50 protein-coding genes, 8 tRNA genes and 1 pseudogene (1 of these 59 running past the window's edge) are annotated in these 57,158 nt (G+C 64.7%); 19 read left to right on the top strand and 40 right to left on the bottom strand.

Annotation, left to right across the window (positions count from 1 at the left end; translation table 11 throughout):
• Positions 1-1,223 carry the 3' portion of a malate synthase A gene (gene aceB / locus LGN19_RS24645; protein WP_226217627.1) on the top strand. Its footprint begins 370 nt before the window's first position, so the window shows 1,223 of its 1,593 coding nt (coding positions 371-1,593); its start codon lies off the left edge, out of view; the stop codon is at positions 1,221-1,223.
• 125 nt (positions 1,224-1,348) lie between these two features.
• Here aceB and LGN19_RS24640 read toward each other — a convergent pair whose 3' ends face one another.
• Positions 1,349-1,762, bottom strand: a complete 414-nt coding sequence (locus tag LGN19_RS24640) for a gamma-glutamylcyclotransferase (protein ID WP_122945725.1) — start codon at positions 1,760-1,762, stop codon at positions 1,349-1,351.
• Positions 1,763-2,013: 251 nt separating this feature from the next.
• On the opposite strand from LGN19_RS24640, the gene LGN19_RS24635 reads away from it, so the two are divergent.
• Positions 2,014-2,889 (top strand): AraC family transcriptional regulator, encoded by an 876-nt coding sequence (locus LGN19_RS24635; protein ID WP_226217625.1) that lies wholly within the window; start codon positions 2,014-2,016, stop codon positions 2,887-2,889.
• 26 nt (positions 2,890-2,915) lie between these two features.
• Here the strand turns inward: LGN19_RS24635 and LGN19_RS24630 are convergent, their stop codons facing one another.
• The 9 genes from LGN19_RS24630 to gltX all read right to left on the bottom strand — a co-directional run bounded on the left by LGN19_RS24630 (position 2,916) and on the right by gltX (position 6,311).
• A complete protein-coding gene (locus tag LGN19_RS24630; RefSeq protein WP_027787064.1) occupies positions 2,916-3,380 on the bottom strand; it encodes a GNAT family N-acetyltransferase in 465 nt (154 codons plus the stop codon).
• A 354-nt stretch (positions 3,381-3,734) separates the two neighbouring features.
• A tRNA-Asp gene (locus LGN19_RS24625) sits at positions 3,735-3,811 on the bottom strand.
• 78 nt (positions 3,812-3,889) lie between these two features.
• A tRNA-Glu gene (locus LGN19_RS24620) sits at positions 3,890-3,965 on the bottom strand.
• Positions 3,966-4,031: 66 nt separating this feature from the next.
• Positions 4,032-4,108 (bottom strand) — tRNA-Asp (locus LGN19_RS24615).
• A gap of 78 nt (positions 4,109-4,186) precedes the next feature.
• A tRNA-Glu gene (locus LGN19_RS24610) sits at positions 4,187-4,262 on the bottom strand.
• Between the two features lie 63 nt (positions 4,263-4,325).
• A tRNA-Asp gene (locus tag LGN19_RS24605) sits at positions 4,326-4,402 on the bottom strand.
• A gap of 79 nt (positions 4,403-4,481) precedes the next feature.
• Positions 4,482-4,557, bottom strand: a tRNA-Glu gene (locus tag LGN19_RS24600).
• 140 nt (positions 4,558-4,697) lie between these two features.
• A tRNA-Ala gene (locus LGN19_RS24595) sits at positions 4,698-4,773 on the bottom strand.
• A 128-nt stretch (positions 4,774-4,901) separates the two neighbouring features.
• On the bottom strand, positions 4,902-6,311 hold the full coding sequence (gene gltX / locus LGN19_RS24590) for a glutamate--tRNA ligase (protein WP_226217623.1): 1,410 nt from the start codon (positions 6,309-6,311) through the stop codon (positions 4,902-4,904).
• A 280-nt stretch (positions 6,312-6,591) separates the two neighbouring features.
• On the opposite strand from gltX, the gene LGN19_RS24585 reads away from it, so the two are divergent.
• Positions 6,592-7,506 (top strand): patatin-like phospholipase family protein, encoded by a 915-nt coding sequence (locus tag LGN19_RS24585; RefSeq protein ID WP_226217622.1) that lies wholly within the window; start codon positions 6,592-6,594, stop codon positions 7,504-7,506.
• A gap of 147 nt (positions 7,507-7,653) precedes the next feature.
• Here the strand turns inward: LGN19_RS24585 and LGN19_RS24580 are convergent, their stop codons facing one another.
• From LGN19_RS24580 to LGN19_RS24555, 6 genes are all read right to left on the bottom strand, one after another.
• Positions 7,654-8,328, bottom strand: coding sequence for a C40 family peptidase (locus LGN19_RS24580; protein ID WP_226217621.1), 675 nt, complete (start codon positions 8,326-8,328; stop codon positions 7,654-7,656).
• A gap of 128 nt (positions 8,329-8,456) precedes the next feature.
• Complete coding sequence (locus tag LGN19_RS24575; RefSeq protein ID WP_226217620.1) at positions 8,457-10,079, bottom strand: ABC transporter ATP-binding protein; 1,623 nt, start codon at positions 10,077-10,079, stop codon at positions 8,457-8,459.
• Positions 10,076-11,173: an ABC transporter permease gene (locus LGN19_RS24570; RefSeq protein WP_174959522.1), complete on the bottom strand. Its 1,098-nt coding sequence runs from the start codon at positions 11,171-11,173 to the stop codon at positions 10,076-10,078. The genes LGN19_RS24575 and LGN19_RS24570 overlap by 4 nt, the downstream gene beginning before the upstream one ends.
• A gap of 48 nt (positions 11,174-11,221) precedes the next feature.
• Complete coding sequence (locus LGN19_RS24565; protein WP_042977074.1) at positions 11,222-12,265, bottom strand: microcin C ABC transporter permease YejB; 1,044 nt, start codon at positions 12,263-12,265, stop codon at positions 11,222-11,224.
• 52 nt (positions 12,266-12,317) lie between these two features.
• A complete protein-coding gene (locus tag LGN19_RS24560) occupies positions 12,318-14,201 on the bottom strand; it encodes an extracellular solute-binding protein (RefSeq protein WP_122945731.1) in 1,884 nt (627 codons plus the stop codon).
• 143 nt (positions 14,202-14,344) lie between these two features.
• On the bottom strand, positions 14,345-14,710 hold the full coding sequence (locus tag LGN19_RS24555; RefSeq protein ID WP_175222689.1) for a hypothetical protein: 366 nt from the start codon (positions 14,708-14,710) through the stop codon (positions 14,345-14,347).
• A gap of 297 nt (positions 14,711-15,007) precedes the next feature.
• On the opposite strand from LGN19_RS24555, the gene LGN19_RS24550 reads away from it, so the two are divergent.
• From LGN19_RS24550 to LGN19_RS24535, 4 genes are all read left to right on the top strand, one after another.
• Positions 15,008-18,226 carry an efflux RND transporter permease subunit gene (locus LGN19_RS24550; protein ID WP_226217618.1) on the top strand — a complete coding sequence of 1,073 codons (3,219 nt, stop codon included), beginning with the start codon at positions 15,008-15,010 and terminating at the stop codon, positions 18,224-18,226.
• Positions 18,216-19,391, top strand: a complete 1,176-nt coding sequence (locus tag LGN19_RS24545; protein WP_226217616.1) for an efflux RND transporter periplasmic adaptor subunit — start codon at positions 18,216-18,218, stop codon at positions 19,389-19,391. Before LGN19_RS24550 ends, LGN19_RS24545 begins: the two co-directional genes overlap by 11 nt.
• Positions 19,384-20,799 (top strand): efflux transporter outer membrane subunit, encoded by a 1,416-nt coding sequence (locus tag LGN19_RS24540; RefSeq protein WP_226217614.1) that lies wholly within the window; start codon positions 19,384-19,386, stop codon positions 20,797-20,799. Before LGN19_RS24545 ends, LGN19_RS24540 begins: the two co-directional genes overlap by 8 nt.
• Before the next feature lie 110 nt (positions 20,800-20,909).
• Positions 20,910-21,167, top strand: coding sequence for a DUF4148 domain-containing protein (locus LGN19_RS24535; RefSeq protein ID WP_226217612.1), 258 nt, complete (start codon positions 20,910-20,912; stop codon positions 21,165-21,167).
• Positions 21,168-21,240: 73 nt separating this feature from the next.
• Here LGN19_RS24535 and LGN19_RS24530 read toward each other — a convergent pair whose 3' ends face one another.
• From LGN19_RS24530 to LGN19_RS24520, 3 genes are read right to left on the bottom strand one after another with little or no spacing between them, the layout of a single operon-like run.
• On the bottom strand, positions 21,241-21,906 hold the full coding sequence (locus tag LGN19_RS24530; RefSeq protein WP_226217610.1) for a response regulator transcription factor: 666 nt from the start codon (positions 21,904-21,906) through the stop codon (positions 21,241-21,243).
• A gap of 19 nt (positions 21,907-21,925) precedes the next feature.
• Positions 21,926-23,317, bottom strand: a complete 1,392-nt coding sequence (locus LGN19_RS24525) for a sensor histidine kinase (RefSeq protein ID WP_226217609.1) — start codon at positions 23,315-23,317, stop codon at positions 21,926-21,928.
• Between the two features lie 11 nt (positions 23,318-23,328).
• Positions 23,329-24,003 carry a response regulator transcription factor gene (locus tag LGN19_RS24520; RefSeq protein ID WP_043189293.1) on the bottom strand — a complete coding sequence of 225 codons (675 nt, stop codon included), beginning with the start codon at positions 24,001-24,003 and terminating at the stop codon, positions 23,329-23,331.
• A 216-nt stretch (positions 24,004-24,219) separates the two neighbouring features.
• Here LGN19_RS24520 and LGN19_RS24515 point away from each other — a divergent pair, with 216 nt between their 5' ends.
• Complete coding sequence (locus LGN19_RS24515; RefSeq protein ID WP_122945739.1) at positions 24,220-24,519, top strand: DUF4148 domain-containing protein; 300 nt, start codon at positions 24,220-24,222, stop codon at positions 24,517-24,519.
• Between the two features lie 108 nt (positions 24,520-24,627).
• On the opposite strand, the gene cyoD is transcribed toward LGN19_RS24515, so the two are convergent.
• The 6 genes from cyoD to LGN19_RS24485 form a co-directional block, all read right to left on the bottom strand.
• Positions 24,628-24,960, bottom strand: coding sequence for a cytochrome o ubiquinol oxidase subunit IV (cyoD, locus tag LGN19_RS24510; RefSeq protein ID WP_122945740.1), 333 nt, complete (start codon positions 24,958-24,960; stop codon positions 24,628-24,630).
• Positions 24,961-25,569: a cytochrome o ubiquinol oxidase subunit III gene (gene cyoC / locus LGN19_RS24505; RefSeq protein WP_034188894.1), complete on the bottom strand. Its 609-nt coding sequence runs from the start codon at positions 25,567-25,569 to the stop codon at positions 24,961-24,963.
• The gene (gene cyoB / locus LGN19_RS24500) at positions 25,569-27,575 is read right to left on the bottom strand and encodes a cytochrome o ubiquinol oxidase subunit I (protein ID WP_122945742.1); all 2,007 of its coding nucleotides are present in this window, start codon (positions 27,573-27,575) and stop codon (positions 25,569-25,571) included. Before cyoB ends, cyoC begins: the two co-directional genes overlap by 1 nt.
• Positions 27,576-27,578: 3 nt before the next feature.
• Positions 27,579-28,466, bottom strand: coding sequence for a ubiquinol oxidase subunit II (cyoA, locus tag LGN19_RS24495; protein ID WP_122945743.1), 888 nt, complete (start codon positions 28,464-28,466; stop codon positions 27,579-27,581).
• Positions 28,467-28,741: 275 nt separating this feature from the next.
• Positions 28,742-30,271, bottom strand: a complete 1,530-nt coding sequence (locus LGN19_RS24490) for a complex I subunit 4 family protein (protein ID WP_226217607.1) — start codon at positions 30,269-30,271, stop codon at positions 28,742-28,744.
• A 780-nt stretch (positions 30,272-31,051) separates the two neighbouring features.
• A complete protein-coding gene (locus LGN19_RS24485; RefSeq protein ID WP_226217605.1) occupies positions 31,052-31,945 on the bottom strand; it encodes a LysR family transcriptional regulator in 894 nt (297 codons plus the stop codon).
• Positions 31,946-32,048: 103 nt separating this feature from the next.
• Here LGN19_RS24485 and LGN19_RS24480 point away from each other — a divergent pair, with 103 nt between their 5' ends.
• The gene (locus LGN19_RS24480) at positions 32,049-33,233 is read left to right on the top strand and encodes an isochorismatase family protein (RefSeq protein ID WP_226217603.1); all 1,185 of its coding nucleotides are present in this window, start codon (positions 32,049-32,051) and stop codon (positions 33,231-33,233) included.
• Positions 33,234-33,630: 397 nt separating this feature from the next.
• Here the strand turns inward: LGN19_RS24480 and LGN19_RS24475 are convergent, their stop codons facing one another.
• Both LGN19_RS24475 and LGN19_RS24470 read right to left on the bottom strand, forming a co-directional pair.
• Positions 33,631-34,047: an Imm70 family immunity protein gene (locus LGN19_RS24475; RefSeq protein ID WP_226217600.1), complete on the bottom strand. Its 417-nt coding sequence runs from the start codon at positions 34,045-34,047 to the stop codon at positions 33,631-33,633.
• Positions 34,048-34,300: 253 nt separating this feature from the next.
• Positions 34,301-34,678, bottom strand: a complete 378-nt coding sequence (locus LGN19_RS24470; RefSeq protein ID WP_226217598.1) for a hypothetical protein — start codon at positions 34,676-34,678, stop codon at positions 34,301-34,303.
• 572 nt (positions 34,679-35,250) lie between these two features.
• Between LGN19_RS24470 and LGN19_RS24465 the strand changes: the two are divergent.
• Positions 35,251-35,518 (top strand): annotated as a pseudogene (locus LGN19_RS24465) (IS481 family transposase); the annotation flags it as partial.
• A gap of 162 nt (positions 35,519-35,680) precedes the next feature.
• Here LGN19_RS24465 and LGN19_RS24460 read toward each other — a convergent pair.
• The 6 genes from LGN19_RS24460 to cysS all read right to left on the bottom strand — a co-directional run bounded on the left by LGN19_RS24460 (position 35,681) and on the right by cysS (position 42,289).
• Positions 35,681-35,774: transfer RNA gene (locus LGN19_RS24460), tRNA-Ser, on the bottom strand.
• 110 nt (positions 35,775-35,884) lie between these two features.
• A complete protein-coding gene (locus LGN19_RS24455; RefSeq protein ID WP_027787050.1) occupies positions 35,885-37,138 on the bottom strand; it encodes an aspartate kinase in 1,254 nt (417 codons plus the stop codon).
• A gap of 342 nt (positions 37,139-37,480) precedes the next feature.
• On the bottom strand, positions 37,481-38,902 hold the full coding sequence (tilS, locus tag LGN19_RS24450) for a tRNA lysidine(34) synthetase TilS (RefSeq protein WP_226217596.1): 1,422 nt from the start codon (positions 38,900-38,902) through the stop codon (positions 37,481-37,483).
• Positions 38,903-38,948: 46 nt separating this feature from the next.
• The gene (locus LGN19_RS24445) at positions 38,949-39,920 is read right to left on the bottom strand and encodes an acetyl-CoA carboxylase carboxyltransferase subunit alpha (protein ID WP_226217594.1); all 972 of its coding nucleotides are present in this window, start codon (positions 39,918-39,920) and stop codon (positions 38,949-38,951) included.
• A gap of 103 nt (positions 39,921-40,023) precedes the next feature.
• Complete coding sequence (locus LGN19_RS24440) at positions 40,024-40,848, bottom strand: DNA-3-methyladenine glycosylase family protein (protein WP_174959502.1); 825 nt, start codon at positions 40,846-40,848, stop codon at positions 40,024-40,026.
• A 43-nt stretch (positions 40,849-40,891) separates the two neighbouring features.
• On the bottom strand, positions 40,892-42,289 hold the full coding sequence (gene cysS / locus LGN19_RS24435) for a cysteine--tRNA ligase (protein WP_011352515.1): 1,398 nt from the start codon (positions 42,287-42,289) through the stop codon (positions 40,892-40,894).
• Between the two features lie 234 nt (positions 42,290-42,523).
• Here cysS and LGN19_RS24430 point away from each other — a divergent pair, with 234 nt between their 5' ends.
• From LGN19_RS24430 to LGN19_RS24415, 4 genes are all read left to right on the top strand, one after another.
• On the top strand, positions 42,524-43,246 hold the full coding sequence (locus tag LGN19_RS24430; RefSeq protein WP_175222640.1) for a tetratricopeptide repeat protein: 723 nt from the start codon (positions 42,524-42,526) through the stop codon (positions 43,244-43,246).
• 39 nt (positions 43,247-43,285) lie between these two features.
• Positions 43,286-43,867: a peptidylprolyl isomerase gene (locus LGN19_RS24425; RefSeq protein WP_122945750.1), complete on the top strand. Its 582-nt coding sequence runs from the start codon at positions 43,286-43,288 to the stop codon at positions 43,865-43,867.
• An 88-nt stretch (positions 43,868-43,955) separates the two neighbouring features.
• On the top strand, positions 43,956-44,447 hold the full coding sequence (locus tag LGN19_RS24420; RefSeq protein ID WP_011352518.1) for a peptidylprolyl isomerase: 492 nt from the start codon (positions 43,956-43,958) through the stop codon (positions 44,445-44,447).
• 23 nt (positions 44,448-44,470) lie between these two features.
• The gene (locus LGN19_RS24415; RefSeq protein ID WP_122945751.1) at positions 44,471-45,271 is read left to right on the top strand and encodes a UDP-2,3-diacylglucosamine diphosphatase; all 801 of its coding nucleotides are present in this window, start codon (positions 44,471-44,473) and stop codon (positions 45,269-45,271) included.
• Between the two features lie 45 nt (positions 45,272-45,316).
• Here LGN19_RS24415 and cysE read toward each other — a convergent pair whose 3' ends face one another.
• Together cysE and LGN19_RS24405 are read right to left on the bottom strand one after the other, a co-directional pair.
• Positions 45,317-46,120 (bottom strand): serine O-acetyltransferase, encoded by an 804-nt coding sequence (gene cysE / locus LGN19_RS24410; protein WP_080741796.1) that lies wholly within the window; start codon positions 46,118-46,120, stop codon positions 45,317-45,319.
• Positions 46,121-46,392: 272 nt separating this feature from the next.
• Entirely contained in the window at positions 46,393-47,217 is an 825-nt protein-coding gene (locus LGN19_RS24405; protein ID WP_226217592.1) for an RNA methyltransferase, read from the bottom strand.
• Between the two features lie 280 nt (positions 47,218-47,497).
• On the opposite strand from LGN19_RS24405, the gene LGN19_RS24400 reads away from it, so the two are divergent.
• Both LGN19_RS24400 and LGN19_RS24395 read left to right on the top strand, forming a co-directional pair.
• Complete coding sequence (locus LGN19_RS24400; protein WP_011352522.1) at positions 47,498-48,301, top strand: inositol monophosphatase family protein; 804 nt, start codon at positions 47,498-47,500, stop codon at positions 48,299-48,301.
• Between the two features lie 314 nt (positions 48,302-48,615).
• Positions 48,616-50,238: an NAD(P)/FAD-dependent oxidoreductase gene (locus tag LGN19_RS24395; protein WP_122945755.1), complete on the top strand. Its 1,623-nt coding sequence runs from the start codon at positions 48,616-48,618 to the stop codon at positions 50,236-50,238.
• A gap of 146 nt (positions 50,239-50,384) precedes the next feature.
• On the opposite strand, the gene LGN19_RS24390 is transcribed toward LGN19_RS24395, so the two are convergent.
• The gene (locus tag LGN19_RS24390; protein ID WP_226217590.1) at positions 50,385-50,981 is read right to left on the bottom strand and encodes a chloramphenicol phosphotransferase CPT family protein; all 597 of its coding nucleotides are present in this window, start codon (positions 50,979-50,981) and stop codon (positions 50,385-50,387) included.
• 273 nt (positions 50,982-51,254) lie between these two features.
• Complete coding sequence (locus LGN19_RS24385; protein ID WP_226217588.1) at positions 51,255-52,127, bottom strand: LysR family transcriptional regulator; 873 nt, start codon at positions 52,125-52,127, stop codon at positions 51,255-51,257.
• Between the two features lie 105 nt (positions 52,128-52,232).
• Here LGN19_RS24385 and LGN19_RS24380 point away from each other — a divergent pair, with 105 nt between their 5' ends.
• The 3 genes from LGN19_RS24380 to LGN19_RS24370 are packed head-to-tail and all read left to right on the top strand — an operon-like array spanning position 52,233 to position 54,660.
• A complete protein-coding gene (locus LGN19_RS24380) occupies positions 52,233-53,306 on the top strand; it encodes an alkene reductase (protein ID WP_226217586.1) in 1,074 nt (357 codons plus the stop codon).
• A gap of 10 nt (positions 53,307-53,316) precedes the next feature.
• Entirely contained in the window at positions 53,317-54,054 is a 738-nt protein-coding gene (locus LGN19_RS24375) for a pirin family protein (protein WP_226217584.1), read from the top strand.
• Between the two features lie 18 nt (positions 54,055-54,072).
• Positions 54,073-54,660: an isochorismatase family protein gene (locus tag LGN19_RS24370; protein WP_226217582.1), complete on the top strand. Its 588-nt coding sequence runs from the start codon at positions 54,073-54,075 to the stop codon at positions 54,658-54,660.
• Positions 54,661-54,848: 188 nt separating this feature from the next.
• Here LGN19_RS24370 and LGN19_RS24365 read toward each other — a convergent pair whose 3' ends face one another.
• From LGN19_RS24365 to LGN19_RS24355, 3 genes are all read right to left on the bottom strand, one after another.
• Entirely contained in the window at positions 54,849-55,274 is a 426-nt protein-coding gene (locus tag LGN19_RS24365; RefSeq protein WP_226217580.1) for a lipocalin-like domain-containing protein, read from the bottom strand.
• A gap of 84 nt (positions 55,275-55,358) precedes the next feature.
• Positions 55,359-55,853, bottom strand: coding sequence for a DUF2867 domain-containing protein (locus LGN19_RS24360; RefSeq protein ID WP_226217578.1), 495 nt, complete (start codon positions 55,851-55,853; stop codon positions 55,359-55,361).
• A 656-nt stretch (positions 55,854-56,509) separates the two neighbouring features.
• Positions 56,510-56,932, bottom strand: coding sequence for a VOC family protein (locus LGN19_RS24355; protein WP_226217793.1), 423 nt, complete (start codon positions 56,930-56,932; stop codon positions 56,510-56,512).
• Positions 56,933-57,158: the final 226 nt, after the last annotated feature.

The raw sequence follows: 57,158 nt of genomic DNA, 5'->3' as shown, positions 1-57,158 counted from the left end.
CGAGCTGGACGAACCAGATCGACGGCCAGATCAACCTGAAGGACGCGGTGCGCCGCACGATCTCGCTCGAGCAGAACGGCAAGTCGTACCAGCTGAACGACAAGGTCGCGACGCTGATCGTGCGCCCGCGCGGCTGGCACCTCGACGAGAAGCACGTGACGGTCGACGGCCAGCGCGTGTCCGGCGGCATCTTCGATTTCGCGCTGTTCCTGTTCCATAACGCGAAGGAACTGCTCGCGCGCGGCTCGGGCCCGTACTTCTACCTGCCGAAGATGGAAAGCCATCTCGAGGCACGCCTGTGGAACGACATCTTCGTCGCCGCGCAGGAAGGCGTCGGCGTGCCGCGCGGCACGATCCGCGCGACGGTGCTGATCGAGACGATCCTCGCCGCGTTCGAGATGGACGAGATCCTGTACGAACTGCGCGAACACAGCTCGGGCCTGAACGCCGGCCGCTGGGACTACATCTTCTCGGCGATCAAGAAGTTCAAGAACGACCGCGACTTCTGCCTCGCCGAGCGTTCGAAGATCACGATGACGGTGCCGTTCATGCGCGCGTACGCGCTGCTGCTGCTGAAGACCTGCCACAAGCGCAACGCGCCGGCGATCGGCGGGATGAGCGCGCTGATCCCGATCAAGAACGATCCGGAAGCGAACGACAAGGCGATGGGCGGCGTGCGCTCGGACAAGCAGCGCGACGCGACCGACGGCTACGACGGCGGCTGGGTCGCACACCCGGGCCTCGTGCCGATCGCGATGGAAGAGTTCGTCAAGGTGCTCGGCGACCAGCCGAACCAGATCGCGAAGCAGCGCGACGACGTGCAGGTCGAAGACAAGAACCTGCTCGACTTCCAGCCGGAAGCGCCGATCACCGAGGCCGGCCTGCGCAACAACATCAACGTCGGCATCCACTACCTCGGCGCATGGCTCGACGGCAACGGCTGCGTGCCGATCCACAACCTGATGGAAGATGCGGCCACGGCCGAGATTTCCCGTTCGCAGGTGTGGCAATGGATCCGCTCGCCGAAGGGCGTGCTCGACGACGGCCGCAAGGTCACGGCCGAACTCGTGCGCGAGTACGCGAAGGCCGAGCTCGACAACGTGAAGCGGTCGGTCGGCGGCAACACGCAGCCGTACGAGCGCGCCGCGGCGATCTTCGAGCAGATGTCGACGTCGGAAGGCTTCACCGAATTCCTGACGCTGCCGCTGTACGAGGAAATCTGACGTAGCTGCCCGCTGCGATCGGGACCGGCCCTGCGTCGGCGCCGGTCGCATGCGATGACGGCATCAAAAAAGCGCCCCTCGGGGCGCTTTTTCTTTTGCGGCAGGACCGGCTGCCGCGCAACCGGTCAGACGGCTTCCCGCTCGCGCCGGTGCTGAACCCAGTCGCCCGACGCAATGCGCGGACGCCCGGCTATCGCGTGCGCGGCGACCGGATAATACAGGCAGGCGTACTGCCGGCCGCCGAGTTCGACAGTCACGTCTTCCGGCTTGAACAGCGAGTCGACGCCCGGATACACGCGCTCGATCTCGTCGAGCACCGGAACGAGCTGGTCGTCGACCTCGTAGACATCGCCCCAGACGAGCGACTTGCCGGCCGCCCCGGCGATCATCCCCGGATAGGTACCGAAATCGTACAGTTCGCCCGGCAGCGCGGCGGCGCCGAGCAGCGTCGGCGCCGCAATCCCGTGCCTGGCGGCCGCGTGGCCGATGTCGTTGGCCTCCCCGTTTCTCAAGGTGCCGTAGACGAATACGTAACGCATCGTGGTTCTCCTCTTCGATTCGTATGTTGCCGTGTTCGGGCGCGATTCGTGCGGAATCGCCCACGCATCGATAGACCGCGATACCGGCCAGATGGTTCGAGCCCGCACGCGCGCCCGGCGCCGGGCCGAAATCGCCGGGCCTCCACACAAAGTTCATTCGAACGCGGCATGATCGCCCGACAAACCGCCGCATGCACTTTCGCGGCGCCTTCTACAATAACGGCATCGCCGCCGCGCTGCCCGAATCGTCCATGAACCCGCCGTTCCAAGCCGACGTACCGAACCCGTACGTCATCGACATTCCGCCCGAATTTGCGCCGACCGCCATCCATCCGATGCGCGTGCGCGCACGACAGGTCAATACGGGGCATCGCATCCCGCTGCATACGCATGCGTGGGCGCAGCTCGCGTACGCCTCGCGCGGCGTGCTGCGCGTCGCGACGACCGGCACCACATGGATGGTGCCGCCGTCCCGCGCAATCTGGGTGCCACCGCGCGTGACGCACGAGGTCGTGATCGTCGAAGAGGCGTATTTGCGCACGCTGTATATCGACGAGTCGATCGTGCCGGACGGGCTCGACGCGTGCCGCGTCGTCGAAGTGACGGGGCTCCTGCGCGAACTGATCGTCGCGCTCGACGCGCGCGACCTGAGCACTGCGCGCGAGCGCCTGCTGTGCGGGCTCGTGCTCGACGAACTGAGCCACGCCGAACCGCTGCCGCTCGCGGTGCCAATGCCCGACGAAAAGCGGCTGCGTATGCTGTGCGAATCGGTACTCGCGCATCCGGCAAATGCGGAGTCGCTCGAACATTGGGCAAGCGAGGTCGGCGCCAGCACGCGCACGATTTCGCGGCTCTTCAAGCAGGAACTCGGCGTGAGCTTTTCGCAGTGGCGCCAGCAGGCGCTGCTGGCGCGGGCCATTCCGCTGCTGAACCAGGGCCGCCCGCTGTCGCATATCGCGCGCGAACTCGGCTACCAGAGCCAGAGCGCCTTTTCAGCAATGTTCCGGCGTGCATTCGGCGAAAGCCCGCGCGCATTCATGCTGCGCGGCTACGAGCACCGCGGCCCGGAAGGCAGGCTCGCGGAGGACGAAACCCCGGACGACGACGCGATCGGCGCTGTCCGCTGAACGCCTGGTTCCGGGTCATAGGATCTTCAGACCGGCCGCACCATGTGGCGGATCGAGCCAAGTTGCGCGAGCCGCGACCCGGCAACCTGATAGCCCATGCGCAAGTAGAGACGCGCGGCAGGATTATCGACGAACACGCGCAGTTGCAGTTCGTGCAGCCCGCGCGCACGCGCCCAGCGATGCGACATGTCGAGCATGTAGGTGCCGGCGCCCTGCCCACGATGGCCGGCCGCAATCTGGACGTCGCGGATGTGCAGCGAGTCACCCTCCTCGGTCACGCGCAGCACGCCGATGCGCTCGCCATCAGCCTCGAGGATGAAGTTTTCGGATTCGCGCCAGCTCGCGTAGAACAGGTCGCTACGCCACACGAGCCCATGGCGCTTGTAATAGCCGCCCATGTTGCCGTGCGTCAGCGCTTCGGCAAACGGAAAATCGCCAGCCTCCGCGGGCCGGAGCTGATACAGGAGTCGCAGGTCGGTCGGATCGAGCATCGCGCAGGGGTCAAGAACGCATCCCGCCACGATAGCGCAGTCGCGGGTGGATGCAATCGCGGATTTCTCGTAGCGGCTCGACGCCGGATGACCGGAAGTTACGCGCCCGCCAGCGGGCACAACCGGAAACACAAATGAAAAAGCCCGCACAAGGCGGGCTTCTTCATTTTCTGGCGGAGCGGACGGGACTCGCCTACATCCTGCAGGCCGCGGTTGCGCGTGCACGCGCAACCCTTCGAGTCCCGCCGGAAGCTGCGCAGGCAGCTTCCTCCACTCCGCAGTCACGCGCCCGCAAGCGGGCGCACCCGGAAACATAAATGAAAAAGCCCGCACAAGGCGGGCTTCTACATTTTCTGGCGGAGCGGACGGGACTCGAACCCGCGACCCCCGGCGTGACAGGCCGGTATTCTAACCAACTGAACTACCGCTCCAGCTTTCTTACTCTCACCTGCAGGACATCGTCTCGTTCCTGCAAGCGTTGCGACACTTCTACGAAACGCCGCTGAATCTGGCGTCCCCTAGGGGATTCGAACCCCTGTACTCACCGTGAAAGGGTGATGTCCTAGGCCTCTAGACGAAGGGGACAACGTACTGCTTACACCTTTAATGCAAAAGCCCGTTCAAATAACGTTCTTTGAACGGGCTTCGTTCTGGCGGAGCGGACGGGGCTCGAACCCGCGACCCCCGGCGTGACAGGCCGGTATTCTAACCAACTGAACTACCGCTCCAGCTTTCTTACTCCCACCTGCAGGACACCGTCACGTTCCTGCCTGTGTTGCGACACTTCTACGAAACGCCGCTGAATCTGGCGTCCCCTAGGGGATTCGAACCCCTGTACTCACCGTGAAAGGGTGATGTCCTAGGCCTCTAGACGAAGGGGACAACGTACTGCTTACATCTTTAATACAAAAGCCCGCTCAAAAACGTCTTGAACGGGCTTCGTTCTGGCGGAGCGGACGGGACTCGAACCCGCGACCCCCGGCGTGACAGGCCGGTATTCTAACCAACTGAACTACCGCTCCAGCTTTCTTACCCTCACCTGCAGGACGTCGATTACGTTCCTGCCGGTCTTGCGACACTTCTATGAAACGCCGCTGAATCTGGCGTCCCCTAGGGGATTCGAACCCCTGTACTCACCGTGAAAGGGTGATGTCCTAGGCCTCTAGACGAAGGGGACATAATCTTTTCAGATCTGTCTGACTTTCGCTATTCACTTTTCAATCAACAGCGAAGGCCGAAATTCTAACTGCTTTGAATCATTTTGTGAAGCATTTATTACTACCACTGCTGCTTCGCAAATCAATCCTGCTGTTCTGGTGGTGGAGGTAAGCGGGATCGAACCGCTGACCTCTTGCATGCCATGCAAGCGCTCTCCCAGCTGAGCTATACCCCCTTGCAGAACAGAAATGAGATTATATGGGGCTACTTTGAACTTGTAAATACCCTTTTTGCGATTCGAGCGAATTTTTTTGCGAAGCTGCCGCGATGTCACGCACGGACAGCCTCGCTCGCCCCCGAACCTCAGGCCAGTGCAGCCTCGATGCGCGACACCACGACGTCGCGACCGAACAGCACGAGCACCGCATCGATCGACGGCGTGTGCGTCGTACCCGCCACCAGCAGGCGCACCGGCATCGCGAGTTGCGGCATCTTCAGCTTGTGCGTGCCGAGCGTCGCCTTCAGCGCGGCGGACACCGCTTCCTTCGTCCAGTCGGCCGCCTTCAACGCAGCGGCGAGATCGGCCAGCGCCGGACGCACCGCATCGGTCACGTGCTGCGCAAGCGCCTCGGCTTCCGGTGCCGGCACACGGTAGAACATCGCAGCGCCTTCCGCGATCTCCTTGACCGTCGTCGCGCGATCCTTCATCAGCCCGACCACCGCGTCGAGCGCAGGGCCCGTCGCGATCGCCGCATCGTCGATGCCGAGTGCGTCGAGGAACGGCTTCGCCAGCGCGGCGAGGCGCGCGTTATCCGCTTCCTTGATGTAATGCGCGTTCAGCCAGCTCAGCTTGCTGTGGTCGTACTGCGCGGGCGACTTGCCGAGATGCTCGAGATCGAACCACTCGACGAACTGCTCGCGCGAGAAGATCTCGGCATCGCCGTGCGACCAGCCGAGGCGCGCAAGATAGTTGACGACGGCTTCAGGCAGGAAGCCCGCGTCGCGGTACGCCATCACGCTCATCGCGCCATGCCGCTTGCTCATCTTCTCGCCCTGCTCGTTCAGCACGGTCGGCAGGTGCGCATAGACGGGCGCCTCGCCGCCGAGCGCATTCAGGATGTTGATCTGGCGCGGCGTGTTGTTCACGTGGTCGTCGCCACGGATCACGTGCGTGATGCCCATGTCCATGTCGTCCACCACCACGCAGAAGTTGTAGATCGGCGTGCCGTCCGGGCGCGCGATCACGAGGTCGTCGAGTTCCTCGTTCGAGATCTCGACACGACCCTTCACGGCGTCTTCCCACACGACCGTGCCGGTCAGCGGATTGCGGAAGCGCAGCACCGGCTTCACGCCGGCCGGCGGCTCCGGCAGCACCTTGCCGGGCTCCGGACGCCACGTGCCGTCGTAGCGCGGCTTCAGGCCGGCCTCGCGCTGGCGTTCGCGCAGCGCGTCGAGTTCCTCGGCCGACATGTAGCACGGGTACGCGAGGCCCTTCTCCAGCATCTGCGCGAGCACCTCGCGGTAGCGGTCCATCCGCTGCATCTGGTAGATCGGGCCTTCGTCGAAATCCAGGCCGAGCCATTGCATCCCTTCGAGGATTGCATCGACCGCTTCCTGCGACGAGCGCTCGACGTCGGTATCCTCGATGCGCAGCACGAACGTGCCCTTCATCTTGCGGGCGAACGCCCACGGATAGAGCGCGGAGCGGATGTTGCCGAGGTGGATGAAGCCGGTGGGACTCGGCGCGAAGCGGGTACGGACAGGACGGGTCATAAACGGTAACTCGAACGCCTGGGGCGCATGAATGATTCGACGCGGGATCGACGGCGGCAGCCCGGACAGCAACGGGGCCGGCGACGCCCGGAACGGGAAAGAAGCCGGAATTATACTCGCGCCGGACATCGCGCCAAGCGCGCCGCTTGCTTTATGATGTGCGCGCCGCGGCCGCCAGCCGGCGCGGCACCGGCCGCACGGAACCCGCTGCGCGGCCGCTCGGAACCTATCGCCGCCGCGGGCCGTGTAACCCGCCGCCAAGCCGCCGGAGAACCATTCGATGTCGTCCCCTCGCCTGTCGCGCCGCCATTTCACGATCGCCGCCGCATCCGCCAGCCTCGCCGCCTGCACGTCGTTCGGCGACAAATCCCGTCCCGGCGCGGCACTGCCGCAGGAAAAGCCCGTGAAGATCGGCATCGCGCTCGGCGGCGGCGCCGCGCGCGGTTTCTCGCACATCGGCGTGCTGAAGGCGCTCGAAGCGCGTGGCATCCCGGTCGAAATCGTCGCGGGCACGAGCGCGGGCTCGGTAGTCGGCGCACTCTATGCATCGGGCATGAGCGCGCTGCAGATCAACAAGATCGCGCTCGACATGGATCAGGCAGCAATCAGCGACTGGGCGCTGCCGTTCCGCTCGCGCGGGCTGCTGCAAGGCGTGGCGCTGCAAAACTTCCTGAACAAGACGCTCAACAACCGGCCGATCGAAAAGATGGCGAAGCCGCTCGGCATCGTCGCGACCGATCTGCAGAACGGTCAGCCGATCCTGTTCCAGCAAGGCAACACGGGGCTCGCGGTGCGTGCGTCGTGCAGCGTGCCGTCGGTGTTCGAACCGGTGAAGATCGGCAACCGCGAGTATGTCGACGGCGGCCTCGTGAGCCCGGTGCCCGCATCGTACGCGCGCAAGATGGGCGCGAGCTTCGTGATCGCGGTCGACATCTCGTCCCGGCCGGACGGCGCGGCCACCAACAACCCGATCGAGATGCTGCTGCAGACCTTCACGATCATGGGCCAGACGATCAAGACCTACGAGCTCGACAAGTACGCGGACGTCGTGATCCGCCCGAACCTCGCAGCCATGGGCGGCAGCGACTTCAACCAGCGCAACGCGGCCATCCTCGCGGGCGAGGAAGCCGTCGCACGCATCATGCCGGAACTGCAGCGCAAGCTCGCGGCAGCGCGTGGCGTGGCTGCCGCGTAAGCACACCGTGCACCGGCCGGCGCGCGCCGCCGGCCCACACGTGGCGGAACGGCGGCCGGCTCACCATTTGCACCGCCCCAAAACAAAAAACCCTGCCGCCTTTCGGTGACAGGGTTTTTTCGATCCGGCCGGACTGGCCGTCGAACGTCAGTTGTTGCTGTTCGCCGAATCGTCGCCGATCGTCGCGCGCACGCGCTGACGCAGATCTTCCGGCTTCATCGGGAATTCCGACTCGATCCGGCGCGCACCGGTGAAACGCTTTTCCCAGTAGCCGCTATCGAGATCGTCGACGCGGACGGTGCTGCCCGTCGACGGCGAGTGCACGAACTTGTTGTCGCCGATGTAGATGCCGACGTGCGAGAACGTACGGCGCATCGTGTTGAAGAACACGAGGTCGCCCGGCTTCAGGTTGCTCATGCTCACCTTCTCGCCGACGCGGCTCATCTCTTCCGCGCGACGCGGCAGCGACATGCCGAGCGTGTCCTGGAACACGTAGCGCACGAAGCCGCTGCAGTCGAGGCCCGAATCCGGCGAGTTGCCGCCCCAGCGGTAGCGCACGCCGATCATGTTCAGCGCGCCGACCACCACGTCGCCCGCCTTGCCGGCCATGCCGGCGAGGAACGACTTCGCACCGCCGCTCGACGGCTGCGCGCTGGTCTGCTGGAGGGAGGAACCCGACCCGATCTGAGTCGAATTGGTGACATTCTGGTTAAAACTGCTGACTTCGTCGGCGAACGCGCCGGGAGCTGCTGCGAACAGGGCGCCGATGAACAGCCCGGCGATGGTGCGCGCGCATGCCTGGGTCAGGGATCGATGCTGCATTGGTCGATGGAATTTGCTTAAAAATCAGCTGATTGGCGGAAAATTTCGGTCGATACTAGCCAGCGCGTAATCGTTTGTCAAAACAAATTAATAAATACAATCGAGATGGTCAGACCATTGGCGGCTTATCACGCTTTCCAGACCGCTTTCAACAGCTTTTGTGTGTAAGGATGTGTCGGTTTGGTGAAGATGTCGGCCACCTCCCCCGACTCCACGATCGCCCCGTCCTGCATCACCGCGACGCGGTGCGCCATCGCCCCGATCACCTCCAGGTCGTGGCTGATGAATACATAGCCGAGGTTGTATTTCTGTTGCAAATTCGCGAGCAGTTTCAGCACCTGCTGCTGGATCGACACGTCGAGCGCGGACGTCGGCTCGTCGAGGATCAGGATGCGCGGCTCCAGCACCAGCGCGCGCGCGATCGCGATCCGCTGGCGCTGCCCGCCCGAGAATTCGTGCGGATACCGGTGCAGCACCGTGCGGTCGAGGCCGACTTCGCGCAGCACCGCGAGCGACTTCGTGCGACGCGCATCGGGCGTCATGTCCGGGCGATGCAGCTCGAGCCCCTCGCCGACGATCCGCTCGATCGTGTGACGCGGTGAAAGCGAACTGAACGGATCCTGAAAGACGACCTGCATGTTCGAGCGCAGCGCGGTCTGTTCGCGGCCGCGATAGGTCGACAGCGCGCGCCCCTGGAATTCGATCGTGCCGCCGGCCGTCTTCTGCAGGCCGAGCAGCGCCATCGCGAGCGTCGACTTGCCCGACCCCGATTCGCCGACGATGCCGAGCGTCTCGCCCTGCCGCACCGACACCGACACGTCCGCGACCGCCGTCACCGGCACCGTGCCGAACCAGCCCGCGAGGCCCGGCCGCTTGCGCGCGAACTGCACGCTCACGTGGTGCGCGTCGAGCACGACGGGCGCGATCGGCATCACCGGCACGACCGCGCGTTGCGGCCGGCTGTTCAGCAGCCGCTGCGTGTACGGATGCTCGGGGTCCGCGAAGATCCGCTCGACGGGCCCGCTCTCGACGAGCCGGCCGTGCTCCATCACCGCGACGCGATCCGCGAAGTGCCGCACGAGATTCAGGTCGTGCGTGATCAGCAGGATCGCCATCCCGCGCTTTTCCGCTTCGTCGCGCTGCAGTTCCAGCAGCAGATCGACGATCTGCGCGCGGATCGTCACGTCGAGCGCGGTGGTCGGCTCGTCGGCCAGCAACAGGCGCGGCCGGCAGGCGAGCGCCATCGCGATCATCGCGCGCTGCCGCTGGCCGCCCGACAACTGGTGCGGATAGCTGTCGACACGCTTCTCCGGCTCCGCGATGCCCGTGCGCGCGAGCAGCGCGATCGCACGCTTGCGCGCCTCGACCGACGAGACGCCGTCATGCAGCACGATCGTCTCGCCGATCTGCACGCCGATCGTATACAGCGGGTTGAGCGCCGTCATCGGCTCCTGGAAGATCATCGCGATGTCCGAGCCGCGCAGCCCGCGCATCTCGCGCTCGCTCTTCGCCACCAGGTCCTGCCCCGCGAAGCGGATCGTGCCGCTCACGTCGGCGTCGCGCAGCAGCCGCAGGATCGACAGCGCGGTAACGCTCTTGCCCGAACCCGACTCGCCGACCAGCGCGACGCGCTCGCCGCGGCCGATCGCGAGCGTCACGTCGTCCACCGCGACCGTGTCGCCGAAGCGCACATGCAGATGCTCGAGCGACAGCAGCGGCTCATGCTGCGTCGATACGGCCGGTTCGTTCATCGCTGGCCTCCCGCCGCGCGCACCGAATCGGCGATCCGCGTGTCGAGTGCGTTGCGCAGCGCGTCGCCCATGAAGGTCAGCAGCAGCAGCGTCGCGACCAGCACGCCGAAGGTCGACAGCGAGATCCACCATGCGTCGAGATTGCCCTTGCCCTGCGCAAGCAGCTCGCCGAGGCTCGGGGTCGGCGGCGGCACGCCGAGCCCGAGGAAATCGAGGCTCGTGAGCGCAAGGATCGAGCCGCTCATCCGGAACGGCAGGAACGTGATCACCGGCGTGAGACTGTTCGGCAGCACGTGGCGCCAGATGATCTGCCCGTTCGTCAGCCCCATCGCGCGCGCCGCGCGCACGTAGTCCTGCGTGCGGTTGCGCAGGAATTCCGCGCGCACGTAGTCGGCGAGCCCGATCCAGCCGAACAGCGACAGCAGCACGATTAGCAGCAGGAAACTCGGCTCGAAGATCGACGCGAAGATGATCAGCAGGTACAGCTCCGGCAGCGAGCTCCAGACCTCGATCAGCCGCTGCCCGACGATGTCGATGCGCCCGCCGAAGAAGCCCTGCACGGCGCCCGCGGCGATCCCGAGCAGCGTGCCGATCACGGTCAGGATCAGCCCGAACTCGACCGACACGCGGAACCCGTATACGAGCCGCGCGAGCAGGTCGCGCCCCTGCGCGTCGGTGCCGAGCCAGTTCGCGCGCGACGGCGGCGCGGGGTTCGGCACGTTCGAGAAGTAGTTCAGCGTGTCGTAGTAGTAACGGTTCGGCGGGTAGACGACGAAGTTGCCGGGCGCCTCGAGCCGCTTGCGCACATACGGATCGAGATAGTCGGCCGGCGTCGGGAAATCCCCGCCGAAGGTTGTCTCCGGATACGCATGGAACAGCGGGAAATAGTACTGGCCGTCGTAACGCACGACGAGCGGCTTGTCGTTCGACCACAGCGGCGCGGCCACGCTCGCGGCGAAGGCCACGAAAAAGATCACGAAGCTCCAGTAGCCGAGACGCTGCTGCCTGAAGCGCTGCCATACGCGGCGTGCGGGCGACGGCGACACGCGGGCGCGCGCCGCGTCGATGCGGGATGACACGACGGCCCGGTTCATCGCGCACCTCGCCCGGTGACGCCGGGCATGCAGACGGACGGTTTCATGTCAGCGCTCCAGGGTGTCGAATTGAATGCGCGGATCGACCCACACATAGCAGAGATCGGAGATCAGCTTGGTCGCGAGCCCGATCAGCGTGAACAGGTACAGCGTGCCGAGCACGACCGGATAATCGCGCCGCACGACTGATTCGTACGACAGCAACCCGAGGCCGTCGAGCGAGAACAGCGTCTCGATCAGCAGGCTGCCGGTGAAGAACGCGCCGATGAACGCAGCCGGGAAGCCGACGATCAGCGGCAGCATCGCGTTGCGGAACACGTGCTTCCACAGCACGCTGCGCTCGGAGAGCCCCTTCGCGCGCGCGGTCAGCACGTATTGCCGGCGGATCTGATCGAGGAACGCATTCTTCGTGAGCATCGTGACGACCGCGAAGCTGCCGACGACCGACGCCGTGATCGGCAGCGCGATGTGCCACAGGTAGTCGAGCACCTTGCCGACGAGCGACAGCTGCGCGAAGTTGTCCGACGTGAGCCCGCGCAGCGGGAACAGCTGCCAGAACGAGCCGCCGCCGAACAGCACGAGCAGCAGCACGCCGAGCACGAAGCCCGGAATCGCATAGCCGACGAGCACGACGAGGCTCGTCGCGACGTCGAACGGCGAACCGTTGCGCACCGCCTTCGCGATGCCGAGCGGCACCGATATGAGGTACGTGAGGAAGAACGTCCACAGCCCGATGCTGATCGACACGGGCAGCTTCTGCACGACCAGCGACCACACGCTCTGGTGGCGGAAGTAGCTGTCGCCGAGATCGAAGCGCGCGAAGCGCTTCAGCATCAGCCAGTAGCGTTCGAGCGGCGGTTTGTCGAAACCGTACAGCGCCTTGAGCTGCGCGAGCTGCTGCGCGTCGACGCCGGTGTGCGCGCGCATCCCGAACGGCACCGCGCCCTGCTCCGTCGCGCCCTTGCGCAATTCCTGCACGGCCTGTTCGACGGGGCCGCCCGGCACGAACTGGATCACCGCGAACGTGAGGGTCAGCACGCCGATGAGCGTCGGGATCATCAGCAGCAGGCGTTTGAGGATGTAGCTCCACATAGGGCGTCGACTCGCGATCGGTAAGCGGGGTTGGACGTAGGGGCCGCGTGGCTCAGTGATCGGGCTTCGCCCACCAGGTCGACACGACCCAGCCCTCGGCGGAATAGTACAGCGGCAGCGTCTGCGGATAGGCCAGCGTGCGCTTGTACGCGATCCGGTGCGTCGCGCTGTACCACTGCGGGACCGCGTAGTAACCGTGCATCAGCACACGGTCGAGCGCGTGGGTCGCGTCGAGCAGGTCTTCGCGCGTCTGCGCGACGGCGAGCGCGTGCAGCAGTACGTCGACGGCCGGTGACTTCAGGCCGATGACGTTATCCGACCCGGGCTCATCCGCGAACTTGCTGCCATAACGTGCAAACTGCTCGGCACCCGGTACCTGCACCCCAACGTACCGGATCGGTGTCACGTCGTAGTCAAACGCGTCCAGGCGCTTTTGCAGCAGCGCGTAATCGGCCGTGCGAAAGCGTACGTCGATACCGAGCTTCGCGAGATTGCGCTGGTAAGCTGCCACGATCGCCTTGAACGGGGAGCCCGCGTCGTCGAGGATCTCGAATGTGAAGGGCTCTCCTTGCGCGTTGCGCAACGCGCCGTCACGATAGGTCCAGCCAGCCTGCGCAAGCAACGCACGCGCCTTCAGCAAGTTCGCGCGCAGCGAATTGGGCGGGTTCGTACTCGGCTGCACGACCATCGGGCCGAACACGGCCGGATCGAGTTGCGCGCGCAGCGGTTCGAGAAGCTTGAGTTCGCCCGCCCCCGGGAGACCGGTTGCCTGCAAGTCGGTATCGGCAAAGTAACTGTCGAGGCGCGTATAAGCGCCATAGAACAGTTGACGGTTCAGCCATTCGAAGTCGAGTGCGAGATCGAGCGCCTGGCGCACCCGCACATCGCGAAACAACGGCCGGCGGAGGTTCATGAAGAAACCCTGCATGCCCGCGCCGTTGTGCTGCCGAAACTCGCGCTTGATCAACTCGCCGCTGTCGAAACGCTTGCCGATATCCTGCCGCACCCAATTGCGCGCAATGTTCTCGACCAGCACGTCATATTCGCCTGCCTTGAACGCCTCGAGCCGCGCGACACCTTCGCTGTAGAGCTTGTAGTCGATCCGCTCGAAGTTGTTGGTGCCGACCCGCACCGGCAGGTCGACGCCCCAGTATGCGGGGTTGCGCCGGTACGTGATATTACGGCCGTTGTCGTAGTGATCGATCAGGTACGGGCCGCTGCCGATCGGCTGCTCGAATGCGAGCTGGTCGAACGGGATGCGCGAGCCGTCCGCGCGCAATCCCCACTTGCGCGAGAACACCGGCACGCCGCCGGCGATCAGCGGCAGTTCACGGTTCGCGCTGCGGAACTCGAAGCGCACGGTGGCCGGATCGACGACCACGGCCTTCGTGATCTCCGCGAAATACGCGCCGAACTGCGGCGCGGCCAGCTTGCTCTTCAGCGTATCGAACGAGAACTTGACGTCGTCGGCGGTGACGCGGTCGCCGTTCGAGAAGCGCGCACGCGGATTCAGGTGGAACGTGACCGAACGGCGATCCGGGGCGATGTCGATGTCGTCGGCAAGCAGCCCGTACGCGGACGCCGGTTCGTCCGAGCTGCCGGTCGCGAGGCTCTCGAACAGCATGTCGATGCCCGGCGCGGCATTGCCGCGCATCGTGAACGGGTTGAACTTGTCGAACGACGTCAGCCGGTTCGGGTTCGCCAGCACGAGCGTGCCGCCCTTCGGCGCATCGGGGTTGACGTAGTCGAAATGCTTGAAGCCCGGCGGATACTTCGGCTCGCCGTACTGCGCAATGGCGTAGGCCGCGTGCGCTGCGGTCGCGGCCAGCACCGCTTGCAGCGCGAACACCGCGGCCGTGCGGCCGGCAGCCCGTACGGCACGCATCGCACCGGAGCGGACACGCGCGGCGGCGGCCCGGGGCGAACCCTTCGTCATAGAGGCCCTGTCGGTCGAATGAGGGTAGTAACGAGAGACGATTCTACCCATTCGAGCCGGCGAGCCAAAAGAAAACCGCCACGCGGGCGGTTTCTTCACGAGCGGATCGCGGGCGCGCGCATCAGGCGGGCGCGCGCTGCCGATCAGTGCCAGCCGTTGTGGCGGCCGTTGTCCCAGTGGCCACGATCGCCGCGATCACCGCCCCAGCCGCGGCCGTGATGGCGGTACCACTCGTCACGGCCCCAGTAGCGACGGCCGTCCCAGTAGCGATCGCCATGCCAGCCGATCACGATGGTCGGCCCCGGTGCGTAGACAGGGGCCGGCGCGTAGACCGGCGCAGGCTGATAGACGACTGGCGGAGGCGGCGGCGCATACACGGGTGCGGGCGCGACGTATACCGGCGCCGGAACGCCGAGATTGATCCCGACATTGACTCCCGCCATTGCTGCGCCCGACACGAGCAAGGCCGTCATACCGGTCAAGAGCGAGGCAACACGCAAGGTCTTCATGGATTCCTCTTCTGGTTGTTTCATGTGTGATTCGACTATAACGGCAAGCGCCGTTTCCGCATATTTCCACTTTGTAAGAACTGATGCGCGGCATCGCAACGGGAAGCCCGCGCTAACGTCTTGTAACAATCAACGGCCGCCCGCCCCCCTCGCGCCCGTTTCCTAAAACATCTTTCATCCTGGCCCGCGCCCCGCGTTAAGCGGCGCCACGCACACTGCGCGAGCCGAATCGGGCTCCCGCCGCGCTTCGGCACTTCGCTGACAGGCCGGCGCCCCGCGCCGGCGGAGACCTCGCCGATGCTGAAACTCGTCCGACTGGCGCTCGCGCGCCCCTACACGTTCATCGTCCTCGCGCTGCTGATCCTGATCGCGGGGCCGCTCGCGGCGCTGCGCACGCCGACCGACATCTTCCCCGACATCCGGATTCCGGTCATCAGCGTCGTGTGGAATTACTCGGGCCTGCAGCCGGCCGACATGGCCGGGCGCATCGTCACCTACTACGAGCGCACGCTCGGCACGACGGTCAACGACGTTGCGCACATCGAATCGCAGTCGTTCCGCAGCTTTGGGATCGTCAAGATCTTCTTCCAGCCGACCGTCGACATCCGCACCGCGACCGCGCAGGTCACGTCGATCTCGCAGACCGTGCTCAAGCAGATGCCGCCGGGCACCACGCCACCGCAGATCCTCAACTACAACGCATCGACCGTGCCCGTGCTGCAGTTGGCGCTGACGAGCGACACACTGAACGAGCAGCAGCTCGGCGACTACGCGACCAACGTGATCCGGCCTCAGCTGCTGTCCGTCGCGGGTGTCGCGATCCCGTCGCCGTACGGCGGCAAGGTGCGCCAGGTGCAGATCGATCTCGATCCGCAGGCGCTGCAGGCCAAGGGGCTGTCCGCGCAGGATGTCGCGACCGCGCTGGCGCAGCAGAACCAGATCATCCCGGCCGGCACGCAGAAGATCGGCGGCTTCGAATACAACATCCGGCTCAACGACAGCCCGCTGACCATCGACCAGCTCAACGCGTTGCCGATCCGGTCCGTGAACGGCGCGGTGATCTTCATGCGCGACGTCGCGCACGTGCGCGACGGTTATCCGCCGCAGGGCAACATCGTGCGCGTCGACGGCCGTCGCGCGGTGCTGATGAGCGTGCTGAAAAGCGGCTCGGCGTCGACGCTCGACATCATCTCGGGCGTCAAGGCGCAGTTGCCGCGCATCGAGGCGACCCTGCCGCCGTCGCTCAGGCTCGTCGTGATGGGCGACCAGTCCGTGTTCGTCAAGGGCGCCGTGAGCGGCGTGGCACGCGAAGGCCTGATCGCCGCCGCGCTCACGTCCGCGATGATCCTGCTGTTCCTCGGCAGCTGGCGCTCGACGCTGATCATCGCCGCCTCCATTCCGCTCGCGGTGCTGGCCGCGATCGCGGCGCTCGCGGCCGCGGGCGAGACGCTCAACGTGATGACGCTCGGCGGACTCGCGCTCGCGGTCGGCATTCTCGTCGACGATGCCACCGTCACGATCGAGAACATCAACTGGCACCTCGAACAGGGCAAGGACGTGCGCGAGGCGATCCTCGACGGCGCGTCGCAGATCGTCGCGCCGGCCTTCGTGTCGCTGCTGTGCATCTGCATCGTGTTCGTGCCGATGCTGCTGCTCGATGGCGTGGCCCGCTTCCTGTTCGTGCCGATGGCCGAAGCCGTGATCTTCGCGATGATCGCGTCGTTCGTGCTGTCGCGCACGTTCGTGCCGATGATGGCCCGTTACCTGTTGAAACCGCATGCCGCGCATCCGGCCGCCGTGCTCACGCCGCACGGTGCACCGTTCCCGCCGCCGCGCGCACGCAATCCGCTCGTCGCGTTCCAGCAGGGGTTCGAACGCCGCTTCGCCGCGCTGCGCGTCGGCTACCGCGCCGTGCTCGGCCTCGCACTCGCCCATCGCGCACGCTTCGTCGCGTTGTTCCTGGCCGCGGTCGCGGTCTCGTTCGTGCTGGTGCCGTGGCTCGGCCGCAATTTCTTCCCGTCGGTCGACGCGGGCGAAATCGCGATCCACGTGCGCGCACCGATCGGCACGCGCATCGAGGAAACGGCCGCGCTGTTCGACCGCGTCGAGCAGACGGTGCGCAGCGTCGTGCCGCCGCGCGCGGTCGCGAGCATCGTCGACAACATGGGGCTGCCGAACAGCGGGATCAACCTCACGTACAGCAACAGCGGCACGATCGGCCCGCAGGACGGCGACATCCTCGTGTCGCTCACGGGCGACCACGCGCCGACGGCCGACTACGTCAAGCAGTTGCGTACGGTGCTGCCGCGCACGTTTCCCGGCGTGACGTTCTCGTTCCTGCCTGCCGACATCGTGAGCCAGATCCTCAACTTCGGCGCGCCCGCCCCGATCGACGTGCAGGTGACAGGCCCCGACCGTGCCGCCAACCGCGCCTATGCCACCGCGCTGTTGCGGCGCATCCGCAGCGTGCCCGGGGTCGCCGACGCGCGCGTCCAGCAGGCGTCGACCTATCCGCAGTTCACGGTTGCGGTCGACCGCACGCGTGCCGCGCAACTCGGCATCACCGAGCAGGATGTCACCAATGCCGTGGTGGCGAGCCTGTCCGGCACGAGCCAGGTGGCGCCGACCTACTGGCTCGATCCACACAACGGCGTGTCGTATCCGATCGTCGCGCAGACACCCCAGTACCGGATGACGTCGCTGTCGGACCTGCGCGCACTGCCCGTCACGGGCCGCACGGGCGCGCCCCAACTGCTCGGCGGTCTCGCGACGATCGTGCGCGGACAGACCGACGCGGTCGTGTCGCACTACGACATTGCTCCGCTGTACGACATCTTCGCGACGACGCAGGATCGCGATCTCGGCGCGGTCAGCGCCGACATCGCACGCGAGCTGCGCGAGAGCGCCGCCGGTTTGCCCAAGGGATCGCGCGTGACCGTGCGCGGCCAGGTACAGACGATGAACAGCGCATTCGGCGGGCTGCTCGCGGGCCTCGCCGGCGCGGTCCTGCTGATCTACCTGCTGATCGTCGTCAACTTCCATTCGTGGCGCGACGCATTCGTGATCGTGAGCGGCCTGCCCGCAGCGCTCGCCGGCATCGTCTGGATGCTGTTCGTCACGCGCACGCCGCTGTCGGTGCCGGCCTTGACGGGCGCCATCCTGTGCATGGGGGTCGCGACCGCGAACAGCATCCTCGTCGTGACCTTCGCGCGCGAACGGCTCGCGCATACCGCCGACGCGGCCGTCGCCGCGCTCGAGGCCGGCTTCACGCGCTTTCGGCCCGTGATGATGACCGCGCTCGCGATGATCATCGGCATGGCGCCGATGGCGCTCGGCCTCGGCGACGGCGGGGAGCAGAACGCGCCGCTCGGCCGCGCGGTCATCGGCGGCCTGCTGTGCGCGACCGTCGCGACGCTGGTGTTCGTGCCCGTCGTGTTCAGCCTCGTCCACCGGCGCGATCGCGCGCCTCGTTCCGAATCCCTGCCCCTCACTCCGGGAGAACAGCATGTCCACTGAATTCGACGTCCGCCCCCCTGGCACGCCGCGTTATCTGAAACCGCTCGCGATCGCGGGCGCCGTCGCCGCGCTCGCCGTCGCGGCGGCCGGCCTCGTCGCACGCATGCATGACGCGCACGCGGTGGCCGCGTGGACCGTGCAACAGGCGATCCCGACCGTCGCGACGGTGGCGCCGCAGCCGGCCGCGGCCGACGCGCTGGTGCTGCCCGGTCGGCTCGACGCGTACGTCGACGCGCCGATCTACGCGCGCGTGCCCGGCTACCTGCACGCGTGGTACGCCGACATCGGCGCGCACGTGAAGGCCGGCCAGTTGCTCGCGTCGATCGACACGCCCGATCTCGACCAGCAGTTGCAGCAGGCACGCGCCGATCTCCAAAGCGCGACCGCGAACGAACGGCTTGCGGCCGTCACGGCTGCCCGCTGGGCCGAGATGCTCGCGCAGGATTCCGTCTCGCAGCAGGAGGCCGACGAGAAGCGCAGCGACCTCGACGCGAAACGCGCGGCCGTCGCGGCGAGCACCGCCAATGTGCGACGGCTCGACGCGCTCGAATCGTTCAAGCGGCTCACCGCGCCGTTCGACGGCATCGTGACGGCCCGCAAGACCGATGTCGGCGCGCTGATCGACGCGGGTAGCGGCACCGGCGCCGAACTCTTCACCGTCTCGGACGCGCGGCGGCTGCGGCTGTACGTCCACGTCCCGCAAGACGACGCGGCCGCGATCCGCGCAGGCATGCGTGTCGCGCTGACCGTCCCCGAGCGCCCCGGCATGACGTTCGACGCCACGCTCGCCGATTCCGCACAATCGATCGACCCGGCTTCCGGCACGCTGCTCGCGCAATTCTCGATCGCCAACCCGGCGGGCACGCTGTTCCCGGGCGAATACGCGCAGGTGCGGATCGCGATGCCCGGCGCCGCGCATGCGCTGACGATTCCGGCAAGCACGCTGATCTTCCGCCACGACGGTCTGCAAATCGCCGTGCTCGATGCAAGCGGGCATGCGCGGCTGCGCAACGTATCGATCGCGACCGATCTCGGCACGCGCGTCGAGATCGCGTCGGGGCTCGCGGCCGGCGACCGCGTGATCGACAATCCGCCCGATTCGCTCGCGGACGGCGACCCCGTGCGTATCGCCAGCACCGCGACGACGGAGCGTGCGCATGGCTGACCGTCTGCTCGCTGTGTGGCTGGGCAGCGTCGCGCTGCTCGCCGGTTGCTCGCTGGCGCCGACCTATCGCGCGCCGGCCGTTCCGGTGCCGACCGCGTTTCGCGAAACGGGGGCATGGGTCGATGCCGCACCGGCCGATCGCCTGCCGCGTGACGGCTGGTGGCGCGTGTACGGCGACGCGACGCTCGACCGGCTCGAGCCGCTCGTCGCGCGCGCGAATCCCGACCTGGCCGCCGCCGTCGCGCGACACGACGAAGCCGCCGCGCTGTTCGACGAGGCGCATGCGGCATTGCTGCCGACCGTGGGTATCGACGCCGAGACCGACCGCGACCGTCAGTCCGCGCGCCGCCCGCTGCGCGGCAGCGGCCAGCCCGACACCTATGAGTCGAACACGCTCGAAGCGGGATTCGGCTACGACGTCGATCTGTGGGGCAAGGTCCGCAACGCGGTCGCGGCCGGCCGAGACAACGCGCAGGCAGCCGACGACGACCTCGCGTCGGCCCGGCTCAGCCTGCAGGCCGGCGTCGCCAGCACCTACTTCGACCTCGCGGGACTCGACCGCGAAGCGGACACGCTCGCGCAAACGATCGACACGTACCGCCGTGCGTGGCAACTGACGGTCAGTCGCCATCGCGGCGGCCTCGCATCGGGGCTCGACGTATCGCGTGCGCAAACGCAACTCGCGCTCGCCCAAGCGCGCGCGTCCGACATCGCGGCCCGTCGCGCGCTCGACGAGCATGCGATCGCGGCACTCGTCGGAGAATCCGCGTCGACGTTCTCGCTGCCGCCCGTTGCTGCGCTGCCGGGCGTGCCGTCGATTCCGACCGGGCTCGCATCGACGCTGCTCGAACGCCGGCCGGACGTCGCCGCCGCCGAACGCCGTGTCGCGGCCGCGAACGCGCGGATCGGCGTCGCGCGCGCCGCCTACTTTCCCGACCTGTCGCTCGGCCTCGACGCCGGGTTCCAGAGCGATACGTTTTCGCCGTGGCTCGCTGCGCCAAACGAGATCTGGTCGATCGGACCGCGTCTCGCGATGACGCTGTTCGACGGCGGACGGCGTGCCGCCGGCGTACGCCACGCGCGTGCGCAGTTCGACGAACAGGGCGCACGCTATCGCGCCGTCGTGCTGCAGGCGTTCCGCGAAGTCGAGGATGATCTTGCACAGTTGCACCGCCTCGGCGACGAATCGGACCAGGATGACGCGGCGCTCGTCGCGTCGCGGCATTCGCTTGCGCTGGCGATGTCGCGCTATCGCGACGGCGCGGTCAGCTATCTCGACGTGGTCACCGCGCAGACGACCGAACTCGATACGCAGATCGCATCGCTCGACGTCGACGCCCGACGCCTGCAGGCATCCGTCGGGCTCGTGCGCGCGCTCGGCGGCGGCTGGCACGACGCACGTTCATGAACGTTTCTTCATCGGCACGCCGGGCGCCCGTACGGGCGCACCCGATAACGTGTTTCAGGCCGGCATCGCATCCGCGACACCGGCCTCCGACCTTCGATAAGGATCACGCCATGAAGACCTTGATATTCGCCACCGCCCTTTCCGCCCTCTGCGTCGCGCTGCCCGGCCGGGCCAGCGCAACGCAGCCCGACACCGCGGCTGCGCCGCAGACGTTCGCCGCGACCACAACCGCACCGTTGTCGTCGCAACCGGCATGGAACGCACGGCCGGCAACGCCGCTGACACGCGCGCAAGTCTATCGCCAGCTCGTCCGCGCCGAACGCGACGGCCAGCTCGCGCAGCTCAACCGCGAACTCTATTCGCACTGACCACCCGCAATCGAACCTGCCGCGCGACGCGCGGCATACGTGCCATCCTCAAGCGCGACGCGATACCGCGTCGTCATCCGCCCGCGTCGAACCTGAACCCGAATCGCGCAATCGTTTCGATGCGCGCGGAAAACGCGTGCGCGGCCAGCTTGCGCCGCAACCGCACGACCAGCGCGTTGACCGTCTCGGGTTCGACATCGGCATCGCCCCACGCATAACGAAGCACGGCATCGCGCCCGACCGGCCGCCCCGCTTCGCGCAGCAGGCACTCAACGAGACGGAATTCCCGTGTGCTGAGCGCCAGCCGCCGGCCACGCTCTTCGAGCGCGCGCGTGGCCGCGTCGAGCCGGATCGACTCGCGCATCGCGATGACGCCCGTGCGGCGCCACAGCGCGCGCAACCGCTCGTGCAGTTCCACGAACGAACACGGATGCGCAAGACACACGTCGCAGCCGGCCTGCAATATCTGCGCGCGCTGCGCGGCTGTCGCGCCGGCAACGATCGTCGCAATCGTCGCGCCTTCAGCCGATGCGACGAGTCGCGGCAGCGCATCGAGGATCGCCGGGCCGGCAGCCGTGTCGGGCACAACGATCACGATGGCATCGAACCGCTCCTGCGTCGCCACGAAGCAGCCGTCGCGCCATCCGTCGACGCGCTCCACGCCATGCGTGCTCTCGCGAAATGCCTTGTCGAGCCGCGCCGCTTCCAGGTTCGGCGGGGAAATCAGCAGGATGCGCATCGACGGTTCCCCGACGCCGTCATGCGAGCGAGCGCGGCCAGCACTCGACCGTGATCGCCGCCCCGGCCAGTGGCGTATCGCCGATCCGCAACTCGAAGCCGTGCACGCGCGTCACCGCCGAGACGATGCTCAGTCCCAGCCCCGAGCCGCTCACATGGCGCGTGCGCTCGCCACGATAGAAGCGCTCGAGCACCGCGTCGCGTTCGCCGGGCGGGATGCCGGGCCCGGTGTCTTCGAACCGCACGAGCGGCCCGCTCGGTGTCGCATGGAGCGCGACACGCACGCGGCCGCCCGGTGGCGTGAACTTGATCGCGTTGTCCGCCAGATTGCTGAACGCCTCGAACAGCAGCGCGCGATCGCCATGAATGCGGTCGACCGGTATCGCGTCGAGTTCGAACGACACGTCGACGGCTTCGGCCAGCGGTTCGTAGAGCTCGCAGACGTCGCGCAACAACGCCGTGACGTCGACTGCAGCGAAGCCGCCACGCCGGCTCAGCGTGCCGATCTCGGAGATGCGCAGCATCGCGCGAAAGCGCTCGAGCAACCGGTCGGTCTCGTCGCGCGCCGACGCGAGCAGTGCCGACGACGCCGGGTCGTCCGCGCAAAACGGCTGCTCGGCGAGCCGGGCCAGCATCGTGTGCACGCGAGCGAGCGGCGTGCGCAGATCGTGCGCGATCCCGTCGCAGGTATGCCGCACCTCCCCCATCAGCCGCTCGACTTCGTCGAGCATGTGGTTCACGAGATGCGCGAGCAGGTCGAGTTCGTCGTGGCGTCCGACCGGCAGCCGCTTGCCGAGATCGCCCTCGGCGATCTGTCGCGTGACGCGCCGGATCGCGGCGACGCGGCGCATCTGCCGCATGCCGAGCATGCTGCCCCCCGCGATACCCGCGATCAGGATCATCACGCCGCCGATCACGAGCCCGCGGATCGCGACATCGCGGATCTGGATGAAATGCGACAGGTCGCGCGCGACCACCAGCGTCATCCCGTTGTCGCGGCGCACGGCCATCGCGCGCGTGATCGGCGCGGGCTGGCCGTCGAGCGGAGCAAGCGTGCGGTTCAGCGTGCGTCCGTCGCGATCCGTGCGCAGCGCGGGCAGTGTCGCGATGTCACCGGCCACGCGGCGCCCGTTCGCGTCGAACAGCCCGTAGAAACTGGTATGCATGTGCTCGTGCTCGAGCCGCCGGTGGATCGCGAGCGGCAGCTCGGCATCGGGAATCGAATCGAAATAGATCAGTTGCCACGCGAGCACCTCGTCGGTGTCGCGCGTCATCGTGTGCGTCGCGGCCACGCTGATCACGCCCGCGAGCAGCAGCAGCGAAACCGAGAAAATCGCCGCATACGCGCACAGCCAGCGAAACGTCGTCGTGTGCCAGCGGCGCGTGAAATTCGCCGCGCGAGCCGCATCCATCCTCGCCTCCGTCACGCGAGCATGTAGCCCGAGCCGCGCACCGTCTGGATCATCGGGTTCGCGCCGGGCGGATCGATCTTCTTGCGCAACCGGCCCATGTGGACGTCGATCAGGTTGGTGCCGGGATCGAAGTGATAGCCCCACACGGTTTCGAACAGCATCGTGCGCGTGATCGTCTGGCCCGCATTGCGCATCATGAATTCGAGCACGCGGAATTCGGTCGGCAACAGCGGAATCTCGTCGGCCCCGCGACGCGCGCAGCGCGAAATGAGGTCGAGCTCGAGCGCGCCGACCTTCAACAGCGTCTGCTGCGGCACGCCCGACGCCTGCCGGCGACGCAGCAGCACCTCGATGCGGGCGCTCAGCTCGCCGGAATCGAACGGCTTCGTCAGGTAATCGTCGCCGCCCGCGCGCAACCCGCGGATGCGCTCGTCGACATCGCCGAGCGCGCTCAGCATCAGCACCGGCGTATCGATGCCGACCGTGCGCATCGCGGTCAGGATCGCGAGGCCGTCCGCGCCCGGCAGCATCCGGTCGAGCGTGATCGCGTCGTACGATGCGCTCATCGCGCGCAGCATGCCTTCACGGCCGTTGTCGATCCACTCGACCTCGAACCCGCGCGCGGTCAGTTCGCCGACGATTTCGTTCGCGGTTACCGCATCATCCTCGACCGTCAGTACTCGCATGGTTGCCCTCGCAATGAACGTCATGACGGGCGCACGCAATGCGCCCGCGACTATCGTAGACGACCCGGTCGCCGTCCGGCGTTACATGAAAATTGCTTCATCCAGCTTCTCGGCGCACGGGTAAAAGATGTTTCATCCGTGCGTCGCCCGCCCCGCCGTGCGCGCCGCCTACGCTGACGTCATGCGGCATCGGGCCGCGAAACCAGGAGCTACCGGATGAAACTGTCGACTACCGTCGCCTGCATGCTGCTCGCATGCGCCAGCACCGCCGCGTTCGCGGCCCCTCACCTGACGCCGCAGGAATGCAACGCCTACCCGTTCGTCCACACCGGCCACGACGTCACGCGTGCGGACCTCGTGCGCGAGCTGACCGAACTCGAACAGGTCGGCTACGATCCCGCGCACGCGAGCCCCTACTACCCCGACGATCTCGACGGCGCGAAGCATCGTCTCGCTGCCGAGTACCGTTCGGACTGCACGCATGCGCTGACGGCCGATGCGGGCACCCGGCACTGACCCCGCTGCCCGGCGCAACCCGGCCGGGAAAAACAAAAAGGCGGCACTCGCGTGCCGCCTTTCGTTCATGAAAGCGCATGGATATCGACCGCTGCGCCGCGATGCCGCTCAGCGCGACATCATGTTCATGCTGACGTTGTGCATCACCCACAGCGTGCCGACGATCAGGATCGCCGCGGTCAGCACCGTGTAGCTGAACGCCATCACGTTCCAGCGCTGGCCCGACGAGCCGTTCATGTGCAGGAAGTACACGAGGTGCACGACGATCTGCACGAACGCGAGCACCGCAAGCGCGATCAGCGACGCGTGCGGCGACAGCACGCCGCCCATCACGAGGCCGAACGACGCGGCCGTAAGCAGCACCGACAGGATGAAGCCGGCGAAGTAGCCGCCGACACTGCCGTGCCCTTCTTCGAGTTGAGACGAATGCGAATGGGCCATTTAGATCACGCTCGCGAGATAGACAAAGGAAAACACGCAGATCCACACGATGTCGAGAAAGTGCCAGAAGAGGCTCAGGCACGTCAGCCGTCGCAGGTCGCGATCGGTCAGGTCGCCGCCGCGGAACACGATCTGCCCGGCGAGCACGATCATCCACAGCAGGCCGGCCGTCACGTGCAGCCCGTGCGTGCCGACCAGCGTGAAGAACGCCGACAGGAACGCGCTGCGTTGCGGGCCCGCGCCTTCCGCGATCAGGTGCGAGAACTCGCGCAGCTCCATCGCGAGAAATGCCGCGCCGAGCACGAACGTCACCGCGAGCCACGCGAGCAACGCGCCGCGCCGCTGCTTGTAGGCGGCGAGCATCGCGAAACCGTAGGTGATGCTCGACAGCAGCAGCGCGGCGGTTTCCACCGCGACGCCCGGAATGTCGAACAGTTCTTTCGCGGTCTGCCCGCCCGCATACTGGTGGCCGAGCACCGCGAACGTCGCGAACAGCGCCGCGAAGATCACACAGTCGGTCATCAGGTACAGCCAGAACCCGAACACCGAGTGCGACGGCGGATGGTCGTCGTGCTCGAGCAGGGTTGCGCTCAAGGTTTTCTGCAACATCAGTTGGCCTCCAGTTCCACGTCGTCGACGCGCGCAGCCACGCGCTTCGTCGGCTGCTTGTCTTCGATCTTCCGCACCGTCGACGCGGGGATGTAATAGCCGTCGTTATCGCGCGAGCTGTAGATCACGAGCGTCGCGATGATGCCGACCAGCCCGCCGATCGCCATCCACCAGATGTGCCACACCAGCGCGAAGCCGAGCACCAGGCTGAAGATCGCGATCACGAGGCCCGCGCAGGTATTCGACGGCATGTGAATGTCGCGAATCGATGCCGGGTTCGGCCGGCCTTCGCCGCGTGCCTTCATGTCCGCATACGCGTCGAGCGTGCGCACCTGCGGGATCACCGCGAAGTTGTAGTCGGCCGGCGGCGACGAGGTCGCCCACTCCAGCGTGCGGCCGCCCCACGGATCGCCGGTGGTATCGCGGTACTCGGGCAGGTTGCGGTTACGGATGCTGACCACCAGTTGCAGCAGCTGGCACGCAATGCCGATCGCGATCAGCACGGCGCCGAATGCGGCGACCAGCAGCCACGGATGCCAGGCCGGGTTGTCGTAGTGGTTGATCCGGCGCGTCATGCCCATGAAGCCGAGCACGTAAAGCGGCACGAACGCAACGTAGAAACCGATCTGCCAAAACCAGAATGCCGCCTTGCCGAGCTTCTCGTTCAGCTTGAAGCCGAACGCCTTCGGGAACCAGTAGTTGAAGCCCGCGAGATAGCCGAACAGCACGCCGCCGATGATCACGTTGTGGAAGTGCGCGATCAGGAACAGGCTGTTGTGCAGCACGAAGTCCGCACCCGGAATCGCCATCATCACGCCGGTCATGCCACCGAGCGTGAACGTGACCATGAAGCCGATCGTCCACAGCACGGGCGTCGTGAATTCGATCCGGCCGCGATACATCGTGAACAGCCAGTTGAACACCTTCACGCCGGTCGGGATCGCGATGATCATCGTCATGATCCCGAAGAACGCATTCACGTTCGCACCCGAGCCCATCGTGAAGAAGTGGTGCAGCCACACGAGGAACGACAGCACCATGATCGCGCAGGTCGCATACACCATCGTCTTGTAGCCGAACAGCGGCTTCTTCGCGAAGGTCGCGATGACTTCCGAGAAGATCCCGAACGCCGGCAGGATCAGGATGTACACCTCAGGGTGACCCCATGCCCAGATCAGGTTCAGGTACAGCATCGCGTTGCCGCCGGCTTCGTTCGTGAAGAAGTGCATGCCGAGGTAACGGTCGAGGCCGAGCAGCGCGAGCGTCGCGGTCAGGATCGGGAACGACGCCATGATCAGCACGTTCGTGCAGAGCGCGGTCCACGTGAACACCGGCATCTTCATCAGCGTCATGCCCGGCGCGCGCATCTTGATGATCGTCACGAAGAAGTTCACGCCGGTCAGCAGCGTGCCGACGCCCGAGATCTGCAGCGCCCACAGGTAGTAGTCGACCCCTACCCCCGGACTGAACTGCAGCTCCGACAGCGGCGGATACGCGAGCCAGCCGGTCTGTGCGAATTCACCGATCACGAGCGAAACGTTGATCAGGATCGCGCTCACGGCCGTCATCCAGAACGAGAGCGAGTTGATGAACGGAAATGCCACGTCGCGCGCACCGATCTGCAGCGGCACGATCAGGTTCATCAGGCCGACCATGAACACCATTGCCATGAAGAAGATCATGATCACGCCGTGAGCCGTGAAGACCTGGTCATAGTGGTGCGGCGGCAGGTAGCCGGGCCCGTTGTACGCGAGCGCGAGCTGCATGCGCATCATGATCGCGTCGGCGAAGCCGCGCAGCAGCATGATCAGCGCGACGATGATGTACATCACGCCGAGTCTCTTGTGGTCGACCGTGGTCAGCCATTCCGTCCACAGCCATTTCCACCGGCCGGTGATCGTCAGCGCGGCGAGAATGCCCAGCACGACCAGCCCCATGAAGACACCGGCCCCCATGATGATGGGCTGATCGAACGGGATCGCCGAGAGTGTGAGTTTGCCGAACATGCGTTACCCCTTCGTGCCGCAGGCGGCGTCCTTCAGGTCAAGGACGTGGCCATCGTTGTATTTCGCGATGATGTTGTGGAAGAGTCGCGGATCGACCGACGAGAAGTAGCGCACGGGCGCCTTCTCGCTCGGTTGCGCGACGGTGCCGTACACGGTCGCGTCGAGCCGGTCCGGCGACGCCTTCACCTTCTGCACCCATGCATCGAACTGTTCGCGCGGCTCGGCGAGCGTGCGGAACTTCATGTCGGAGAAGCCGCGGCCGCTGAAGTTGGCGGACGTGCCCGCGTAGTTGCCGGGCTCGTCGGCGATCAGGTGCAGGCGCGTCTGCATGCCGGCCATCGCGTAGACCTGGCCACCGAGCTGCGGAATGAAGAACGAGTTCATCACCGAATCCGACGTGATGCGGAAGTTCACCGGCGTGCCGACCGGAATCGCAAGCTGGTTCACCGACGCGATGCCGAGTTCCGGATAGATGAACAGCCACTTCCAGTCGAGCGCGACGACCTCGACGTCGATCGGCTTCACCGACGACTCGAGCGGCTTGTACGGGTCGAGCTCGTGCGTGGTCTTCCACGTGAGCACGGCGAGGAACAGGATGATCAGCGTCGGCACCGTCCAGATCACGACCTCGATCGCGGTCGAGTGCGACCAGTTCGGCGCGTAGGTGGCGTTGCGGTTCGATGCGCGGTAACGCCACGCGAACCACAGCGTGAGCAGGATCACCGGCACGACGACGATCAGCATCGCCCAGGTGGACGTCGCGATCAGCGCCTTTTCGGCAGCGCCCACGCTTCCTTTCGGATTTAGTACATCTAAATTACAGCCTGACAGGCTCAAAGCCGCGCCGATCGACATCAGCGCCACCCAGCCTTTTGAAGCTTTTCTTTTCATCACACAGCCCGAGGGTCATTGAATCCGTTTGCGTATGCCCGATGCGCATTCGATCCACGAAAGTGGCCGAATCATACGTCGCGCGAGTGCGATGAAAAACCAGCTAATGCGGAAAATCATCATTGCAGAATCTGCCGTGAGACAGATTGTCGCGGGGCAATTTCACGCAGCCGAAAGCGGGCCCGGCGCTGCCTGCGCCGGACCGCGATCGAATCGATGTGTGTGCAACGACCGCACCGCCGTGCGATGCGCCCCGCTCGCGCGACGTGCCGCGCTCAGCCGCGCGTCGACGCCATGTACGACGGCTGCGGCTGCGCAGGGCCGTCCCCGGTCGGCAGCTTCGAATGGCTCGCGTCTTCGATCAGCCTGCCGACAGTCGGATCGATCGCGTCGGTGAACGGCTTCGGATCGATGCCGACCACCAGCACGACCAGTGCGAGCGACGCGAACATCACGATCTCGCGACGGTTCAGGTCGGCGAGCTTCGCGATCCGCTGGCTCGCGACCTTGCCGAACACCACGCGCTTGAGCAACCACAGCGTGTACGACGCGCTGAGGATCAGCGTCAGCGCCGCGATGGCGCCGATCCAGAAGTTGAAGCGGATCGCGCCCATGATGACCATGAACTCGCCGACGAACCCCGACGTACCCGGCAGGCCGACGTTGGCCATCGCGAACAGCACCGTGAAGGTCGCGAATCGCGGCATCACGCCCGCCACACCGCCGTACGCGGCGATCTCGCGCTGCTTCGTGCGATCGACGAGCACGTTCACGCACAACAGCATCGCACCCGCGACGAAGCCGTACGACACGAGCTGCACGATGGCGCCTTCGACACCGATCCGGTTGAACAGGAACAGCCCGAGCGTCACGATCCCCATGTGCGCGACCGTCGAATACGCGAGCAGCTTGCCGAGATCGGTCTGCGCGAGCGCGATCAGGCTGGCATAGACGATCGCGAACAGCGACAGCGCGATCACGGCCGGCGCGAAGAAGTGGCTCGCATCGGGCGTGACCGGCAGCGCGAAGCGCAGGAATCCGTAGCCGCCGAGCTTGAGCATCGCGAGCATCAGCGCGGCGCCGGTCGGGCCGTCGGTGTAGACGTCGCTCAGCCACGTGTGGACCGGCCACATCGGCACCTTGACCGCGAATGCGGCAAAGAAGCCGAGGAACACCAGCAACTGCGGTGCGAAGCCGAGCTGCAGCGTGCGCCACACGGCCATGTCGAACGTATGCGACTGCGCGTACAGGTACAGCATCGCCATCAGCAGCAACAGCGAGCCGGCGAACGAGATGAAGAAGAACTTCACGGCCGCGTACACGCGACGCTCCCGCCCCCACGTACCGATCAGCAGGTACAGCGGGATCAGCGTGGCCTCGAAGAAGATGAAGAACAGCAGCCCGTCCTGTGCGACGAACACACCGACCATCAGCCCCGACAGGATCAGGAACGACGCGTAGTACTGCGCGACACGCACCGTGACCGACTCCCACGTCGCCACCACCACGACGAGCGTCGTGAACGCGGTCAGCACGACGAGCCACAGCGACGCGCCGTCGATACCGACCCGCCATCCGGAATTGAATGCCGCCAGCCAGTTGCGGCTTTCGACGAATTGCATCGCAGCCGAGTGCGCATCGAAACCGGCGACCAGCGGAACGACCGCCGCCAGCCCCACCAGCGCGCCGACGAGCGCGATCAGTCGCGTTCGACGTAGATGTTGGTCGGAACCGGCGCGCAGCAGGCACGCGCCGAACAGGATCGGAGCCCAGATGGCCAGGCTCAGGAAGGGGAAATCATGCATGTCAACTAGGCCTTGATGAAGTCGCGCACTGCATCGGGGACAGGCGAGACGAAAGGAACGAAATCAAATCGACAGATAGATTTCGTGAATCGCCAGTGTTGGCAAAATGTAAAGCGACATCATCGGAAAACTTGACGCCGCTCAAACGCGATCGGGTTAACCAGCATAAGGCGATTGATTATTTTCTGCAGCGCAGCAGAGCATCGATTTTTAGAGATCGCCTATATCACTGATTTTTATGAGTAATTTTTTGTATTGCCCGACGATGGCGATCGGGAAAAACGACGCACTGCCGCATTTTTGACGTCGACGAGCCTTTTCGGAGGGTCGAAACGAGCTAATTGATGCCCGGCAGGATGGCAAGCATGCGGCGCCGAATCCTTACATTAATACTTTCATTTTTATTTCATTTCGCCTTACACGATGCAGGTCGAGAGAATGGTCGCTCCGCCCGCATCCCTCCCTTTCCCAACTGCGATCATCGATGACGCAAGCGGCCCCATATGCGAGTCGTCACCGTGCGATGGTGGTCGTGTAGCGCGGGAAAATGGACGATGCGAGCGTCATCGCATCGACGATGTTGCGCTCGTCGATCATGTAGTTTGCGGCGGGCAGATCCGACTTCGACGCCGGCGCCGTGACGATCGCCTCGCGTCACCATGCGCGACACCCTGCAGTGCGTGCGGGTCGAGTACGACAGAGAACGGTTCGAGCACGAGCAGCAATGCGTCCTGCGCCATCGCGACCAGCTGCGCGATGACTTTGAATCCCGTATCAGCCTTACAGCCGGTCGCCAAGCGCCAACAAGAAGTCGGCGGCAAGCCTGGTGCGCGCGGAGGCTTGGCGAGCTTTCTCATAGACCACCGACAAAGGGGCGCCGATGCTCTTGAAGTCGTCCAGGACAGGAACAAGTCGCCCCGCGGCCAACGACGGCGCCACGACATAATGCGGAGCTTGCAAGATACCGCCCCCGGCTTCCGACAGCGCCAGGAGCGCTGACGCATGGTCGCTGGCCAACGGCCCCACGGGGAAATGGCTGTACTGATCCCCGCCACGGACAAACATCCAGTCTCGGAATTGTCCGCTGTTGACCATCACATAACGCAGACAGGTATGGTCGACCAGGTCGTCCGGCGTCTTGGGCACGCCCTGCGACTGCAGGTATGCCGGCGAAGCGACCGTCACAAAGCGATGAGCCGGCAACGGGCGGGCCACCAGCCGGGAGTCAGGCACTTCTCCCAACATCACGGCCAGGTCGAAACGCTCGGCCGTCATGTCGACGTGACGATCCGTCAGGGCCAGTTCGATATCCAGCCCGGGATGTGCGCTCAGCCATTCACCGAGCGCAGGCGCCAGCACATATTGACCGAAACTCACCGGGACGCAGAGCCGCAACTTGCCCCGCCATGGTTGCGACGCACCCGCCAGCCTGCTGCGAGCGTCCTCGATGTCCGTCATTCCCTGGCGGCAGACTGCGAAGAACACCTCGCCATCCCCGGTCAAGGTGATCTGCCGCGGCGAACGGTGAAACAGCCGAACGCCCAGTTCAGCTTCCAGGCGTGCTACCGCCTTGCTCACGGCTGAGGGGCTAAGCTGAAGCAACCGAGCCGCACGCGTGAAATTGCCGGCCTCGGCAGCGCGGACAAAGGTACTGATATCGGTAAATGGATCCACTCTACCATTCCCTCAACTCACAATAAGTCTGAATTCTAAGGTCTTATCGTGACATGGGTTCATCTTTATAGTCGAACCCTCACTGATCGAAGAGGGGGTTGAGATGTTGAAATTCACGCAAAGCTGGTTCTCGCGACTGTTCTTGTTGTCCGCCATGTCAGCCGGCGCCAGTGAGGCAGCCCCTCTCTCGTCGCAGCCTAAAGTCAGCGTTGCCGCAGTTGCACACCAACCGATACCGACGGTGCCGAACGACGGTCGATCTGCGCTGCTCATGATCGAATTTGTCAATGAATGGCTTGCTCCAGAAGGCAAGTTGAGACGGCTGATCAAGGATGAGCATCAGTTCTCTCGATCGCAGGAAGCCGCCAAGCTTGCGCTGGCGGCAGCACGTCAAGCGGGTATGCCCGTGATTCACGCGACGCTGCAGATGTCTTCCGACTACCGGGAGTTGGGGCGCGCTCGATTCGGTCTGCGTGGCGCAATTCAAAAGGCCGGTACCTGGCAGAAGCAAGAGAGTGGTTGGCAGTTCCATGGGCCGTATGCGCCGCTTGAAAATGAATTCGTTGTCAGCGGACGGGCAGGCGCCAGCGCTTTTTCCGCTTCCGATCTGGACAACTATCTGCGTGGCCAAGGCATCACTCGGCTGTACCTTGCCGGCTATGCCACCCATGTCTGCATTGAGTCGACACTGCGCGCCGCGCACGATCTGGGCTATGAACCGATCGTGCTGAGTGATGCCACCGCGGCGTTCACCGACCAACAGCAACAACACGTGTTGAATGAGGTCGTCCATCATTTCGGCTGGGCCATGCCGACTCGCGAGTTCGTCGACAGTGTGTCGACCACGGGCAAGATCACCGATACGCCGGAAGCCTCGTCCGATGCGCCGCAGGCAGCGCCCGCAGAAACCTTGCGAACGCTCACGGCCCATGGACAGGAGATTCCCGGCATTTCTGGCGCCGTCGTTGTAAAGGGCGATCTAGCGCTACTCAGTGGACATGTCCCGGTGGCTGCCGACGGAAGCGTCGCGTCTACGCTGGAAGGTCAGTTGGAGCAAGCCTTCCAGAACCTGGATAGCACGTTGCGCCATGCGGGTAGTTCGCTCGACCGGATTGCCCGGATGACCCTGTACGTGCGCGGCTACCGCGCGGAGCAGCTCGGCACCATTCGTACGGTTCGCGATCGCTGGCTCAATGGGCATGCGCCGGCCAGTGCGCTCATTGGCGTTGAGTCGCTGTTTCGGCCGGACGTCCTGGTGGAAATCGACGCTATCGCGATAACGCGCTGAACGGGATCTCGTCCGGCTCCCTATAGTGGCCTGCGCGCCTCGTGCGTTCGAGGGCGGCTACCGCGAATTGACCAGCTCGGCTGAGCTGCCCTATCGACGCCAAACCGATCAGCACCGGGCACACTGAACCCGCGCCTGGTTTTGTGGAGGCTCCACCGCTTGAGAGCGCGGAGCCATGAACAAGAAGCCAACTCCGAGCCTGATGCTGGGCATATTCACGCGATCACACACGAACTCCTTGTGGCCTGCACGCTCAGGCCCGGACAGTGAGATCTTCACTTACGCCGCGATCAAAATCGAGACGGAATAATTCTCGCCCAACACCTTCTTTATAAGGACATACGAAAATCCGATTTAGCGTGAGCAGATGATACACGCGACTCACGCCGACTCAGCCTCAAACCTCCTCGATAGCAACGTCGGATTTATTTTGCTTCGCATCATCGAAGGCCTCGATTAGAAGATCGAACAAATCGCGCCCTGCGCTAGACACAAAGTAGTTGCTCATCGAGGTAATATCCGAGCTAATATCGCTCCCCCAAGGAGGTTGTTTTAACCGATCTTCGTAATCCCATATCACAGCAGTCGGCGGAAAATTCTTCAACTCCTCCCGAATCGCCCGCAACTCCTCCAGTGCTTTTTCGACATGCTGCGCTGACACACTTCCTTCGTAAAACTCGCTCGACACAACAGGGTACTTCGTTCCAGGACCCTTGGGCTCCAAAAGCCCCCAAATTGTGGAAAAGAACGAATTAAAGAAGCTCGACGCTCCGACCTCGTCAACTATTGACCCTACTCGCACGCCAACTGACATGTGCTACCTCAATATGGTAATGTCGCTTGACTGAATTATACCGTTGCTGCGCGTGGTAATTGACTGAATGACATTTTGCAAGTCACCACGACTGACTACTTGACCACGAATTTCTACAAAAAGCGATTGGACCGTATTCGAAGGTAATTGTTGCGCCCGATAGATCGCCTGATTTGACACGTTATCGATCAATTGTTCTTGGCCTGCAGATGTCTCGATATTGTAGTTCTTGACTTCAACGCTCGAACTATCTTTATCTTCGCCACTGCACCACCAATGTCAGAAGCTTTACCCGCTTTACCCGCTTGACCAGCCTTTCCGGCAACACCCGCTCCACCGACGAACACCGTCCCGCGATAATGGATTCCGGCCTTGCCATCATCAACACGCGAAACACGCAACCAGACTCATTTGCGCCTTGAGCATATTTGCCGCACCAGACGGAATGTGGGCCGTTCTGCACGTTTGTCGGTGAGACAAAGATCGCGCGATCCGGGGCATTCGCCGCATGATCATCGTCGTCGGCATGATCAAATGCCGGGACGTTGCCAACGGACAGATCGTTCAGGTCGGAAAACGCGCGACTGAGAGGGCGGCGAAGAAAACGGCCCCCTTCAGCCCCGCCGAGCACTATTCAAACCTCACTGCGCCGAAGCTTTCTATGTAACGCGGCGGTTGTCACATTGCCGAAGCGCCAAGGCCTCTTACAGCCCTGCATTCCCTCAATGCGAGGTGCAAAGAACCTATCGTAAGCACTCGACTTCCCGCTCAAAGGTGGACCAGCGAACCGGAACTGCAACGACAGCGGCATCGGCATCGGCATCGGCATCGGCATCGGCATCGGCATCGGCATCGGCATCAGTTTGCCATTGTGATCAGGAATGCGAACGTTGCGTGCCACTGCGAAGGACACGCACCCAACAGGTTGACCAGAATCGCCTCGTAAGTCACCTCATAGACGGCACGCAGTTCGTTCGCCGCGCGAAAAAAGGCCGTCAAATGCTTGAGCACTTGCCAAGCTGTCAGCGGGTAATGGTCGGGTTTCCGTTGTCGCCAAACCCTGCAACCTCCAGCGCATGCCCCACTCCGGCGGGGGCGACACCTCGCCTCATGGATAGTTTTGCTGACTGAGCCGCCGCGTCTAGGACCTCCTGCACGAAGGCGCCATGATCGCCGTCGATCGGCGAGTTGGGCCCACCAACCGCCGCGACAACGGCCTTGCTGTTCGTGGAATTGCGTCGGCAGCGCTTGCCGCAACGTCATGGACGCGTCTGTAGCGACCGTCGGTCACACGTGTTGCGCGCGCCGGACTGTCCCGATTGGGCGACCTGCAACCGCACGAACCGTTTCAGCGCAACGAACACGAGGCATCGGACGACTTACTGCACGTCGACATCAAGAAGCTCGGTTATATCGCGCCTCCTGCTCATCGCGTTACCAGCAATCGCGCGATACGGTGGAGGGCTTGGGCTAGGAGCGCTTTGCACGAACATCCATATGCAGCCCCGGCTCGAGTGCGAGCGTACGACCCGGAGCCCTAGGGGCAGTTGGAGCCCGATGATGGGCCTAGTGATGGGCTGAAAAAGAAAAAGCCCCGCAAGTCCGAGAACTTGCGGGGCTTTGTCACCGCTTTTGGCGGAGACGGAGGGATTCGAACCCTCGATCCAGGTTTTGGCCCAGATGCTCCCTTAGCAGGGGAGTGCCTTCGACCTCTCGGCCACGTCTCCCAAACTTTCGCTCGCACCAGGGAGGCAGTGCGACGAGAACAAGATAATATAGGGTTTCGAACCGTACGTCAATTTCCGTGATGCATTTTCTTCAACGCATCACGAAAAATTCACGATGCCTGGTCGAGTTCGAATGCCTTGTGCAGCGCGCGGACGGCCAGCTCCATGTATTTCTCGTCGATCAGCACCGAAATCTTGATTTCGGACGTCGAGATCATCTGGATGTTGATGCCCTCTTCCGACAGCGTGCGGAACATCTTGCTCGCGACGCCCACGTGCGAACGCATGCCGACGCCGACGACCGACACCTTCGACACCTTCGGGTCGCCCTGCACCTGCTCGGCGTTCACGTGGCCCTTCACCTGGTTGGTGAGGATGTCCATCGCCTTCTGGTAGTCGCCACGGCCGACCGTGAACGTGAAGTCGGTTTTGCCCTGGACGCTCTGGTTCTGGATGATCATGTCGACGTCGACGTTCGCATCCGCGACCGGGCCGAGGATCTGATACGCGATGCCCGGCTTGTCGGGCACGCCCATCACAGCAATGCGTGCTTCGTCGCGCTGGAACGCGATGCCGGAAATGACTGCCTTTTCCATGGTCTCGTCTTCTTCAAAAGTAATCAGGGTGCCCGAGCGCATTTCTTCGTCGAGCGCAATCAGCGGATCGGTCAGGCTCGACAGCACACGCGTCTTCACCTGGTATTTGCCGGCGAATTCGACCGAGCGGATCTGCAGGACCTTCGAGCCGAGGCTGGCCATTTCCAGCATCTCCTCGAACGTCACGCGATCGAGGCGTCGCGCCTCTTCGACGACGCGCGGATCGGTCGTGTAGACGCCATCGACGTCCGTATAAATCAGGCACTCTTCCGCACCCAGCGCAGCCGCGACCGCGACCGCCGACGTATCCGAGCCGCCACGGCCCAGCGTCGTGATGTGGCCGTCCGGATCGACGCCCTGGAAGCCCGTGATGATCACGACCTTGCCTGCATTCAGATCGGCCTTCACGCGCTCGTCGTCGATCGAGTGAATGCGCGCTTTCGTGAACGCGCTGTCGGTCTTGATCGGCACTTGCCAGCCCGCGTAGCTCACGGCCTCGACGCCGATTTCCTGCAGCGCGATCGACAGCAGGCCGACGCTGACCTGCTCGCCGGTCGACGCGATCATGTCGAGCTCGCGCGGGCTCGGCTGGCTCGAAATCTCTTTCGCGAGACCGAGCAGACGGTTGGTTTCGCCGGACATCGCCGAAGGCACGACCACCATCTGGTGCCCGGCCTGATGCCATTTTGCGACGCGTTTCGCGACGTTCTTGATGCGCTCGACCGAGCCCATCGAAGTGCCGCCGTATTTGTGTACGATGAGTGCCATTGTCGTTCTGAACTGGAGGAGAAACCGCACGGGCGCGCTGGGCAGGCCGCGTAGCCGTTCGGTCACGCGGCTTGTGGCTGTGGACGGACGACGAGGGGGACGGCTGGGACGCAACACGCAAGCGTGACGGATTTTGCCCGGAAGGCCGATCAGGCCGCGCAAACCGGGTACGTCACGCGGAAAACCTGCACAAATCGCTCAAAAATCGAGCCGAGCAAACGACCGAGCGTACCCGATAGAGGCCCGCTTGACAAGCCGCCCGCCGCGTCCGGGGTCGTTCCGGCGCTGTTTACCAAATGGTGAAAATGGGCGCGCCATGGCGCCGCCGGCAGCCTGTCGCCGTCATGCAATCAGCAGGTCCGGGCGCCACTCGATCCGGCGCCACCCGCCGTCGCCGGATGCCTCGCCGCCGGACAGGCCGGCATCGCGGTTTACGCCGAGGCGCGGCACGTAGATCAGCAAGTCACCAGCGAACAGCAACGGCACGTCGCGCTGCCAGGCGGGCACGCCGCGCTCCTGGAACAGGTTCTTCAGCGTACGGCCCGGGCCGCCCGGCGACGTGCGCATCCGCTCGCCGCCCGCGCGGGCACGCGCCGCCAGCCGTGCGCCGCGCAGCAGCGCCTCCGGCACCGCGTCGGCGCTTCCCGCGTCGGCCGGAGCGAACACGAGCGTGCCGCGCCAACCCGGCAGGTGCCAGACTTCCTGCCCGTCCCACGCGAGCACCGCCTCCGGATGCGGACTCCCGGTACCGTCATCGGCCGGTTCGCTGCTGTCGCCCGCTTCCCAGTAGACGACATCGCGATAGAGGCGCAGGCATTGCCCCGCGTGATCGACGCGCAGCGCATGGGCGACATTCGTGGCCCGCAGCTGCCGCATCATGTTGTCGAGCCGGGCAGCCGACGCACTCGGCAAACCGAGCCGGCGCATCCAGAAGCGCAGCAGGTTCGCGCCGCGCGTGTCGTCGAACGCGACCAGTGCATCGCGCGACAGCGCCTGCCCGTCATCGCGCGCGGCAACGGCAAAGTCGAGTTCGGCCAGGTCGTCGAGCAGCCGCTGCGCGGCGGCCGCATGCTGGGCCGCGCGGCCCAGCGCGTCGCGAAAGCCCGGGAAATGCACGGCCAGCGCCGGCAGCACGTCGATGCGCAGCGCATTGCGCGCGTAGCGCGTGTCGTTGTTCGATTCGTCGTCGATCCATGCCAGATCGTGCTGCGTCGCATAGCGCTCGAGTTGCGCACGCAACAATCGCAGCAGCGGGCGCACACGCTCGACGCTCACGCCGTCAGGGCGGTAACGCGGCGCCATCGCGGCAAGCCCCGCGATCCCCGCACCGCGCAACAACTGCAGCAACACGGTCTCGGCCTGGTCGTCCGCATGCTGCGCGAGCCAAAGCGCGGCCGCGCCGTGGCGCTCGCACATCTCGTCGAGCGCCGCATAGCGCCGCTCGCGCGCCGTCGCCTCGACACCGAGGCCGCTGTCGCGCGGCACGTCGACGCGCATCGATTCGAATGCGACACCGAGCCCGGCTGCGCTCGCCTCGGCATGCGCCACCCACGCGTCGGCGTTCGCACTCAGCCCGTGATGCACGTGCAGCGCGACGCAGCGCGACGCGCCCGCGACGCGCACGGCCGCGTCGAGCAGCACCGTCGAATCGAGGCCGCCACTGTAGGCGATCGCGATGCGTGCATCGGGCGGCATGCCGGAAAGCGCAACGCCGACCGCGTCGAGGACGGCGCGATCGGCGGAGAATTCGGTTGGCGGAATCACGAGAGGAGCGCACGCGCAGCGGCGCGCGATTTGAAGACGCAGCCGGTCATGCGCCCGGCGTGGTTTCCTTGAACTTGCCGTAGGCCATCAGGCGCTCGAAGCGGCGCTCGCGCAGCGCATCGACGCTCATGCCCTGGAACTGGCGCAGCGAATCGGCGAGCGCACGGCGCAGCAGCGCGGCCATGCCCTTCGGATCGCGATGCGCGCCACCGAGCGGCTCGTTGATGATCTTGTCGATCAGGCCGAGTGCCTTCAGGCGGTGCGCGGTCAGGCCCAGCGCTTCCGCTGCTTCGGGCGCCTTCGCGGCGCTCTTCCACAGGATCGACGCGCACCCTTCCGGCGAGATCACCGAGTAGGTCGAGAATTGCAGCATCATCACCGTGTCGGCCACCGCGATCGCGAGCGCGCCGCCCGAACCGCCCTCGCCGATCACCGTCGTGATGATCGGCGTCTTCAGCTCGGCCATCACGTACAGGTTGCGGCCGATCGCCTCCGACTGGCCGCGCTCTTCCGCGCCGATGCCCGGGTACGCGCCCGGCGTGTCGACGAACGTGAAGATCGGCAGCCCGAACTTCTCGGCGAGACGCATCAGGCGTTCGGCCTTGCGATAGCCTTCCGGGCGCGGCATCCCGAAGTTGCGCGCGGCGCGCTCCTTGGTGTCACGGCCCTTCTGGTGGCCGATCACCATGCACGGATGGCCGCCGAAGCGCGCGAGACCGCCGACGATCGAAATATCGTCCGCGAATGCACGGTCGCCGTGCAGCTCGTGAAAATCGGTAAACAGTTCCGCAACGTAATCGAGCGTATACGGACGCTGCGGATGCCGCGCGATCTGCGAAACCTGCCACGGCGACAGGTTCGCGTAGAGGTCTTTCGTCAGTTGCTGGCTTTTCTTCGACAGCCGCTCGATTTCTTCCGAAATGTCGACAGCCGAGTCGTCCTGCACGAATCGCAGCTCTTCGATCTTGGCCTCGAGTTCGGCGATCGGCTGTTCGAAATCCAGAAACGTGGTCTTCATGTGTTCGAATCCTTGGGTCTTGCGGCAGCGCGTATTCTACCCGCGCGGGCGACGCTCAAAACCGGCTCTCAACTATTGATGTTTAAAACCCGATAGCCGTAGCTCAGGCGCCGTCGGGCGCATCGAGGCTGCGCCACATGTACCAGGTCGCGACGGTGCGCCACGGTTCCCAGTTGGCCGCAACCTCGCGCGCCTCGCTGCGCGTGACGGGTTCCCCGCTGAAGTAATTGACGCTGATCGCGCGGATCAGGCCCGGGTCGTCGAGCGGCAGGACGTCCGGCCGCGACAGGTTGAAGATCAGGAACATCTCCGCCGTCCAGCGGCTGATGCCGCGGATCTGCGTGAGTTCCGCGATCACGTCCTCGTCGTCCATCGACGTCCATTTGTCGACGTGCAGCGCGCCCGACACGAAATGCTGCGCGAGATCGAGGATGTATTCCGTCTTGCGCTTCGACAGCCCGCACGCGATCAGCTTGTCCGCGCCGAGCCGGATCACCGGCTGCGGGGCGAGTTTCGGACAGGCATCCCCGATGCGTGCCCACAGCGACTGCGCGGACGGCACCGAAATCTGCTGGCCGACGACCGAGCGCGCGAGCGTGACGAACGGGTCGCCGCGCTTCACGAGATGCGCAGGACCGAACTTCGGAATCAGTTTCTTCAGGATCCGGTCGCGCTTGACGAGGTCGGCGCATGCTTTATCCCAGTAAGCAGGACGCACGACGACCTCCTCGCCGCCCGCTTCGGACGCACGGGCCTTGCGGGCCGCGTCGGCGGCCGGCAGCGCAGCCGCCGGCTGCGCATGACCGTTGAGCGCGCCGTTCGGCACGGCGCGCGTCGCGTCCGTCTTCGCCGGCGGCACGCGCTTGGCTGCCGGACGCGCGGCGACCGGGGTCGCGCGCCTGACCGGCGCTTTTCTGGCCGTTGCCATCTTGCCTCCTACCTGACGGATCGGTCAGTGGAACGCACCGCGCTCATACGCGACGCCATTCGGTCGATCCGCCCGGTTTGTCTTCAAGTGCGATACCGGTCTCGAGCAGTTCCGCCCGGATCCGGTCCGCTTCGGCATAGTCTTTCGCTTGCTTCGCCGCGACGCGCGCGGCGATCTTCGCTTCGATCTCGTCGGCGGCGAGCCCGCCCGCCTGCGCGGCGCCGGACGCCTGCTGCAGGAACGCGCGCGGTTCGCGGCCCAGCAGGCCGAGCAGGCCCGCCAGCTGTTTCAGTTGCCGCGCGAGCGACGCGTCGCGCGTGCGATTCACCTCGCCCGCCAGCTCGAACAGCGTGGCCACCGCGACCGGCGTGTTGAAGTCGTCGTTCATCGCGGCCGCGAAACGCTGCGCGTGCGGCTCGTTCCAGTCGAGCGCGAGCGTGTCGGCTTCGACATCCTTCAGCGCGGTGTAGAGGCGCGTGAGCGACGCGCGCGCATCGTCGAGATGCACGTCGCTGTAATTGAGCGGCGAACGGTAGTGCGTGCGCACGATGAAGAAGCGCATGACTTCCGCGTCGTAGCGCTCGAGCACTTCGCGGATCGTGAAAAAGTTGCCGAGCGATTTCGACATCTTCTCGTTGTCGACCTGCACGAAGCCGTTGTGCATCCAGTAATTGACGAACGTCTGGCCGGTCGCGCCTTCGCTCTGCGCGATCTCGTTCTCGTGGTGCGGGAATTGCAGATCCTGCCCGCCACCGTGAATGTCGAAATGCTCGCCGAGCAGCGTGCAGCCCATTGCCGAGCACTCGATGTGCCAGCCCGGGCGACCCATCCCGTACTTCGACGCCCACGACGTGCCTTCCGGATCTTCCGGCTTCGCGCGCTTCCACAGCACGAAATCGAGCGGATCTTCCTTCGCGTCGTTCGCGGCGACGCGCTCGCCCGCGCGCAGATCGTCGAGCGACTTGCCCGACAGCTTCCCGTAGTTCGCGAACTTGCGCACCGAGTAATTGACGTCGCCGTCGGTCGCCTGGTATGCGTAGCCGTTCGTCTCGAGCGTCTCGATCATGCCGAGCATCTGCGGAATGAACTCGGTCGCGCGCGGCTCGATGTCGGGCCGCTGGATGCCGAGCGCGCTTTCGTCGTCGTGCATCGCGCCGATGAACCGGTCGGTCAGCGACTTGATCGTCTCGCCGTTCTCGACCGCGCGGCGGATGATCTTGTCGTCGATGTCGGTGATGTTGCGCACATACGTGACCCGGTAACCGATCGCACGCAACCAGCGCTGGACGAGGTCGAACACGACCAGCATGCGCGCGTGGCCCACGTGACAATAGTCGTATACGGTGATTCCGCATACGTACATCCGCACTTCGCCGGACTGGCGCGGCACGAAAACTTGCTTGTCACGCGCGAGCGTGTTGTAGATGCGCAGTGATTCCATAGAGATGAACCGTGAGCCGAAGGAAACCGCCCTGGCGAAGCTCGCCCAGCATGTGAAACGGACGGACCATCTGCTGCGGCGCAAGGCCGAGCGTCCTCGGTATCACATGGGGCGGTCAGGCTGCAAGCACAGCGGTGACGGCCACGAGAGGCTAAGAAAGACTGTCTGCCGCTCGCCGGAACGCGCAGACGTTTTGTTAGAATGGCTCGGAGTATAACATTCCGATTTACGCCTATGAAACCTCATCGCGGCCGCGCGCAGAGCGCTGCGACCCTCGTTGCGACCACCGTCATGGGCGTCGCGCTGACGCTTTTCGCGGCCCCCGCGGCGCATGCGCAGAAAGCCCCGGCCACCGCCGACGGCACGCCCGAAGTCGACGCGTCGATCGCCGGCAAGCAGTGGAAGCAGGCGCTCGCGCAGCTCGACGCGCGCATCGCGTCGAACCCGCACGACGTGCAGGCGCAGTTCAAGCGCGGCACCGTGCTGGCCCGCCTGAACCGCGACGACGACGCGATCCAGCAATTCGTCGCGATCACGCAGGCGTACCCCGAACTGCCCGAGCCGTACAACAACCTTGCGGCGCTTTACGCGAAGCATGGCCGTTACGATGAAGCGCGCACCGCGCTCGTCACGGCGACGCAATCGAACCCGAGCTATTCGCTCGCGTACGAGAACCTCGGCGACCTGTACCTGCGCCTCGCGGCCGAGTCGTACAAGCGCGCGCAATCGCTCGGCCGCACGAGCGGCGCGACCGCGCAGCGCCTCGCCGATCTCCAGAAGATCGTGTCGCCGCCGAAGGCCGTGCCGAACGCCCGCGCGGTCGCGCCGGCCACGCGCGACTACACCGACCGCGCAGCCGCGAACGTGAGCACCACCACGCTGCCGATGTCGCCGACGTTCCAGTTCAGCGGTCCGTCGGGCGCACTGGCGGCGCCGTACGTCGCGCCGTCGCAATAAGCGGCGCGGCCTTCTTTCCCTCCCAACCTGAGGATCGCAATGAAACGTCTGTTGCTGGCGCTTGGCGGCGCCGCCCTTCTCGCGACCGCGACCGCACCTGCGTTCGCGCAATCGGCTACCGCGCACCCCGTCGTGCAGCTGAAGACCTCGCAGGGCGACATCCGCGTCGAGCTCTACCCGGAGAAGGCGCCGAAGTCCGTCGCCAACTTCCTCGATTACGTGAAGGCCGGCCAGTACAACGGCACGATCTTCCATCGCGTGATCAAGGGCTTCATGATCCAGGGCGGCGGCTACAAGACCAACTTCGAGGAAAAGCCGACCCGCGCGCCGATCCCGCTGGAGAGCCGCAATGGTCTGAAGAACCAGACGGGCACGATCGCGATGGCACGCACGAGCGATCCGAACTCGGCCACCGCGCAGTTCTTCATCAACACGGTCGACAACAGCAGCCTCGACTACCCGAACCCGGACGGCAACGGCTATGCGGTGTTCGGCAAGGTCGTGTCGGGTCTCGACGTCGTGAAGAAGATCGAAGGCGTCGCGACGACCTCGCGCGGCCCGATGCAGGACGTGCCCGCGCAACCGATCGTGATCGAATCGGCCAGCATCGTCTCGAAGTAAGAACCTGCCGGCACGTCCGGCGCCACACGCGGCCGCGTCGCACGACCGGCCGCGTGCCATTTAAACCGCCTCACCGAAGGAATTCATCATGGTTGAACTGCATACGAACCACGGCGTGATCAAGCTCGAGCTCGACGCCGCGAAGGCACCGAAGACGGTCGAGAACTTCCTGAACTACGTGAAGAAGGGCCACTACGACGGCACCGTGTTCCATCGCGTGATCAACGGCTTCATGATCCAGGGCGGCGGCTTCGAGCCGGGCCTGAAGCAGAAGCCGACTGACGCGCCGATCGACAACGAAGCGAACAACGGCCTGAAGAACGACAACTACACGGTCGCGATGGCGCGCACGAACGATCCGCACTCGGCAACTGCCCAGTTCTTCATCAACGTGAACGACAACGACTTCCTGAACCACTCGTCGCCGACGCCGCAAGGCTGGGGCTACGCGGTGTTCGGCAAGGTCGTCGAAGGCCAGGACGTGGTCGACAAGATCAAGGGCGTCAAGACGGGCAACGCTGGTTTCCACCAGGACGTGCCGGCTGACGACGTCGTGATCGAAAAGGCCGTCGTGGTCTGACGCGCCGTTACGGAGGCACTTCGATGTTGCAGGAGAGTCCGCCGCGAAGCGTCTCCGCGGGCGTGCCGGGCGAGCGCGAATACGCGCAAGCCGCACGCCCGTTCCTGTTTCTCTCCGATCTGCATCTGAGCGAAGCGATTCCGAAGACGGTCGCCGCGTTCGAGCATTTCGTGAAATACACCGCCGACAGCGCCGACTCGGTGTTCATCCTCGGCGACCTGTTCGAATACTGGATCGGCGACGACATCCTCGACGACGATCCGTTTGCAGCCCGCATGGCCGCGCTGATGCACACGTTCTCGGAGCGCGGCATTGCGCTCTACGTGATGCACGGCAACCGCGATTTCCTGCTCGGCCGGCGCTTCATGAAGGCGGCCGGCGCGATGCTGCTGCCCGATCCTTCGCTGATCATGGCGTTCGGCCAGCGCATCGTGCTCGCGCACGGTGATGCACAATGCACGGCCGACCGCGGCTACCAGCTGTTCCGCCGCTTCGCACGCAACCGCGTCGCGCAATGGCTGTTTCTCGCATGGCCGTTCCGCTGGCGCCGCGCGCTGGCGCAGCGCATGCGCTCGAACAGCGAAGCGGGCCGGGTGCGCCCTGCTTCGGCGATTTACGATGTCACACGTGAAGGCGTGGCCGCGCTGTTCCGGAAAAGCCGCGCGAGCGTGATCATTCACGGCCACACGCACCGCCCTGCGAGCCACGCAGAGCCGGGCGGCATCCGCTGGGTGTTGCCCGACTGGGATCTCGACCACGGCAAGCCGCGTGGCGGCTACCTGCGCGTCGATGCGGAAGGCATCCACGCGATGCCGCTCGACTGACGCCGCTGCCGCCGCATCGAGCGGCAGCCGCGGGCATCCGCTGAATTACGCCTGGCGTTCGACCGACTTGCCTTCCAGCACGGCCGACAGCCGGCGCAGATCGAGGCGCGCCGCGTCGGCGCCCTGCAGCGTTTCCAGATGCGTGCCGAGCCGTTCGAGCGCCGCGACGATCTCATCGACGCGGCGGCTTTCCTTCGCCGCGTGATCGATCAGCCCATGAATCGCGAGCGACATCGGATCGTCGGCATTCGGCGTGATCCCGTACGCGCAGAATGCCGCGCGTTCAGGCTGCGGCTTCGGCTGTGCCGGCATCACGATGCGCGCCGGATTGCCGACTGCCGTGCCGCCCGCCGGCACCGGCTTCACGACGACCGCGTTCGAACCGATCTTCGCGCCCGCACCGACGGTGAAACTGCCGAGCACCTTCGCGCCCGCACCGACGATCACGCCGGCTTCGAGCGTCGGGTGGCGCTTGGCGCCGCGCGTGAGCGACGTGCCGCCCAGCGTCACGCCCTGATAGATCGTGCAGTCGTCGCCGACGATCGCCGTCTCGCCGATCACGACACCCATGCCGTGATCGATGAACACGCGCCGGCCGATCGTCGCGCCGGGGTGGATTTCGATGCCCGTCAGGAACCGGCCGGCCTGCGACGCGAAACGCGCGAGCCAGTAGCGCTTCGCGCGCCAGCATGCGTGCGCGAAACGATGCAGCACGAGCGCATGCAACCCCGGATAACAGGTCAGCACTTCCCATGCACTGCGAGCGGCGGGATCCCGCTCGCGAATCGTTGCAACGTCTTCGCGCAGTCTCGTGAACATGATGTGGTCTGGGAAAAGGCCGGCGCGCATCGCCGGCAATGACCGGCCGTTATCGCGCCGGGTAATTTACTTATGACGTCCGGCGATTGTAGGGCGAGTCGCGCACGGCCGCACGAGCCCGCGCGTTCACCCCGCCGCCGGCACGGGTATTCGGGCGGAACGCTTGCTGCCATTGGGTCTTCGGGATCGCCGACCGGGTGGAACGATCCGCCTCGGCGCTGCCGGCGGCCGACCCAGCACCCGCCCGACGGGGCGGTTGCCCCGCGTGCACCGAGACATCCGGCAGCCGGTGCGCCGGCCGCTTACGCGTCGCCGCCCGGTTTGCCCGATTTCAGCAGGATGTGCTTCGCGACGCCGCGCAGGATATTGACCTCCTCGCGCTCGAGGCCCGTGCGCGCGAACAGGCGCCGCAGCCGCGGCATCAGCTTCTTCGGGTTGCGCGGATCGAGGAAATCGAGCGCGATCAGCGCGTTCTCGAGGTGCACGTACATCCGCTCGATCTCGTCGCTCTGCGCAAGCGTGCCGGCTTCGCCCGACGGTTGCACCGACGGCTCGCTCGCGTGTTCGAGAAACGCGACGCGCAGCTCGTACGCGAGCACCTGCACGGCCTGTGCGAGATTCAGCGAACTGTAGGCCGGGTTCGCCGGGATGTGCGCCAGCGCGCTGCACTGCTCGACATGCTCGTTCGCGAGGCCCGTGCGCTCGTTGCCGAACACGAGCGCGATGTCGCCCGTGCCGACCTGCGCGCATGCCTGCGTGGCGGCCGCACGCGGCGCGAGACGCGGCGGCCCGTATTCGCGCGTGCGTGCGGTCAGCGCGATCGACCAGTGAACGCCGGACAGCGCGTCGCCGAGCGTCGGCACGACATGCGCGGACGCGAGGACGTCGTCCGCGCCGCTGGCCATCGCGATCGCCTCGGGATCGCTCTGCACGTGCGGCACGCGCGGCGCGACCAGCACGAGACGCGAGAAGCCCATCGTCTTCAGTGCGCGGGCGGCTGCCCCGACATTGCCGGGATGGCTCGGCTCGACGAGCACGAAACGGGTGGACGTGAAGCCGCCGGACGGCGGCCGGGACGAGGCCGCGCCCGGCTCGGACGGCGCGGCGGTGATCTGCGGGGTTTCCACTACGATGCGACTCGGTTCATCAGAATGGCAGTATGGTATCGCCATCGCTGCGGCAAACCCACTCGTCCGGACGGATAGTGGGGGTTTCCCCGTATGCCGGTCGCCTGAAACCGCCAAAAATCGGGTAAAATCATGCCTTTACGCGTCGCACTCCGTGCGGCGCGGGTCGTACCCCGTTCTTTGTCAATTCGCGTCTCACCTCGCCTGCCACGTTTGCGCCGTGCCGGGCGGTTGTTCCACTTCGTGGCGGCCCGTGCCGCCGGCTACAGGATCCAGGCTCATGCATCCCATGCTCAACATTGCTGTCAAGGCTGCGCGCCGCGCCGGACAGATCATCAATCGCGCGTCCCTCGATCTCGACCTGATCGAGATTCGCAAGAAGCAGCAGAACGACTTCGTCACCGAAGTGGACAAGGCCGCCGAAGACGCGATCATCGAGACGCTGAAGACCGCCTACCCCGACCACGCGATCCTCGCGGAAGAATCGGGCGAATCGGAGAACGAATCCGAATTCAAGTGGATCATCGATCCGCTCGACGGCACGACCAACTTCATCCACGGCTTCCCGTACTACTGCGTATCGATCGCGCTCGAGCACAAGGGCGTCGTCACGCAGGCCGTCGTCTACGACCCGAACAAGAACGACCTGTTCACGGCCACCCGCGGCCGCGGCGCATACCTGAACGACCGCCGCATCCGCGTCGGCCGCCGCGACCGCCTGTCGGACGCACTGGTCGGCACGGGCTTCCCGTTCCGCGAAAAGGACGGCCTCGATGCCTACGCGCGCCTCTTCACCGAAATGACGCAGGCCTGCACGGGCCTGCGCCGCCCGGGCGCCGCGGCACTCGATCTCGCGAACGTCGCAGCCGGCCGCCTCGACGCGTTCTTCGAACAAGGCATCAACGTGTGGGACATGGCCGCGGGCAGCCTGCTGATCACCGAGGCCGGCGGCCTCGTCGGCAACTACACGGGCGACGCCGATTTCCTGCATCGCCATGAAATCGTCGCCGCGAACCCGAAGATCTACGCGCAGATGATCCCGATCCTGAAGGGTTACACGCGCGTGCATCCGGCGGCGGAATAAGCCCCCGGCCGCGCCCGCATGGCGCGGCTTGCGCGCACACCGCTCGCGAGCACCGTCATGACGGCGCGCCGTTCGCCTCCCGGTTGCCGGGAGGCGGGACGATCTTCCCGCACAAGGGTCGCTTCGTGCGCCTATCCTGAAGTTGCTTGAGTTGTTCGGGCCAGTCAGCGGACTGCCGCTTGCACTGCCCTTCCCGCAATGACAATGATTGGTTTGCGTCCGGCACGCCCGCACGGCGGACAACACCGCCGGCCTGCCGGCCCCCGACCGTATCAACACCGCCACGACGCCGTGGCAATCGCATCCGAGTCCCCATGTTACGGCTAAGCGAAATTAAACTCCCCCTCGACCACCCCGAAAGCGCGCTCGAGGCCGCGATTCGCGAGCGCCTCGCGGAGCTTGGCGTGGACGCAGACGGGCTCCTCCGTTACACCGTGTACCGCCGTGCGCACGATGCGCGCAAGCGCGCCGACATCAAGCTCACGTATATCGTCGACGTCGAAGTCACGGACGAAGCGGCCGCGATCAAGCGCCTCGCCGGCAAGCCGCATTGCGGCGTGACGCCCGACATGGCGTACCACTTCGTCACGAAAGCGCCCGAGCACGGTAATTTCCTGCGCCCGGTCGTGATCGGGATGGGGCCGTGCGGGCTGTTCGCGGGGCTGATCCTCGCGCAGATGGGTTTCCGCCCGATCATCCTCGAACGCGGCAAGGCCGTGCGCGAGCGCACCAAGGACACCTTCGGCCTGTGGCGCAAGAGCGTGCTCAATCCCGAATCCAACGTGCAGTTCGGCGAAGGCGGGGCCGGGACGTTTTCCGACGGCAAGCTGTACAGCCAGATCAAGGATCCGAATCACTACGGCCGCAAGGTGCTGGACGAATTCGTCAAGGCGGGTGCGCCGGAAGACATCCTCTACCTGAGCCGGCCGCACATCGGCACGTTTCGCCTCGTCAGCATGGTGGAAAAGATGCGTGCATCCATCCACGAACTGGGTGGTGAAGTGCGTTTCGAAACGCGGGTCGACGACATCGAGATCGATCAGGGCAAGGTGCGCTCGCTGACGCTCTCGAACGGCGAAACGCTGCGCTGCGACCACGTGGTGCTGGCCGTGGGCCACAGCGCGCGCGACACCTTCCAGATGCTGCACGATCGCGGCGTCTATATCGAAGCCAAGCCGTTCTCGCTGGGCTTTCGCATCGAACATCCGCAAGGGCTGATCGATCGCAGCCGCTTCGGCAAGTTCGCGGGCCACAAGCAGCTCGGTGCGGCCGACTACAAGGTGGTCCATCACTGCAGCAATGGCCGCGCCGTCTACAGCTTCTGCATGTGCCCGGGCGGCACGGTGGTCGCGGCAACCTCCGAGCCGGGCCGCGTGGTCACCAACGGCATGAGCCAGTATTCGCGGGCCGAGCGCAACGCGAATGCGGGCATCGTCGTCGGCATCACGCCGGACGACTATCCCGGCGGCCCGCTGGCGGGCATCGCGTTCCAGCGCAAATGGGAAGAGCGCGCGTTCGAACTCGGCGGCGGCGATTACCGCGCGCCGGGCCAGCTGGTCGGCGATTTCATCGCGGGCCGGCCGTCGACGTCGCTCGGCTCCGTGGAACCGTCATACAAGCCGGGCGTGAACCCGACCGATCTGAGCACCGCGCTGCCGGACTACGTGATCGAAGCGATCCGCGAAGCCCTGCCCCAGATCGACAAGAAGATCGCCGGCTTCGCAATGCACGATGCGGTGCTCACCGGTGTCGAGACGCGCACTTCGTCACCGATCCGGATTCGACGCAAGGACGATTACCAGAGCATGAACGTCGAAGGCCTGTATCCGGCCGGTGAAGGTGCGGGGTATGCCGGCGGCATCTATTCGGCAGCCATCGACGGCATCGAAGTCGCTCAGGCGGTGGCGCTCAGCATGGCGGCGGCGCAAACGGCCTGAGGCAACGGCCTTGCTCGGCGCGCCGCGGTTCGCGCGCCGAGCAAGGCTGGCCTCAGCAGGCCATGCCCGGACGATGCAGCCGTACCTGTACCTTGCCCGACAAGGTCTAGCCCTGCAACCTGCGCTCGCCCTTTCGGGATCGGCTGTCACTCGCCGTCATTCGAGTGACCGAAAAACTCCCGGTGCATTTTCGAGAACGCGGCAGGAACCGGCCCGCTTTGCAGCCAATTCAGAACGGCCTGACCGCAATCGATCTCGTTTGCCGACGACGTGTCCACGACGTAATCGTAATGGCGGCCGGCGTGAATCGTGTCGTATTGAGACTCGGCCAGTCCGATCTTGCGGTCACCACGAATACGCTCGCGATCGATCAGAACGTCGAGCGCACAAAAGACGCCGACGATGAATACCGGCAGGCCGACAAGATCTTCAAGCATGTAGCGCCACGCATCAGGCGACAAGACATGATCGACGATCACCGCCTGACCATGCCTGGAAAAGGTGGCCGCGGTGGCGTTGATCGCTCGACACAGAGCGGCCACCCGAATCTGCACCAATGGCTTCTCGACCGCCCAATAGTTGGGCGGCTCCATGTTCCGAAACACATCCAGCTCGACGTGCAAGTGATGCTCGTCCAGGTTTTCGCGCAGGAACCTGGACAGCGTGCTTTTGCCGGCGCTGCTCGGGCCGTTGAGTATGACGATGGCCCCGAGGCGGGGTTCCGGCATTTCAGTGGTTCGCATTGGGGTACCCATCGACGGCGTGCGGACGCAAGACGCAATTGTTGACGAAGTGAATCACGATGTCGAACCGCCGCTATCGGCCGCGGATTCGACCCGTCGATGCAACGAATTGATGAAAACGCGCAGCCGGTATATCGAAGTCCGGTGTCGTTCGAGGACGCTCATCTAGCCGCCTGACAACAGCGTTGCGCTGGGGCCGATTGAATAGCCGGAACGTCACCCGGCAACGGACGTTCGCAATCGCATGGAGATGCGACCTGTCAGCCGTGCGGGCTACCGCCCCAATCGTTCCCGCAGGAACTCGATGAAGCGCTGCGTTTTCGCCGGCAGCAACCGCGTTTCGGTGATGGCATAGACAGGCAGCGGCGTGCCGTGCCATGCCGGCATGATGCGCCGCAGCTTCCCGCTGACGAGTTCATCGGAGACGATTTCCTCCGGAAGCAGCACGATGCCCATGTCGAGCGTCGACAGCCGGCGGATCATGCCAACGCTGTTGAGTGCGAACCTCCCTCCCACCGACACCGTGGCGGTTTCCGCCCCGTCGTGCAGCTTCCATGAATCTGCCTTCAGGATACTCAGGCACTCATGCTGCGCGAGGTCAGCGGGCCTGCCTGGTTCGCCCGACTTTTCGAGATAACCAGGCGACGCGTAGAGGTAAGGCGTGAGCGAGGCCAAAGTGCGTGCGATCAGTTGCGAGCTTTCAGACTCCCCGATGCGGATCGCCACGTCGAAAGGTTCGCTGACCATGTCGACCCGTCGCGGCGTCAGGTCGAAATCGAAGGTGATGCCGGGATAGAGGCCCGCAAACTCCGCGATCAGGGGCGCCAGGTAGGTCACGCCGAAATCCACCGGTAACGATGCACGCAGCACACCGCTTGGCTGGGCCAGAATTTCGCCGAGCTGCTCGTGTGCCAGCCGGGCTTCGTCGACGATGCGCTTGCAGCGCTCGAAATAAATCTGACCCGCTTCGGTCAGCTCGATCTTCCGTGTCGTGCGATGCAACAGGCGAAGCCCGATCGCTTTCTCCAATCCGCTGATCCGACGCGACAGTGTCGAGTTCGGCATGCCCATCGCCTCCGCGGCAACGCGAAAGCCCTTGGCCTTGACGACCTCGACGAACAAGGCCATGTCATTCAGCAGCTCCATTCAGATTGCTCCATGACGGGATCAATGTTATCCAAACTACCATATTTATCCCGCATAGGGATCGCGCGATGATGCCTCCATCCAACCCAATGAAGGAAAGTCATCGTGAACAAACTGTTCGATCCCATTCGCGTCGGCCGCTACACCCTGCAGAACCGTCTGGTGATGGCCCCCATGACTCGCAGCCGTGCCCAGCAAGACGGTACGCCGGGAGAACAAGCCGCCGAGTATTACGCTCAGCGCGCCAGCGTTGGCCTGATTGTGACTGAAGGCGCCCAGCCTTCAGATGATGGCCAGGGCTACCTGACCACGCCGGGCATCTATACCGACGCGCATGTCGCCGGATGGAAGAAGACGACCGATGCCGTGCATGCCAAGGGCGGTCGCCTCTTTATCCAGTTCATGCATGCCGGGCGCATGTTCCACCCCGACAACACACCGCATCATCGCCAGGGTGTCGCGCCGTCGGCCATCGCGCCAGGCGCATCGATGTTCACTGCCACCGGTATGCAGGAGATTCCCGCGCCACGCGCACTGTCGACCGATGAGGTGCGTCAGACCGTCCAGGATTTCCGCCATGCCGCTCGCCGCGCGATCGAAGCCGGTGCCGACGGCGTCGAAATCCATGGCGCCAACGCCTACCTGATCCATCAGTTCTTCGCCCCGAGCGCCAACACTCGCACCGATCAATACGGCGGGTCGATCGAGAACCGCGCTCGCTTTGCCATCGAGGTCGCCACCGCGATTGCCGAAGAGATCGGCGCGGACCGCACTGCCATCCGGCTCTCGCCGGGCACGACGATCTGGGGCATCGACGAAGGTGTCGAAGGGCCGAACCTGTACCGCTATCTGGTCGCAGAACTGAACAGACTCGGGCTGGCCTACCTGCACATCATGGAGCAAGGCAACGAACCGCTGCTGGCCGACCTCCGCAAGCTCTGGCAGGGCACGCTGATTCTGAACCGGCCGGGCCGCCCGCGTGAGCAAGTCGGGACCGACGTGGCGACGGGGCTGGCCGACCTGGAGGCCTATGGCCAGATGATCCTTGCGAACCCGGATTTCGTCGCCCGGCTGAAGCGCAGCGCGCCGATGAACGACGCGGACCGCAATGCCTTCTACGGCGGTACGTCGCGGGGTTATACAGACTACCCGACGCTGAACGAAGCACCGGGCGCATGAGGTGAACGTGATGCCAGTCATTGCCCCGCTGCAGCGCGCCAACCATGGCAGCCACTTCCACGCTTATGCCCTGCGCGGCGCGGCTGGTCTGATCGACCCCTTCCTGGGGGTCGATCACGCGTGGATGAGTGGGCCGACATTCCCGCCGCATTCCCATGCCGGCTTTTCGGCCGTCTCCTACCTGTTCCTCGACTCGGAAACGGGCATCGACAACCGTGATTCGCTTGGCACCCGAAACGTGATCCGGCCCGGCGGGCTGCACTGGGCGACGGCGGGAAGCGGCATCGTTCACGAAGAAGTACCGGCAGAGGCCGGCAAGACTGTTCATTCGTTGCAGATCTTCGTCGACCTGGCTCGGGAGCGACAGAACATCGCGCCGTTTGCACTGATGCTTGAGCCGCAGGACGTGCCGGTGGTGACGTTGCCGGGTGCCGAGGTGCGCGTGCCAGTCGGAAGCTTCCGGGACGGATGCTCCCCATTGAAGCCGCCCACCGACGTAACGATGCTGGACATTTCGCTGGAGGAAGGCGCTGAACTGACCGTGCCTGTTGCAGCGGGCCATTGCGCGTTCGTCATGCCGATCCGTGGAACGGCCCGCATCGATGACCAGGACTTCTCGCACGACGATCTCGAGCTCCCTGTCTTTCCGGCACCGGACACACCCCACGCGATCACGCTTCAAGCCCGCCGCGGCAGCGCCAAGGTCATGCTTTTTGCCGGCCCGCCACTGCGTTCCACCGCAACCTAACCACAAAGGAGTTTCTTCATGACTTTCGAGCGTTTCACTGGCGACAACGCCGCACTGTTGCTGATCGACCACCAGGTCGGCACCATGGGCTGGGTACGTTCCATTCCTTACGAGGAGATGAAACGCAACGCGCTCATGCTGGCCAAGACCGCCAGCATCCTGAAGATGCCGGTGGTGCTGACCTCCAGCATGGAGGAATACGCACAGGGGCCGTTGCTTGACGAACTGGAAACCATCTTGCCGAACGAGTTCGCCGCGCGCGTCAAGCGCGCAGGTATCGTCAACGCGATGGACGACGAGCACTTCGCTGCAGCCGTCAAGGCAACCCGGCGCCGCAAGTTCATCATCGCGGGTGTCACCAACGACGTCTGCACCGTGTTCCCGGCACTGAGCCTCGTGCGCGACGGCTGCGAGGTGCAGGCGATTGCCGACGCAGGCGGCTCGCCGAGCAAGATCGGTGACGACATGGCCTTGCGTCGCATGGAGAAGAACGGCGTCACGCTCTCCAGTACGAACCAGGTGATTGCCGAGCTTGCGGGCAACTGGAGCACGCCCGAAGGGATGCGGATCATTCAGGAAGTGATCATGCCCGCCTTGCAGGGCTGACGAAGCGAGCGAGCGTTGTCAGGCCAGAGGTGCGGATCCAGATGGCCTGCCAAGGTGCGCCGACCGCAAGCGGAACGCCGGGCACCGCACTCGCCGAGCGTAGCGCCCGGATGTCCCGCAGGCGACGTCAAGTAGTCCTTCAACAAGGGCGCGGCCAGCGACAGCCTGCGAACTCGGCGAATGGAAAATTACTCGCGCCTGAAAGTGAGAGCGGCTCTGCCCATTGGATTTCCAGGCACTAGCGGATTGGGCATCCAGGCCGTACTGACTTCGAGCGTGTCTCCATCAAGCTTGTAGAAGCGTTCTTGCTCAGTGCCGTTCCAGGCTTCATTCCACGATGAGTCAATCGTTGTGATGAATCTATCGTCATCTATCCGATACCGTCCCGTATATGCCATCACGGTACGGAAAAGTGCCACCAGATTCTCATCCGTATTCCCTGGCTTCCGCGCCTTTGCGGTAACCAGGACCATCATTCGCCCATCGGGGCTGAAAATCAGGTAACCGTTGGGGTCGGCGCCCCACGGTTGCGTGCGCTCTTTTGAATCCTGAAGCTCAGCATCAAAAGAAACCAACCGCCAGCAACCGTGGAGCTTAGCGTCGTGCTCGGACATCGCCCCTCCTGTGGTCATTCACCGGGATGCCCCGGTCTGCAGAATTCAGGGACTCCGTCGTACAAATCTGGACGCTAACCCCGGTTACGCGCTCTGACTGACGGCTCGTTGTAACAGCACGCGAGACAGAAGCTTGTGAAACGGCATGATTACAGACAAGTAGCCTTTTCCAAGGTGATTGTTGATTTTGACCAAGGTTGAAATCGTCACTTCCGATCCCTTCGAACTCGGTTGGATGCCTACCCAGATCCGAAAATCCAGATGCTTGTCGTTACCACCGACGACAATTTCAGAGTTCGTATTCGAGATAATGGGAAACACGTCAACTTTCCCCAGCCCGCGATCGCCAAAGTCAATACCTGCCTTTAGTCCGAACGGCGCCACAATCAGGTTACGCAAGGCCATCAGAGATCGGACCATGTGGGGCGGATCTGCGAACACGGCGCGCGCCGCTTGTTCGGCGTTGGCGTAGGTCCGATCTGCCTGACCGGAATAAGCATCGGAGAAATCAATGCACGCCAATCCAGACGCACGAATTGCGGCCGTCGGCGTGGGAATCAGCAAGACTTTGTTTGTCATGAGTGCCCCGGGTGAAATTCACCATGTAATCGGTACAGCAACTAGTGCGGGCGAAGTGCAGGCCGACTCAACCCTGCACGACGCGCCCCGTAACCGCATACAGTCTCGATCGGCGCGGCTTTTCGATAAAACCCTCTTTTTTGCCACAGCGATCGGCGTCCTGAACTTCACGGTTTAGTTGTTGGGTGGCCTTTACTTGCTGCCCAATATTGTCGCCGATTCGAGGTGTGTGGTCGAAAGTCGGATTCTGGTCGATAGCTACCTTTCGCCATCGCCGACAAATGGCCGGATGGCGAACTTCGACCGCCTCCGTGCGGGCTGCCGGTAAACTCGGGCCGCCAAAGCAACTTTTCCCGGTCACATGAGCACGTAACCCACCGCAGCACCTGCACCCGTCACTCCAATGATGCATCAGCACTTGCGCCTTATCTGATAGGGCTTCGCGTACAAAGCTACGCCAAGACCTGCGCTCGGCCTTTTCGGGATCGGCAGTGTCTCGTACTCGGTAGTGCGGCTGGGAGACCAACGCTCCCGGCATGTCGCCATCTTGTGATTGAACGTGCGCAGACCGCCGCCCTTTGCCGCAGAGGAAAGGGGCATCACTGGCTGCCGCTGACTTCCCGCTTGGGAAGCCAGTGCAATCGCGAATGCCAATATCAGTCTATCGGTAGCATCAGTGGATTCCAGACTATCTCCCACAGATGGCCGTTGATGTCACGAAAATATCCGGCGTAACCGCCGTAGAACGTGTCGTGTGGAGCCTTGATGATCTCCGCGCCTGCACGCTCTGCCGCATCCATCGTCTCGTCGACTTCCTTCCGGCTCAAGACGTTGTGTCCTATCGTGAAGGCCGTAGGCGAGACGGGCTGCTTCGGCAAGCCCGTATCGTGAGAAATATCGTCCTGCGCCCAGAGCGCGAGCTTCAGGCCGCCCGAGAGATCAAAAAAAGCAACTGCGCCATGCTCGAACTCGCGACCGATGATGCCTTCAGTCGGAAGACCGAGACCGTCACGATAGAAGGCAAGTGATTGTTCGAGATCGGCAACGCCGAGAGTGATAACTGAAATTCGAGGTTTCATGTCCATACCCATGCTATTGGCGCCTGCACAATACAGGCATCCTGATAGTCTTGGGCCGTTACGGAGCGCAACGGAAGGACCCGCTGAGCGGGGGCCGGGGGGCCTGTCAGTAATTTCGTGTTCAAGGCATATGATGCTCCCAAGGAGAATGTATGCCTCGCAAACCGAAAACCAAGCCGGCGGAGCTGCCGGCGATTCCCGCCGAGTTGCTGGAGCAATTCGGCAA

The organism is Burkholderia sp. AU30198 (assembly GCF_020419825.1).
Taxonomy (GTDB): domain Bacteria; phylum Pseudomonadota; class Gammaproteobacteria; order Burkholderiales; family Burkholderiaceae; genus Burkholderia.
This window is presented reverse-complemented; position numbering and strand designations above follow the sequence as displayed.

Bases quoted from the DNA above. Each gene is read 5' to 3' on its own strand.
- LGN19_RS24640 (WP_122945725.1), bottom strand. From the start codon at position 1,762: ATGCGTTACGTATTCGTCTACGGCACCTTGAGAAACGGGGAGGCCAAC.
- LGN19_RS24635 (WP_226217625.1), top strand. From the start codon at position 2,014: ATGAACCCGCCGTTCCAAGCCGACGTACCGAACCCGTACGTCATCGAC.
- LGN19_RS24630 (WP_027787064.1), bottom strand. From the start codon at position 3,380: ATGCTCGATCCGACCGACCTGCGACTCCTGTATCAGCTCCGGCCCGCG.
- gltX (WP_226217623.1), bottom strand. From the start codon at position 6,311: ATGACCCGTCCTGTCCGTACCCGCTTCGCGCCGAGTCCCACCGGCTTC.
- LGN19_RS24585 (WP_226217622.1), top strand. From the start codon at position 6,592: ATGTCGTCCCCTCGCCTGTCGCGCCGCCATTTCACGATCGCCGCCGCA.
- LGN19_RS24580 (WP_226217621.1), bottom strand. From the start codon at position 8,328: ATGCAGCATCGATCCCTGACCCAGGCATGCGCGCGCACCATCGCCGGG.
- LGN19_RS24575 (WP_226217620.1), bottom strand. From the start codon at position 10,079: ATGAACGAACCGGCCGTATCGACGCAGCATGAGCCGCTGCTGTCGCTC.
- LGN19_RS24570 (WP_174959522.1), bottom strand. From the start codon at position 11,173: ATGAACCGGGCCGTCGTGTCATCCCGCATCGACGCGGCGCGCGCCCGC.
- LGN19_RS24565 (WP_042977074.1), bottom strand. From the start codon at position 12,265: ATGTGGAGCTACATCCTCAAACGCCTGCTGCTGATGATCCCGACGCTC.
- LGN19_RS24560 (WP_122945731.1), bottom strand. From the start codon at position 14,201: ATGACGAAGGGTTCGCCCCGGGCCGCCGCCGCGCGTGTCCGCTCCGGT.
- LGN19_RS24555 (WP_175222689.1), bottom strand. From the start codon at position 14,710: ATGAAGACCTTGCGTGTTGCCTCGCTCTTGACCGGTATGACGGCCTTG.
- LGN19_RS24550 (WP_226217618.1), top strand. From the start codon at position 15,008: ATGCTGAAACTCGTCCGACTGGCGCTCGCGCGCCCCTACACGTTCATC.
- LGN19_RS24545 (WP_226217616.1), top strand. From the start codon at position 18,216: ATGTCCACTGAATTCGACGTCCGCCCCCCTGGCACGCCGCGTTATCTG.
- LGN19_RS24540 (WP_226217614.1), top strand. From the start codon at position 19,384: ATGGCTGACCGTCTGCTCGCTGTGTGGCTGGGCAGCGTCGCGCTGCTC.
- LGN19_RS24535 (WP_226217612.1), top strand. From the start codon at position 20,910: ATGAAGACCTTGATATTCGCCACCGCCCTTTCCGCCCTCTGCGTCGCG.
- LGN19_RS24530 (WP_226217610.1), bottom strand. From the start codon at position 21,906: ATGCGCATCCTGCTGATTTCCCCGCCGAACCTGGAAGCGGCGCGGCTC.
- LGN19_RS24525 (WP_226217609.1), bottom strand. From the start codon at position 23,317: ATGGATGCGGCTCGCGCGGCGAATTTCACGCGCCGCTGGCACACGACG.
- LGN19_RS24520 (WP_043189293.1), bottom strand. From the start codon at position 24,003: ATGCGAGTACTGACGGTCGAGGATGATGCGGTAACCGCGAACGAAATC.
- LGN19_RS24515 (WP_122945739.1), top strand. From the start codon at position 24,220: ATGAAACTGTCGACTACCGTCGCCTGCATGCTGCTCGCATGCGCCAGC.
- cyoD (WP_122945740.1), bottom strand. From the start codon at position 24,960: ATGGCCCATTCGCATTCGTCTCAACTCGAAGAAGGGCACGGCAGTGTC.
- cyoC (WP_034188894.1), bottom strand. From the start codon at position 25,569: ATGTTGCAGAAAACCTTGAGCGCAACCCTGCTCGAGCACGACGACCAT.
- cyoB (WP_122945742.1), bottom strand. From the start codon at position 27,575: ATGTTCGGCAAACTCACACTCTCGGCGATCCCGTTCGATCAGCCCATC.
- cyoA (WP_122945743.1), bottom strand. From the start codon at position 28,466: ATGAAAAGAAAAGCTTCAAAAGGCTGGGTGGCGCTGATGTCGATCGGC.
- LGN19_RS24490 (WP_226217607.1), bottom strand. From the start codon at position 30,271: ATGCATGATTTCCCCTTCCTGAGCCTGGCCATCTGGGCTCCGATCCTG.
- LGN19_RS24480 (WP_226217603.1), top strand. From the start codon at position 32,049: ATGTTGAAATTCACGCAAAGCTGGTTCTCGCGACTGTTCTTGTTGTCC.
- LGN19_RS24475 (WP_226217600.1), bottom strand. From the start codon at position 34,047: ATGTCAGTTGGCGTGCGAGTAGGGTCAATAGTTGACGAGGTCGGAGCG.
- LGN19_RS24455 (WP_027787050.1), bottom strand. From the start codon at position 37,138: ATGGCACTCATCGTACACAAATACGGCGGCACTTCGATGGGCTCGGTC.
- LGN19_RS24445 (WP_226217594.1), bottom strand. From the start codon at position 39,920: ATGAAGACCACGTTTCTGGATTTCGAACAGCCGATCGCCGAACTCGAG.
- LGN19_RS24440 (WP_174959502.1), bottom strand. From the start codon at position 40,848: ATGGCAACGGCCAGAAAAGCGCCGGTCAGGCGCGCGACCCCGGTCGCC.
- cysS (WP_011352515.1), bottom strand. From the start codon at position 42,289: ATGGAATCACTGCGCATCTACAACACGCTCGCGCGTGACAAGCAAGTT.
- LGN19_RS24430 (WP_175222640.1), top strand. From the start codon at position 42,524: ATGAAACCTCATCGCGGCCGCGCGCAGAGCGCTGCGACCCTCGTTGCG.
- LGN19_RS24425 (WP_122945750.1), top strand. From the start codon at position 43,286: ATGAAACGTCTGTTGCTGGCGCTTGGCGGCGCCGCCCTTCTCGCGACC.
- LGN19_RS24420 (WP_011352518.1), top strand. From the start codon at position 43,956: ATGGTTGAACTGCATACGAACCACGGCGTGATCAAGCTCGAGCTCGAC.
- LGN19_RS24415 (WP_122945751.1), top strand. From the start codon at position 44,471: ATGTTGCAGGAGAGTCCGCCGCGAAGCGTCTCCGCGGGCGTGCCGGGC.
- cysE (WP_080741796.1), bottom strand. From the start codon at position 46,120: ATGCGCGCCGGCCTTTTCCCAGACCACATCATGTTCACGAGACTGCGC.
- LGN19_RS24400 (WP_011352522.1), top strand. From the start codon at position 47,498: ATGCATCCCATGCTCAACATTGCTGTCAAGGCTGCGCGCCGCGCCGGA.
- LGN19_RS24395 (WP_122945755.1), top strand. From the start codon at position 48,616: ATGTTACGGCTAAGCGAAATTAAACTCCCCCTCGACCACCCCGAAAGC.
- LGN19_RS24390 (WP_226217590.1), bottom strand. From the start codon at position 50,981: ATGCGAACCACTGAAATGCCGGAACCCCGCCTCGGGGCCATCGTCATA.
- LGN19_RS24385 (WP_226217588.1), bottom strand. From the start codon at position 52,127: ATGGAGCTGCTGAATGACATGGCCTTGTTCGTCGAGGTCGTCAAGGCC.
- LGN19_RS24375 (WP_226217584.1), top strand. From the start codon at position 53,317: ATGCCAGTCATTGCCCCGCTGCAGCGCGCCAACCATGGCAGCCACTTC.
- LGN19_RS24370 (WP_226217582.1), top strand. From the start codon at position 54,073: ATGACTTTCGAGCGTTTCACTGGCGACAACGCCGCACTGTTGCTGATC.
- LGN19_RS24365 (WP_226217580.1), bottom strand. From the start codon at position 55,274: ATGTCCGAGCACGACGCTAAGCTCCACGGTTGCTGGCGGTTGGTTTCT.
- LGN19_RS24360 (WP_226217578.1), bottom strand. From the start codon at position 55,853: ATGACAAACAAAGTCTTGCTGATTCCCACGCCGACGGCCGCAATTCGT.
- LGN19_RS24355 (WP_226217793.1), bottom strand. From the start codon at position 56,932: ATGAAACCTCGAATTTCAGTTATCACTCTCGGCGTTGCCGATCTCGAA.